The organism is Actinoplanes sp. NPDC048796, assembly GCF_040650035.1.
In the GTDB taxonomy this organism is placed as follows: Bacteria; Actinomycetota; Actinomycetes; order Mycobacteriales; family Micromonosporaceae; genus Actinoplanes.
Map to the genome: position 1 here is coordinate 662,034 of NZ_JBEZGO010000002.1, position 56,301 is coordinate 718,334.

Genomic DNA, 56,301 nt, shown 5'->3' on the forward strand with positions numbered 1-56,301 from the left:
GCCGGGCGCGGTCACGTCGACCCACGAGCCGTAGTTGGACCAGCTGTAGCGAGTGCCGGTCGCGGTGACGCCGCCGACCGCCAGGACCGACGGAATGGCCGCGGGGTAGTGCGGGGCGGAGACGCCCTTGTTGCCGGCCGCGGCGACGATCAGGGCGCCCTTGGCCTCGGCGTAGGTCACGGCGTCGCGCAGGAGGTCGCTGTCGGTGTTGCCGCCCAGCGACAGGCTGATGACGGTCGCGCCGCGGTCGGCCGCGAACCGGATGCCCTGGGCGATGGCGGTGTAGCTGCCGCTGCCCTTGGCGTTGAGCACCTTGACCGGCAGGATGCGGCAGTTCCAGCAGATGCCGGCGATGCCGGTGCGGTTGGCGCCGCCGGCCGCGACCACGCCGGCGGCCATCGTGCCGTGGCCGTTGTCGTCGGCCGGGTTGCTGTCGCCGTTGACGAAGTCGTAGCCGGGCAGCATGCGGGTGCGCAGGTCGGGCAGCGGGTTCACGCCGGTGTCGAGCACGGCCACGACCACCCGCGTGGTGCCGCGGACGGTGTTCCACACCTGGTCGACGCGCGTCTGCTTGAGGCCCCACTGGGTCGAGAAGCCCGGGTCGTTCGGCTTCGACCAGCCGTCGGCCGAGGCCGTCGCGGCGTCCCCGGTGGGCGCCACGAACATCGCGGCACCGGCCAGCAGACCCACGAACAGCTTTCCGACCCGACCGAGCACGCGAGAACCCCCAAAGCGAAAAGGAGCCGGCCAGAGTGGCGGGCTCCCTTCACTTCGGTTCGCTCACTGACCGTCCGGGTCTCGCCCGGGTGCGGTCAGGTTGTTCACTTCTTGTACGTGTACTTGGCCGAGAGGCCCGCGTTGCCGGCCTTGTCGTACGCCCGCAGCTGCACCGTGGTCTTCTTCGGCACCGCGCTCGCCTTGAAGGTGAACGGGGTGGTCGTCGAGCGCACCTGCGACACCTTGCCGTTGATCAGCAGCTGGACCGTCTTGATGCCCCGCGCGTCCGACCGGGTGAACTTGATGGTCACGGTGCCCTTGATCTTCGAACCGCTCTTCGGGGCCGAGGTGATCTTCACGGCCGGGGCGATGTTGTCCACGATCACCGTGCGGACGGGCGTCGTGGTGACGTTGCCGGCCTTGTCGAAGATGCGGAAGTTGACCCGGGTCGCGCCGTTGTAGGCGTTCGTCTTGAACGCGACGCCCCACGGCGCCTTGGCCGCGTAGCCCTTGTTCACGCCGTTCACGAAGAGCTGGACCATCCGGATGCCCGACTTGTTGTCCGAGATGCCGGCCGGCGTGATGGTGGCCGTGCCGCGGACCAGCGCGTTCTGCGGCGGGCTGATGGTCTTCAGCCGCGGCGCCACCTTGTCGGTGTTGTAGGTCAGCGCGTCCTTGGCGTCGATCTTGCCGAAGAGCACGCCGGTACCGCTGATCTTGTGCTGGGCGGCCGAGTTGTACAGCGCGTTCATCAGCGACCAGCCGGTGAAGGTCGGGTTCTTCGCCTTGATCAGACCGGCGATGCCGGCCACGATCGGCGACGCGAACGACGTGCCCTCGACCGTGTTGTTGTAGTTGCCGTACCGGTCCATGGCCGTCACGGTGCCGGGCGCCGCGAGGTCGACCCAGTTGTCACCCGCCTTGTTGCGGTACGAGTACCAGGCCAGCGCGTTCGACCGGCGGGCGGTGGCGGCGACGGAGACCACGTCGTAGTAGGCCGCCGGGTACGAGCGGGTGGTCAGCGGCTCGTTGTCCTCCTGGTTGCCGGCGGCGGCCACGACCAGGACGGCGTTCGTGTTGGCGTAGGCCACCGCGTCGGCCAGCACCTTGGAGGAGCCGGGGCCGCCGAGCGACAGGTTGATGATTTTGGCGCCGTTCCGGACGGCCCAGGTGATGCCGGCCGCCACGTCGCTGTCCCAGCCGCTGCCGCGGCGGTCGAGCACCTTGACCGGAATGATCTTGCAGGTCCAGCAGATGCCGGCCATGCCCTTGGTGTTGTTGCCGCGACCCGCGATCAGCGAGGCGACCTCGGTGCCGTGGTTGTTGTCGTCGGCCGGGGACGCGTCCTTGTTGACGAAGTCGTAGCCGGGCAGCACGGCGCCGGCCAGGTCGCCGACCGCGTTCACGCCGGTGTCGATGACCGCGATCTTGACGGGTGAGGCCCCGCCGGTCGTCGTGTCCCAGGCCAGCGGCGCGCGGACCTCGTCGATCTCGGGCTGCTCGCCCTCGCGGTAGGTCTCGTCGTTGGGGACCAGCGACGCCGTGCGCTGCCGGTCGACCTCGACGTAGGCCACGTTCGGGTCGCTGCGCAGGGCGGCGATCGTCGCGGCGCTGCGCGCGGCCGGCACCTGCACGGTCGACGCGCCGATCTGGTCCAGACCGAGGCCGCCGGCGGAGGCGTTGAGCTTGTGCGCGCCCGCGGCGGAAAGAGTATTGGTGGCCGCGGCGCGGTTGGCGCCGTCCTTGTAACCGACGACCAGGCGTACCGGCGAGCTTGACTGCGGGGCCGCCGCCTTGGTGTCGGCCATGGCCCAGGTGGTCACGCTCGTCATCGCCAGGACGACGGTCGTGGAGATCGCGCCGACGGTGATCCGTCGTTTGGTGAGCTTCATCGAAGCCTGCCTCCCCCGTTTATGGCGGCGGCCAGCGTACGGCCGATCGGGTGAAACACAATGACCGGTTTCACAGTGCGGGAAAGGGCCACCATTGAGCTGGTGATCATCCTGAATTACTGTTCCGCCATGCGGAACAGCAGGCTTGGTCTATGGATCGGCGCGGCGGTCGTCCTGGTGCTGCTCGTCGGCGCGGGCATCGCCTGGGCGGTCCGGTCCGGCTCGGACAAGCCCGAAGCCGCTCCCGCTCCGTCGACTTCGGTGGATCCTACGGCCGCGCCGCCCAGCGCCGCGCCCACCACGGCGCCGCCCTCGCCCGGGGCCGACATCACCGGCCCGCTCGACCTGCTGCTGATCGGTGTGGACACCCGGGTCAGCATCCCCGACTGGCAGCCGCACGCGGACGCCGTCATGCTGCTGCACGTCGAGCCCGGGCTGCGGAAGGCCTACCTCTACTCGCTGCCGCGCGACCTACGGGTCAGCTACAGCGGCGGCAACCACAAGCTCACCGAGGCGATGAGCCGGGGCGCCGGCGACAAGCGGGACGTCAAGAAGGGCTACGAACTGCTCTCGCGGACGATCAGCCAGTACACCGGCATCAAGAAGTTCCAGGCCGGCGCGGTCCTCAACTTCGGCGGCCTGGAACGGCTCACCGCCCAGCTCGGCGGGGTCGACCTGGTGATCGACCAGACGGTCAAGTCGCGGCACCGCAAACCGGACGGCACGCTGCGGCCGCTCTCCGGCGGTGACTACATCGGACCGCAGGCCGTCTACCAGGCCGGCCGGCGGCACCTGAACGGCTGGCAGGCGATCGACTACGCGCGCCAGCGCTACGGCCTGCCCAACGGCGACTACGACCGGCAGCGCCACCAGCGCCAGCTGGTCTCGGCGCTGTTCGACAAGGCGCTGAGCCGCGACCTGGCCGACGATCCGGCCGCGCTCGAGTCTCTGGTCTCCGCGCTCGGCGACACGCTGGTCTACCTGGGCGGGCGGCGGCCGGTCGAGTACGCGTACGCACTGCGGAATTTGACCGCGAAGGACATCACCCGGGTCACGCTGCCCGGCGAAGGGGTCGGCGGTGGCAGCGGCTACCTCGGCGAGCGGCTGACCGCCGAGGGCAAGGGCTTCGTCACCGCCGTCGCCCAGGGCAAGGCCGCCGCCTACCTGGCGAGCCACCCCAAGCTCGTCGACAAATAGGAGCTACGGCTTCGGCGGCTTGGCCTTCTCGAAGAGCCACTTCTGGAAGAAGGCGTCGAGCTGCTTGCCGGAGACCTGCTCGGCCAGGGCGATCAGCTCGTCGGTGGTGGCGTTGCCGTCGCGGTGCTGAGCCGTCCACTGCTTGAGCAGCTTGTCGAAGGCCGCGTCGCCGATGGTCTTGCGCAGCGCGTAGACGGTCATGCCGCCGCGCTGGTAGACGGCGTCGCCGAAGATCCGCCCGGCGCCCGGGTCGCCGGTCGTCTCCGGCGTCTGGAGCCAGCCGTAGTTCTCGTACGTGTCGTCGAAGGCCTGCTCGACGGTCTGCACCTTCTCGTGCTCGTCCCACAGCCATTCGGCGTACGTCGCGAAGCCCTCGTTGAGCCAGATGTCCTGCCACCGCTGAAGCGCCACGCTGTCGCCGAACCACTGGTGAGCCAGCTCGTGGGCGACCACGGTCTCGTTCTCGCCGCCGGCGAAGAACGACGGCCCGTACACCGGCCGGCTCTGCGTCTCCAGCGCGTAGCCGATCCGCTGCTCGTCGACGACCACGCCGCCGTTGGCGTCGAACGGGTACGGCCCGAACTTGGTGGCCAGGAAGTCGGTGATCTCGCCGGTCCTGGCGATCGACGCCGCGGCCGGGCCGCCGGCCGGCAGCGAGTCGGCGACGGCGGTGATCATCGGCTTGCCGCCGTGGGTGCCGGTGGTGATCCGGTACTGCCCGATCACCACGTAGGACAGGTAGCTGGCCATCGGCGAACTCTCGGTCCAGGTCCACGTCGTCCAGCCGCCGGCGTCCCGGGTGGGACCCTGGACGCCGTTGCTGATCGCCTCGAGCCCGGACGGCACTGTCATCTCCAGCTGCCAGGTCGCCTTGTCGGACGGGTGGTCGTTCACCGGATACCACGTACTGGCCGACTCGGGCTGGCCCAGCGCGATCGCCCCGGTCGCCGTCTCGAGCCAGCCGCCGTCGCCCAGTGTGGAGTTCGCCAGGCGGGACGGCTTACCGCCGTACTCGACGACCGTGGTGAACTCACGCCCCCGGCCGATGCCGCCGGACGGGGTGATCGTCAGCTCGGCCCCGGAGGCCGCCGAGGTGGCCTTGGCGCCGTCGACCGTCACGGCGCTGACCGCCAGCTTGGACAGGTCGAGGTTGAACGACGACAGATCCTGCGTGGCGGTCGCGGTGATCGTGGCCGTGCCGGTGAGCTGATCCGTCTTCGGGTCGAACTTCACCTTCAGGTCGTACGCGGCGACGTCGTACCCGCCGTTGCCGTACTTGGGGAAGTACGGGTCGCCGGCCCCGTCGGAGCCGGCGCTGAACGACGAACTGACCGCCGGCGCGGGCTTGCCGCCGTCGTCTCCCGAGCACCCGCTCGCGGCCACCAGAGTGACCGCGAGCACCATCGCTGCACGCCTCATGGCGCGAGGTTAGCGGTCGAGGACCAGCGCGACTTTCTGGAACTCCTTGACGTCGCTGTAGCCACACTTGGCCATCGCGCGCCGGAGTCCGCCGAACAGGTTGAGCTGGCCGTCGGGCCGGTCGGCCGGGCCGAACAGCAGCTCATCGAGGGTGCCGTCGGGCTCACCGGCGATGCAGAAGCCACCCCGGGGCAGCTGCGGGTGGCTCGCCGAGGAGTGCCACCAGGCCCCTCCGGCGGGCGCTCCCTCGGCCAGCGAGAGCGGTTCACCGAGCATCACGGCGTCCGCGCCGCACCCGATCGCCTTAGCGATATCACCCGAAGTGGAGATGCCACCGTCCGCGATCAGGTGAACGTAACGGCCACCGGTCTCGTCCAGGTAGTCGCGGCGGGCGGCCGCGGCGTCGGCGATCGCGGAGGCCATCGGCACCCGGATGCCCAGGACGGTGTCGGTGGTGGACCACTCGTCGGCGCCCACCCCGACGATCACGCCGGCGGCGCCGGTGCGCATCAGGTGCAGGGCGGTCTTGTAGTCCGTGCAGCCGCCGACGATGACCGGCAGGTCGAGGTCGGCGATGAACTCCTTGAGGTTCAGCGGCTCGTCCGTGGTGGACACGTGCTCGGCGCTGACCAGGGTGCCCTGGATGACGAGCAGGTCGACGCCGGCGTCGAGGACCACCGGGGCCAGGGCCAGCGTGTGCTGCGGCGAGACCCGCACGGCGACGGTGACACCGCCCTCGCGCATGGTCCGCACCCGCTCGGCGATCAGCTCCGGCTTGATCGGCTCGGAGTAGACCTCCTGGAGGCGCTTGGTGGCGTCGGCGTCCTCGTCGAGCGACGCCAGCTCCTCGAGGATCTTGGTCGGGTCCTCGTACCTGGTCCACAGGCCCTCGGCGTTGAGCACGCCCAGGCCGCCGAGGCGGCCCAGGGCGACCGCGGACTCCGGGCTCATGGTGGCGTCGGACGGATGCGCGACGCAGGGGATCTTGAAGGGGTACGCGTCGAGGCGCCACTCGGTGGACACGTCGTCCACGTCGCGCGTGCGCCGGCTCGGGACGATGGCGATGTCGTCCAGGTGGTACCCCCGCTGGGCGGTCTTGCCGAGACCGATCTCCACTACGTCGCGCATCTCAGTTCCTAACGGGAGTGGTAATTAGGGGCCTCTACCGTCATCTGGATGTCGTGCGGGTGGCTCTCCTTGAGGCCGGCCGCGGTGATCCGGATGAGCTGGCCGCGCTCCTGCAGGTCAGGGATCGTCTCGGCGCCCGCGTAGCCCATGGCCAGGCGAACCCCGCCGACGAGCTGGCTGACCACCCGCGACAGCGGCCCACGATACGGCACCTGGCCCTCGACGCCCTCGGGAACCAGCTTCTCCTCCGGCACATCGTGCTGGAAGTAGCGGTCCTTGGAGTACGACTTGGCCTGCCCCCGCGACTGCATGGCGCCGAGCGAGCCCATTCCCCGGTACGACTTGTACTGCTTGCCGTTCACGAAGATCAGGTCGCCGGGGCTCTCCTCGGAGCCGGCCAGCAGGCCGCCCAGCATGACCGTCTCGGCCCCGGCCACGAGCGCCTTGGCGATGTCGCCACTGTACTGGATGCCACCGTCGGCGATCACCGGGACGCCGGCCGGGCCGCAGGCCCGCGCCGCCTCCATGATGGCGGTGATCTGCGGGACGCCGACGCCCGCCACGATGCGCGTCGTGCAGATCGCGCCCGGGCCCACGCCCACCTTGACCGCGTCGGCGCCGGCCTCGGCCATCGCCTTGGCGCCGGCGAAGGTGGCCACGTTGCCGCCGATGATGTCGGTCGCGGTGTCCCGCTTGAGGCGGGCGATCATGTCGAGCACCTGGCGCTGGTGACCGTGCGAGGTGTCCACGATGATGACGTCGACACCGGCGTCGATCAGGCCGCGCGCCCGCTTGTACGACTCGTCGCCGACGCCGACCGCCGCGGCGACCCGCAGCCGGCCCTGAGCGTCCTTGGTCGCGTCGGGGAACTGCTCGCTCTTGGTGAAGTCCTTCACCGTGATCAGCCCGCGCAGGCGGCCGCTCTCGTCGACCAGCGGAAGCTTCTCGATCTTGTGCTTCTGCAGCAGGCCCAGGGCCTCGTCCTTGCTCACCCCGACCGGCGCGGTGATCAGCGGCATCTTGGTCATGACGTCGCGGACCTTGGCGTTCTCGTCGGTGACGAAGCGCATGTCGCGGTTGGTCACGATGCCGACCAGCACGCCGTCGGCGTCGGTCACCGGCACACCGGAGATGCGGTAGCGCCCGCACAGCTGGTCGACCTCGCGCAGCGTGTCGTCCGGGCTGCAGGTGACCGGGTTGGTGATCATGCCGGACTCGGAGCGCTTCACCAGGTCGACCTGGGCCGCCTGGTCCTCGGGCGAGAGGTTGCGGTGCAGCACGCCGATGCCGCCCTGACGGGCCATCGCGATGGCCATGCGCGCCTCGGTGACCGTGTCCATCGCGGCCGACAGCAGCGGGATGGTCAACTCGATGTTCCGGGTCAGGCGAGTCCTGGTGTTGACCCGGCTGGGCACGATGTCCGACTCGCCGGGCTGGAGCAGCACGTCGTCGAAAGTCAGACCTAGCGGAACCGTACGAGCGGAATCTGTCTCCACGGAGCATCCCTAACTGCAAGAGGACGGATGGTTCATCGTACCTATCCACCTCGGGACACCCGGGCGGACGGACCGGCCGTGCGGGCCAGCACACATCTACCGGAGGTGAGTACGGTATGGGGGTGCAAGAAGAGCCGATCGACCCGTTCAACGGCGACCCCACCGACCCGGCCGCCGAGCTCGACGACCTCAGCGAGGACGCCGAGCCCGAGCCGCTGTCCGAGGCCGAACGGCAGGACGTCCTCGAGGATCTCTCCGACCTGGAGATCTACCAGGCGCTGTTGAGCCCGACCGGCATCCGCGGCCTCGTCATCGAGTGTGAGGACTGCCACGAGCCGCACTACTTCGACTGGGATCTGCTGCGCGGCAACCTGCGCCATCTGCTGACCAACGGGCGCCCGCGCGTGCACGAGCCGGCCTACGACCCGGACCCCGATCACTACGTCACATGGGAGTACGCCCGCGGTTACGCCGACGGCGTACACGACACCCTGACCGAAGGAACAGACGAGGGGGAATCGCAGCGCTAGCTGGCTCCGCTGCGCTCCGCGGGCAATCGCCTTGTAACCGGTGAGGAGGCGGGCAATTTCCGCCACCCGCAAACACTGAGCTGGCTGGCTCCGCTTCGCTCCGCGGGCAATCGCCTTGTAACCGTTGAGGAGGCAGGCAATTTTCCGCCACCCGCAAACCCCGCGGGCGTCGAAAAATCACATGCCTCCTCAACGGCGGCGATTGCGGTGTGGGTAGTTAGCTACGCGACCAGTCCGGCTCGGAAGCCCGCTGCTACCGCGTGAGCGCGGTCTCGGGCCCCCAGCTTGCGGAAGAGCCGCCGCGCGTGGGTCTTGACGGTGTCTTCCGAGACGAAGAGCTCCCGGCCGATCTCGGCGTTGCTCTTGCCGTCGGCCATCCCCCGCAGGACCTGCAACTCGCGCTCGGTGAGCGTGAGCCGCCGTCCGGCCGGCGCCGGATCGGCCACGCCGACCTGGGTCTCGTTGCCCGGCCAGGCCACCATCGGCCGGCCGGTGGCGGGATCGATCGGGGCATCACCACGCTGCGCCGGCACCATCGGCGAGTTGGGCAGCATGGCCGGCACGGCCGCCGCGTTGGGCGAACCCACGCTGAGACCGTTCTGATAGGCGGCCCGGGCCGCCGTCGAATTGCTGTTGCGGGCGCCCCCGGCCACGGTGGCCGGCTGGGCGTTGGCCCCGTTCATCGGCATGCCCTGCGGGCGTACCGGGAGCAGGAGCAGCAGCAGCGCCTTGGCGACCACACTGACCAGGTCGTGCTCCACGCCACGGATGACTCCGCGGGCGCCGGCGGCCACGGCCGCCGCGGCGACGCGCGGGTCCTCGGCACCGAAGAGGACGACCTGTGCCTGCGGGGCACGGGCGAGGACGCGCCGGGTGAAGCCGACGCTGTCGGGACGAGTCACGGCGGTGTCAGCCAGGACCACTTCAGCCGGCCGTTCAGCCAGGCGGATCATGGCCTCGGTCTCGCTGACCGCGGTCCGGACGACGCCGGTCATGCCGAGCCGGGCCGCGGTGGACGCGACGGTCTGGGCCGCCAGCGGGGTACGGACGCACACGAGGACGGTACGCACAGTGATCCTCCTTCTCTCTCAGAGGAGATCACGCGAGGGCCGCAGCATTACGCGCTTTAGATGGAAAAAATGGGAAAGATCGGTATCAGTTGCTCGACCGATGTCATGCGGCTTCAGAAGACATCGACGTGGTGCGTGTGATTCAGGGATCACCGGGGTACCACGGCGGCAGGCCTGAGCAAGGGCCCTCATGACCACACTCCGCGTGGCCACGCGGGAGGAGGGTTTTTCATGTCGAACGTTCGCAGACTGCCCGGGCCCATCGCCGATCTCTGGGATTGGCAGAGACTGGGACTGTGCCGTGGCCGGGACAGTGCGCAGTTCTTCCACCCCGATGGTGAGCGCGGTTCGTCCCGCAACCGCCGGGAGGCCAAAGCCAAGGCCATGTGCGGCGCGTGCCCGGTTCGGGCCGAGTGCGCCGCCCACGCCCTCGCGGTCCGTGAGCCGTACGGGGTCTGGGGAGGCTTCAGCGAAGCGGAGCGGCTGCGGCTGCTCGCTGTCGGCTGGGAGGACCTCGCCGACCGTCATCACGGACGTGTCGACCTTGCTCGTCTCGAGGCCCGCCTCGGCCGGCCCCACAAGTCGGCGGTGCCGGCGCAGCGGCAGGCGCCGGCGGCCTGACGCCGGCCCACGCCCGGCATAATCATGACGATCCGGTCCCCCTCCGGGGGCCGGGTCGGGTTGTCAGACGGTTCTTCAACAACCGCATCGGTGGACATGCAAGCCACCGTATGAGCGACTTGCGCTTTCGAGACGGACCGGTAGTGCGGCCTTCAACGAAGTGGCACGCGCGCGTTCTGGTCAGGCGATAGTCACCTTGACGGCGTGCCAGCCCGTGGCCCCGTCGGGCGCCGGCGGCGCCGGGGTGCTCGTCTGGGTCTGCCCGTTCCGGTCGGTGGCCCGCACGCGCAGCCGGTGCTCCCCCGCGGTCGCCTGCCACGTGTAGCTCCACTGCCGCCACGTGTCCACCGAGACGGTCGCCGCGAGAGTGGCCTCCGCCCATGGCTCGTCGTCGACCTGAACCTCCACCTTCGCGATCCCGGTGTGCTGCGCCCACGCCACCCCGCCGATCACCACCGGCCCGGCGTCGCGCTTGGCCCCGTCCCGCGGCGTGTCGATCCGCGACTCCGTCTTGATCGGCCCCTGAGCCGACCACCCGCGCGGCACCCAGTAGGCGTCGAAGTCCTCGAACCGGCTCAGCTCGATCTCGGTGATCCACTTACAGGCGCTGACATACCCGTACAGACCCGGCACCACCATCCGCACCGGGAACCCATGGTCGACCGGCAGCGGCTCCCCGTTCATCCCGATCGTCAGCAGCGCGTCCCGCCCGTCCCGGAGCACGGCCGTCGGCGTACCGCAGGTCCACCCGTCCACCGACCGCTGAACGACCTGATCGGCCCCCGGCAGCGGATCCGCCTCGTCCAGCAGCTCCTTGATCGGCGTACCCAGCCACAACGCGTTACCGATCAGATCCCCGCCGACCTCGTTCGACACGCACGCGAGCGTCACATAGCGCTCGATCATCGGCCGCTGAAGCAGCTGCTCCCAGGTCAGCGTGATCGGATTCCGCACCATCCCGTGAATCCGCAACTCCCACGTCGCCGGATCGACCTGCGGCGGATACAGCGCCGTATCGATCCGATAGAAGTTCGCATTCTTCGACACATAGGGCGTCGCCCCCGGCACTTGAACACCCGCCGGCACAGTGGGCGGCGCCTGCCGCGGCGGCGGCAACACCACTTCGCTGCGCGCCCGCTGAACCGCCTGCCGCCCGGTCAGCAGCCGCCCCACCACCCCAGCCACGACCGCCGATCCGGCCGCCAGCCCCAGAGTCTTCAAAAACCGCCGACGCTCACTCTCGGTGAGCCTTTCGGACCCTTTCCCGTACGAGTCCTGTCCGGCCCCCGGCCACTCAGACCCGGGTCCGTCGTGGTCCGGGCCGTCCGCCCGCTGCGGGCTGTCCTGCCCGCTGACGCTCAAACCTTCATCGCCCGCCGCGCTCACGCCGGCGACGCCCGCCCGGACATTCGCCGCGCGCGATCCGGCTGGCGTCGCGGCGGGCGTCCACGCGCTGCCGACGGTGGCGACCGACGGGGCTCCGGCCAGCTGAAGCAGCTTGCGCAGCACCCACACGGCGAGCGCCGCCCCCGCCACCGTGGGCAGCCAGGCGAACACCCCCGCGTCATGACGCGTCATGGCGGCCGCCACCCCGATCGCCGCGAACAGCCCGACCCCCGCCACCCCGGCCCACCAGCGACGGGCCGCCAGCAACCCGGCCCCGTACGCGTAAATCGCCAGCAGAACGGCCGTCCCCACGATCAGCGCCGTCTTGTCGTGCACGCCGAACACCCGGACCCCGAAGTCCTTGACCGGCCCCGGAACGTTGTCGACCACCACGCCACCCACCGCGAGCAGCGGAGCCGACAGCGGCCCGGTCAGAACCGCGACCACCTCGGCGGCACCCACCGCCACCGCGGCCGCCGCCACCCCGGACAGCCCACAGCGCACCGAAAGATTCACACCCCCATCCTGCTCTCCCACCGGCCTCAGGACGAAGTGACCATCCCAACCTCAACGTCGCCACCCCGGCACGCCGACAGCAACAAGCTCAGCGCCAGTGGACCCCGGAGTCGGCAGGCCCAGGATCAGCGGCGGCGCAGGCGGGCCAGCAAGCGGAGGACGCCGAGGCCGCCCGCGAGGCCGGCGGCGACCACGACGGCCAGGATGCCGATCGTCGCCGCTATGCCGAAGGCGTCGCGGGGGCCGTCGCCGTTGACGACGGCGATGATCGGGGCGGCCAGCACCAGCGCCACGATGCCGATGATCCGCGTGCCGAGCGGGGAGATCGCCGGGCCCTCGCGCCGGTTCGCGGTCGCCGCCGCGCGGTGCTCCGGCTGGGGGATCTGGGCCGGGTCGCGCGGCGGCTGGTCGACCCGGACCGCAGCCGGCGAGTGGGCGTCGAGCCAGGGCAGCGCCGCCGCCACCCCCGACCACAGCGTCGGCTCGATTCCCACCACGATGCCGTCGTGCCCGACGAAGTACCGCGCTCCGTCCGGCCAGGCCCGGACTATGGCGCAGGCGTCGAACCGTACCGTCGCCGCCTCGCCCGCACGCACGATGCTGACGCCCTCCGGCCCGATGATCAGGGTTTCGTCCGGCGCTTCCCACGACGCGTACTCCGTGCCCGGCACCGCCGACTCCGAGTGGCTGGGCGCGACCGTGAAGCCCGCCCAGTCGGCTCGCGTGCGCGGGGCCATCAGCAGGCCGTTGGCGCAGGCCGCGCCGGCCACCTCGGCCACGTCGGCCGGCCCGACCGCGCGCGTCTCCGCGATCGCCTCGTCCGCGCTCTGCACCGGCCGCCCGGCGAGCAGGTTCAGCGCCTGGCCGGGGAGCCGGGCGCCCTGCTCCTCGGCGTGGTGCAGCGCCTCGGCCCGCTGCTTCACCACCGCCGCCACGTCCGCCTCGTCGATCCGGCCCGCGCGCAAGGCGGCCAGCACGTCGACGAAACCGCCCAGGACCGCGTCCTGTTTGTCCGGCAGCGAGTCCGCCACCGCCGTCACCAGCGCCCGGTCGGCGCCGAGGGGCTCGTAGCTCGCCTGGGCCGTGTACGACAACCCGGCCTCCTGGCGCAGCTCGCGCCGCATCTCGCGCTCCAGGACTCCGGCGAAGACCGAACTCCGCGCGGCCCGGGCCACCTCGGCGTCCCAGACCAGCACCCCGGAGTGAGCCGTGAAGTAGGCCGGCGTGACCGGCAGCGCCATGGACGGCGCGGGCGCCGGCTGACGCGTACCGCTGGGAAGGTCCAGCTTCAGTCCTTCCGGTACGCCGTCGCCGGCCACCCACAGCACGGCGTTCTCCCGGGTGAAGTAGCGGCTCACCCAGGCCCGCAGGTCGTCCTCGGTGATGCCGGGCAGGCCCCATTCGGGGTAGCTCGGCATCCCGTAGTCGCGGGCGCCGTGCCGCCAGAGCGGCATGCTGTCGGCCGCCCCCTGGTTACGGCCGTTCGCCTCGGCCTGGAGCAGGTCTTTCTCCACGGCCAGGCGGCCCATCGGCAGGTCGCGCAGCGAGGAGCAGACGCCGGTGAGGAAGCCGGCCAGGTCGTCGTCCGAGCCCTGCATGTGGAAGGACGTGTACTCGACCCCGGTGGCGCCGTTGTAGTGGTAGTCGGCGACTCCCGTCGAGTACAGGGCCAGGTGTTCGACCAGGTGGGTGATGCCGCGCCGGTGCAGCGGCTCGTCGGCGAAGCCGACGCGGAAGGCGAGGCCGGCGTGGGACGGGCCGGTGGTGGGGGCGAGCAGGGTGGGTACGCCGTCGACGTCGAGCTCTTTGATCATCAGGAGCCCTTCAACGCCGCGAAGGCCGTGCCGGCGGCCGGCAGCTCGTCGACCGTGGAGCGGGCTTTTCCCAGTCGCGCGCGGCCATCGCCGTCCGCGCGATCCCGGCCTCGGGGTAGGCGGCGGCCGGATCGAACAGCACCTCTGCGGGCATGGCGCGCAGCTTAGACGATCTTGAAGGGCCTCAGGGGCCCCGGTCTCAGCCGACCGGGTCCCTGAGGAGATGTTCGAAAGCGAGCTCGGCGGCGCCGATGAGGGCCGCGTCGTCGCCCAGTTCGGGGGTACGCAGGCGGATGTGCTCCCGGCAGGCGGGCAGCGCGATCGAGGTGAGCCGGCTGCGGATCTGCGCGGCGGCGACCAGGTAGACGTCGCGCAGCGTGCCGCCGAAGATCACGGCTTCCGGGTTGAAGATGTTGACCAGGTTGCCGACGCCGAAGCCGATCCAGTCGCCGACCTGCCGGACGGCGAACTGGGCCTGGCTGTCGCCGCGCATGGCCGCGTCGACCACGCCCAGCACGGCCTCGCGACCGCTCCGATCGCCGCGTCCCGCGTGCTTGAGCAGCGCGTACTCGCCGATCTCGGTCTCCCAGCAGCCGCGCGAGCCGCAACTGCACTCGCGGCCGTACGGGTTGACCACCATGTGGCCGACCTCGCCGCCGTAGCCGCCGTGACCGGCGACCCGGTGACCGTCGGCGATGATGCCGGCGCCGACACCGACGTCGCCGTAGAGGTAGATGACGTTGTCGCAGCCGACGGCGGCGCCGCGGCTGTGCTCGACCAGGGCCGAGACGTCCGCGTGGTTGCCGACGGTGAGCTTGCCGGCGTCGCCGAGCTCGGCGCCGAGCGCCTCACCGACCGGCTCCTCGACCCAGCCGATCGTCGGGGCCAGCCGCACCACGCCGTCGGCGCGGCGGACCATGCCGGCCACCGCGACCCCGGTGCCCACGTAGCGCGCGTCGTCGGGGACGTCCTCGCGCATGTCGTGGACGAAGCCGGCCAGCGGCTGCACCGCGTCGAGCACCTGCATGCCGCGCGGCCGATGCGCCTCGCGGCGGTCCAGGATGCGGCCGCCGAGGCCGACCCGGGCCGCGCGCAGGCGGTCCACCTCGATGCTGAGGGCGTACGCGTAGACCTTCGACGACTCGGGCCGGACGACCAGCGACGGTCGCCCGGCCCGGCCGGTCTCACGTGGTGCCGCCTCGCTGACCAGCCCTGCGGTGGTCAGCTCGGCGGTCAGGGCCCCGATGGTGCTGCGGTTGAGACCGAGCAGGCTCGTCAGCTCCGCCCGGGACGTGGCGCCGTGCACGTGCACGTAACGCAACAGGGTCCCGAGGTTGTGCCGCCGCACCTCCTCCTGGCTGGGGCCGGCCCGCATCAGCGCGCCGTCCCCGTACCCAGGATGGTCCGGCTCATCGGTTGCCGGTAGCGGCCGCTCTGCGCCGGGCGAGGGCGTCGACGCTGGCGGCGACGAGCAGGATCAGGCCGGTCACGATGTACTTGGTGCCGGCGCTGAAGCCCAGCAGGCCCATGCCGTTGTCGATCACGGCGATCACCGCGCCACCGATGACGGCGTTGATGATCTTGCCCTTACCGCCGAAGAGGCTGGTACCGCCGATGACGGCCGCGCCCACCGAGTAGAGCAGGATGTTGCTGCCACCGGTGTTCGGGTCGACCGAGCTGGCCCGGCTGACGGCCATGATGCCGCCGATCGCGGCCATGAACGAGCCGATCACGAAGACCGAGATGCGGATCCGGTCGACCTTGATGCCGGCCCGGCGGGCCGCCTCGGTGTTGCCGCCGACCGCGTAGACGTGCCGGCCGTAAGCCGTACGGCCCAGGACGAACGTCCACAGGACCAGGAAGACACCCATGATCGGGACGACGATCGGCACGCCCTTGAGCGAGTTGATCGCCGGGTTGATCGCGCGCTCCTGGCTGAGGATCGCGGTGGCCGCGATCAGCAGGACCGCGAGGCCGCCGATGCGGGCCGCGACGACGCCGATCGGGTCGGTGACCAGGCCGCGCTTGGCCCGGCTGCGCAGGTTGAGCAGCTGGACCGCGGCGTAGCCGATGACCGCGACGAGGCAGAGGATCCAGCTCCAGGCAACCGACAGGTTGTCGTTGTTGAGCGAGTTGAAGAACTCGTTGCGCGTCGAGACGTTCGTGCCGCCACCGAGCAGCACGAGCAGCAGGCCCTGGAAGCCGAGGAAGGCGGCCAGGGTGACGACGAACGACGGGATGCCGATCTTCGCGACCAGGAAGCCGAGCACGAAACCGATCACGAGACCGGTGACCAGCGCGGCCGGGATCGCGGTGTACCAGTCCCAGCCGTGGTTGGTCAGCAGGACGGCCGCGACGGCGCCACAGAGACCGCTGGTGAAACCGGCGGACAGGTCGATCTCGCCCAGCAGCAGGACGAAGACCAGGCCCATGGCGATGAAGACGACCTGGGCGCTCTGGTTGAACAGGTTCGCGAAGTTGAGCTCGCTGAAGAAGGTGTCGGTCGAGACACCGAAGATCAGGCTCAGGACGACCAGGCCGAGGATGGCCGGCAGGGTGCCCAGGTCACCGCCGCGGATCCGGCCCCAGTAGTCGCGGATGTAGCTGTTGACGGTCGGCTTGACGACCTTGACGCCGCCGGCCGTAGTGGTCGTGGTGGTGCTCACTTGTCGCCTCCCGGCGTGATGTCGACGGCGTCGCCGTTGAAGTCCGCGGGCTTCTCGGGAGGCAGGCCGATGTTGCCACTGCGGCCGGCAGTGATCAGCTCGACGACCTGCGAGTGGGTCACATCGGTCGTCTTGACCTGGGCCGCCATGCGGCCGAGGTAGAGCGCCGCGATCCGGTCCGAGACCGCGAACACGTCGTTCATGTTGTGCGAGATCAGCACGACGCCGAGGCCGTTGTCGGCCAGGCGGCGCACCAGCTCGAGCACCTGGGCGGTCTGCGCCACGCCGAGGGCGGCGGTCGGCTCGTCCAGGATGACGACCTTGGAGTTCCAGAGCACGGCCTTGGCGATCGCCACGGTCTGCCGCTGCCCACCGGAGAGGCTGGCGACCAGCTGCCGCAGCGACTTCAGGGTGCGCACCGACAGACTGGCGAGCGCGTCGCCGGCCATCTGCTCCATGGTGGGCTCGTCGAGGACGATGCCCCGCTTCTTCTCCCGGCCCAGGAACATGTTCTGGACCACGTCCAGGTTGTCGCAGAGCGCGAGGTCCTGGTAGACGACTTCGATCCCGAGACCCGAGGCGTCGCTCGGGCCACTGATCGAGACCGGGTTACCTTCGAAGGTCACCGTGCCGGAGTCGATCTGGTAGATGCCACTGATGCACTTGACCAGCGTCGACTTGCCGGCGCCGTTGTCGCCGACGAGAGCGGTGACCTCGCCGGGGTAGACGCTCAAGCCGACGTCGTGCAGGACCTGAACGGGACCAAAGCCTTTATTGATCCCGCTGAGCTCCAGGAGGGGTGTCGCGGCCACGGTGTTTCTCCTTCGCTGAGTGACCGGTTTTGCCGCCCACGGCGGGGGTCGCCCGGGGCGGCAGGGTGGGGGGCACCTGACTCTGGCGCCGCCCGCTTCCTCTATCGGAAGCAAGCGGCGCCGTCGTCAGGATTTCGGGACTAGCCCGATATCAGCTGGGGTCAGCTGATACCCGCTTCAGTGCAGGCCTTCGCGAAGTCGGCGGTGCAGACCGCGTCCTTGGTGACGAAGCCGTCGGTGATGACGTCCTTGACGTTCGCCTTGGTGATCGACTGCGGGGTCAGCAGCACGGACGGAACCGAGGCGCCCGACTCCGGGTCCTTGGTGGTGCCGGTGGCCGAGGTCGGCTTCTGGCCCTTGGAGAGCGCGATCGCCAGCTCGGCGGCCGCGTCGGCCTCCTTCTTGATCGCCTTGTAGACCGTCATGCACTGGTCGCCGGCGAGGATGTTCTGCAGACCCTGAACGGTCGCGTCCTGGCCGGTGACCGGGACCTGACCGTTGAGCTTGTTCTTCTTCAGCACCGAGATGGCCGCGTTACCGAGACCGTCGTTCGCCGCCAGAACGCCCTTGATGTTCTTGTTGGAGGTCAGCATCTGCTCGAAGATGGTGCCGGCCTGCGCGTTGTCCCAGTCCGGAACGTCCTGGTTCGGGCCCTTGGTGAAGGTGCCGTCCGCGTACTTCGGGTCGAGGACCGAGTTGTAGCCCTGCGCGAAGAGGGTCGCGTTGTTGTCGGTCGGGGAGCCGTTGAGCTCGGCGACGACCGGCTTGACGGCCTTCTTCTCGGTCAGGCAGTCGACCAGGCCCTGGCCCTGGAGCTCGCCGACCTTCACGTTGTCGAACGACACGTAGTAGTCCGCGCCGCCGCTCAGCGTGAGACGGTCGTAGTCGATCGTCGCGATGCCGGCCTTCTTGGCCTTCTCGAGGACGGCCTTACCGGTGCCGGAGTCGAGGTTGACGATCATCAGAACCTTGACGCCGCTGGAGATCATGCCGTCGGCGATGGTCTGGAACGCGGTCTTGTCACCCTGCGCGTTCTGGATGTCGACCTGTACCCCGGCCGCCTCGAACGCCGCCTTGAGGAACTTCGGGTCGTCGGTGCCCCACCGCTGCGAGCTCTTGGTGTCGGGCAGGATCACGCCGACCTTGCCGGCCGAGCTCGAGTTGCCGCTACCGGAGTCGCTGCCTTTGTCGTCGCCACAGGCGGCGACGCTGCCGGTGGCCAGCAGGCCAACCGCGGCAAGGGCGAACAGTCCCTTACGCATTCCTTGTGTCCTTTCGGGTAAATCCGGGCCTTCGATCGGATTCGATGTTCTGCGTTGTCGGGAGTGTCGCTCCCCGAGACGCCGTGTGATCAGGATCTAGTTTGTTGTGTCCGGCAACGTATTCCCGTTGCGACCGGTAGCACAAGCGGTGACGCCAGCCGATCTCGTAACCGGGGATAACAATCCGGCAACACGGCGGTGATACAGGGACTTCGGCCCTGGTGAGGGCCAAGAGACCAGCTGAGCAAGATCGCTAACGACGCTCACTCCGTGACGCTAAGTCAGCCCGGCGCCCGATCTGGACCGTTCTCAGGAGAAAGATCCACCCGGCGCGTAACGTTGTCGTAACGGCGCGCGCTCGCCGGACGTTATTTCCGGATCTGAGCGGTTACCGCGTCGCTGAGGCGAATGAGATCCCCCGGCGCCAGGCTCACCTGAAGCCCGCGCCGGCCCGCCGAGATGAACATCAGATCAAGCGCGAGCGCCGAGTCGTCCACCACCGTCGGCAGCTTCTTGCGCTGCCCGAGCGGGCTGATGCCGCCGCGCACGTAGCCGCTGCTGCGCTCGGCCGCGGCCCGGTCGGCGAGGGTGGCCCGCTTGCCGCCGGCGGCGTGCGCCAGCGCCTTGAGGTCGAGGTCCCCGGTGACCGGCACGACCCCCACGACCAGCGCCCCGTCGACGTCCGCGACCAGAGTTTTGAAGACCTTCCGCGGCTCGACACCGAGCGCTTCCGCGACGAGCGCGCCATAGTTCGGCGCGTCCGGGGACACGTCGTACGGATGCAGCGTGTGCTCGACCTTCCGAGAGGTCAGCAACGCGGTGGCCGGGGTTCCGGCAGCGGCCTTCTTCGCCATGCCGGAACCGTACTACCGTGACGAATCTCCCTGCGTGACTCGTTGATCACATGAGATTTCGTGCCCGTAGGGGTCAGATCGCCCGGCACAGGAGGGCAGTCGGCGCCCCCGCGACGCGGGTCAGCACCAGCGACGCGCCGTTCGGCCCGGCCAGCCGCAGGTCTCGGCGCAGCTGCTCGGGCTCCAGGGCCGAGCCGCGCTTGCGGATCTCCAGCCGCCCGACGCCGCGCTCGCGCAGCAGAGCCCGCAGCCGCTTGAGCGAGAACGGCAGCACATCGGTGATCTCGAGCCGCCGGGCGAAGGGGGTCTCCACCGGGCCATCGGTGTAGAGATACGCGATCTCCGGGTCCCCCAGCCGGGCGCCGAGCCCGTCGGCGAGCTCGGCCACGAGGTGCGACCGGACGACAGCGGGGTCCGGGTCGTACAGGAAGGCACCGACCGGGCCCACCGGAGCCTTCTCAGCTCCGGTACCCGTCAGTTCGGACGCCCGCTCGCGCAGCAACACCGCTCGGCGCGGGACCTCGGCCAGCGGGCCGCACCAGAAGGCGGCCTCGACCAGATCGCCGTCGACGCTGGTCCACTCGCCCTCGGCGCCGGGCGGCAAGAGGTCGTGGTCGATGCCGGGCGCCAGCTTCAGGACGGTGCGCGGCACGCGCTCGGGCAGAGAGGCGATGAAATCCCAGGGCGGTGAGTACGACCGGGGATCGAACACCCGGCCGCGGCCGGCCTTCCGGCGGGCCGGGTCGGCGAAGACCGCGTCGTACCGCTCGACCGGCACCGACGTCGCGTCGGCGCATTCCACCCGTACGTCCAGGCCCAGCGCCTCCGCGTTGGCGGCGGCCATCGCCGCTGTCTCCGGATCGGCTTCCACGGCGTACACCGAAATCCCGAACCTCGCCGCCGCCAGCGCGTCCGAGCCCAGCCCGCAGCCCAGATCGGCCAAGGTCCGGACCCCGGCCGCCGCGAGGCGCCTCGCCCGCCTCTCGGCGACGACGGCCCGCGTCGCCTGTTCCAGGCCGGCCCGGGTGAAGAACATCGACGCCGCGTCGGCGCCGAACTTCCCCACCGCGCGACGGCGCAGCTCGACCTGGGTCAGCGCGGCCGCGGCCAGGTCCGGCGGGACGCCGCGGGACCGCAGTGCCGAAGCGGCCGCGAGCGGATCACTTCCGGCGACCTCCATCGCGCTGTCCAGCGCCTTCACCCCTTCGGGGGTACGCAGCAGGGCCGTCGATTCCGCAGTCACGCAGGCATTCTCCCCCGTGCGACTTCATTGGCACTCTGGTTGACGGAGTGCTAGTTCCGGCCTAACCTCCGATTAGCACTCTCATCCTGAGGGTGCCAACCGCGCGGCCATCCGGGCGCGCGGTGAGGCACCAGGCGGACCGGCACCCGCGACGACGGCCCCGCCCGGTGGCATGAGGCATCAGACCGGCCATCACCGTGGCCGGCGAAACCTGTACCCAGGAGGGTATGCCCGTGACTACCGCGACCAAGGTTGCGATCAAGCCGCTCGAGGACCGCATCGTGGTCCAGGCGAACGAGGCTGAGACGACCACGGCGTCGGGCATCGTGATCCCCGACACCGCCAAGGAGAAGCCGCAGGAGGGCACCGTCCTCGCTGTGGGCCCCGGCCGCATCGACGACAAGGGCAACCGCATCCCGGTTGACGTCAAGGTCGGCGAGACGGTCCTCTACTCGAAGTACGGCGGCACCGAGGTCAAGTACGCCGGCGAGGAGTACCTGGTGCTCTCCGCCCGCGACGTCCTCGCGGTCATCGAGAAGTGACCTACTGACAGTGCTGACCGCCCTGGCCCGTGATCACGGGTCAGGGCGGTGGTGCGTGAAGGGACCTTAAACATGGCGAAGATTCTCAGCTTCTCGGACGACGCCCGTCACCTGCTCGAGCACGGGGTCAACTCGCTCGCCGACACGGTCAAGGTCACCCTCGGCCCGCGCGGCCGCAACGTCGTCCTCGACAAGAAGTTCGGCGCTCCCACGATCACCAACGACGGTGTCACCATCGCCAAGGAGATCGAGCTCACCGACCCGTACCAGAACCTCGGTGCCCAGCTGGTCAAGGAGGTGGCGACGAAGACCAACGACGTCGCCGGCGACGGGACCACCACGGCGACGGTGCTCGCCCAGGCGCTGGTGCGCGAGGGCCTGCGCAACGTCACCGCGGGTGCCAGCCCCATCTCGCTCAAGCGGGGCATGGACAAGGCCGCCGAGGTCGTCTCGGAGGCGCTGCTCGGCAAGGCCGTCGAGGTCGCCGACCACAAGGCGATCGCGAACGTGGCCACCATCTCGGCCCAGGACGCCACCATCGGCGAGCTGATCGCCGAGGCGATGGACCGGGTCGGCCGCGACGGTGTCATCACCGTCGAGGAGGGCTCGGCCATGGCGACCGAGCTCGAGGTCACCGAGGGTCTGCAGTTCGACAAGGGCTTCATCTCGCCGAACTTCGTGACCGACGCCGAGTCGCAGGAGGCGGTGCTGGAGGACGCGTACATCCTCCTCACCACCCAGAAGATCTCCAGCATCGAGGAACTCCTCCCGCTGCTGGAGAAGGTGCTCCAGAACAGCAAGCCGCTGCTGATCGTGGCCGAGGACGTCGAGGGCCAGGCGCTCTCCACCCTGGTGGTGAACGCGCTGCGCAAGACCATCAAGGTCGCCGCGGTGAAGGCGCCCGGTTTCGGTGACCGCCGCAAGGCGATCCTGCAGGACCTGGCGATCGCCACCGGTGGCGAGCTCATCGCCCCCGAGCTCGGCTACAAGCTCGACCAGGTCGGCCTCGAGTCGCTGGGCACCGCCCGGCGCATCGTCGTCGACAAGGAGAACACCACCATCGTCGACGGTGGCGGCAAGAAGTCCGACGTCACCGACCGGGTCTCGCAGATCCGCAAGGAGATCGAGGCGTCGGACTCCGACTGGGACCGCGAGAAGCTCCAGGAGCGGCTGGCCAAGCTCTCCGGCGGCATCGCGGTGATCAAGGTCGGCGCCGTGACCGAGGTCGAGATGAAGGAGCGCAAGCACCGCATCGAGGACGCCATCGCAGCGACGAAGGCGGCCGTCGAGGAGGGCACCGTGCCCGGCGGTGGCGCCGCCCTCGCCCAGGTGGCGAAGGAGCTCGACGGTGGCCTCGGCCTGACCGGCGAGGAGGCGATCGGCGTTTCGATCGTCCGCAAGGCGCTGGTGGAGCCGCTGCGCTGGATCGCGCAGAACGCCGGCCACGACGGTTACGTCGTGGTGGGCAAGGTCGCCGAGCTGGGCTGGGGCCACGGCCTCAACGCGGCCACCGACGAGTACGTGGACCTGGCCGCGGCCGGCATCCTCGACCCGGTGAAGGTGACCCGCAACGCGGTCTCCAACGCCGTCTCGATCGCCGGCCTGCTGCTGACCACGGAAAGCCTCGTGGTGGACAAGCCGGCCGAGCCGGAGCCCGCCGCCGCCGGCGGTCACGGCCACAGCCACGGTGGCCACGGCCACCAGCACGGCCCGGGCTTCTGACCGGACAGCATCACCGAAGGGGCGCGTCCTGCGGGGCGCGCCCCTTTTCGGTCTCGTCGTCCAGCAGGTCGGGGACGCGCTCGCCGTGCCAGGAGCGCCACAGGGCCGCGTAGGGGCCGCCGGCGGCCACGAGCTCGTCGTGGGAGCCGAGCTCGGTGATGCGGCCGTCCTCGACCACGGCGACCCGGTCGGCGTCGTGCGCCGAGAAGAGCCGGTGGGCGATGGCCACGACCGTACGGCCGTGGAGCACCGCCGCCAGCGACCGCTCCAGATCGCGGGCCGCCCGCGGGTCGAGCAGTGACGTCGCCTCGTCGAGGACGAGCGTGTGCGGATCGGCCAGCACGAGCCGGGCCAGCGCGAGCTGCTGCGCCTGCGCGGCCGTCAGCGCCTGCCCGCCCGAGCCGACCACGGTCTCGAGCCCGTCCGGCAGGGCCTCGGCCCATTCCAGCGCGCGCACCGCCTGAAGCGCCCCGCGCACCTCGTCGTCCGCCGCGCCCGGCCGCACCATGGCCACGTTGTCGCGGACCGTGCCGATGAACACGTGGTGTTCCTGGCTGACCAGCGCCACCTCGGTGCGCAGCCGGTCGAGCGGCAGCTCACCCAGCGGCACCCCGCCCACCGTGATGGTGCCGCCGGTCGGTGCGTGCACCCCGGCCAGCAACCGGCCCAGCGTCGACTTGCCGGCGCCGGAAGGCCCGACGATGGCCAGCCGCTCCCCCGGTTCGAGCGTGAGATCGATGCCGTGCAGCACTTCGCGACCGGCCACATAGGAGAACCGCACGCCGGAGACCTCGATACGCGTCCCCACCGGCTCCTTCGCCGCCCGCAGCTGGACGCTCTCCCGCGCCTCGTCCTCGACTCCGAGCAGGCGGGCCAGGGACGCGCCGCCGATCTGCAACTCGTCGAGCCAGCTCAGCAGCCGGTCGAGCGGGTCGATCAGCATCTGCGCGTAGATGACCGCGGCCGTGAGCTGCCCCAGCGAGATCGAGCCGCGCAGGTAGAGCCAGCCGCCCAGGACCAGCGTCGCCACCACCGGCAGCACGTACGCCGCCTCGACCACCGGGAACCACACCATCCGCAGGAACAGCGTGTACCGCTCGGCCACCCAGCTCTGGCCCAGGTCGGCGTCGGAGCGCTCGATCCGCTGCCGCTGACGGCGCAGCGCGTCGACCGTCCGCGCGCCCTCGACCGTCTCGGCCAGCCCGTCGGTGACCGTCGAATAGGCCGCGTTCTGTCGCAGATAGCCGGCCGGCGCGCGCCGCAGGTACCACCTCGTGCCGACGACCAGGATCGGCACCGCGACCAGCAGCGAGAGCGCCAGCACGGGCGTGACCACGATGAGCGCGCCCACCACGAGCACGACGGTGATCAGCGCGATCATCGTCTCGGGCACGGCCAGCCGCACACACCGCGACAGGGCGTCGACGTCACGCGTCGTCCGGGTCAGCAGGTCACCGGAGCCCGCCCGTTCCACTGTGGAGAGCGGCAGGGCGAGCACCCGGTCGACGAACTCCTCGCGCAGCCGGGCGAGCACCCGCTCACCGAGCCGGGCCGAGGCCAGATGCGCGAAGCGCACCAGAATCGCTTGCAGCACGACGAATCCGGCGATCAACGCGGCCAGTTTGTCGACCACCCCGACACCCTTGCCCTGCCGGATCGCCTCGACCAGGTCGCCGAGCAGGGGCGGACCGGCCAGCCCGGCCAGCGCACCCAGCACGTGCAGCCCGACCGCGATGGTCAGGGCACGCGGGTAGCGCCGGAAGAGATCACGGGCGTAGCGCCGCACCTGGGCCGTGTCGGCCACCGGCAACAGGTTGCTCACGCGGCGTCCTCTCGCAGCACCGTCCGGGCGTAGCCCGGTTCGCTTTCCAACAGCCCCCGGTGGGTGCCGGTGGCGACCACCCGGCCCCCTTCCACATAGAGCACCCGGTCGGTGCGGTCGAGCACCAGCGGGCTGGACGTGCAGATCACCGTCGTCCGCCCGGCCCGGGCCACGGCGAGCCGGTCGGCTATCCGCGCCTCGGTGTGCGCGTCGACCGCGCTGGTCGGCTCGACCAGCACGAGCGTGTCGGGGTCGGCGACCAGGGCCCGGACCAGCCGCAGCCGTTGCTGCTGGCCGCCCGAGAAGGAACGCCCCCGCTCGGCGACCTCGCTGTCGAGCCCGCCGGGCAGCGCCTCGACGATGTCGGTGGCGGCCGCCGCGTGCAGCGCGGCCGGGAGCCGGTCGTCGCCGGCCGGGTCGAGATCGGACCGTAGCGGACCGGTGAACAGCCGCGCGTCGTTGTCGCCGACCAGGATCCGCTCGCGGACCGCGGCCAGCTCGAACGACGACAGCGCGTGCCCGCCGACGGTGGCGCCCTCGGCGTACCGCCCCAGGCGGTCGGCGATGGCGGCAGCGTCGGCCGGCACCGCCGCGACGATCGCGGTGACCTCGCCCGGCCGGACCGTCACGCCGGACTCCGGGTCGGCCAGGTCACCGGCGAGCAGGCTCGCCGGAAGCGGCCCGGCCGGGTCGGGCAGGTCGGTTTCCGCGGCCAGCATCGAGACGACGCGACGCGCCGAGACGTGGCCGCGGGTGAGCTTGTCGATCGCCTCGGTGAGCTGCCGCAGCGGCGTGACGAGGAACGCGGCGTACGCGTAGAAGGAGACCAGCTGGCCCACCGTGATGTGGCCGGTGAGCGCGAAGCGCGCGCCGAGCCACGTGACCAGCACCAGGAAGATGCCGGGCAGCAGCACCTGCGCGGCCTCGAGCAGCGACTCGACCCGGGCCGTGCGCACCCCGGCCGCCCGCAGCCGCTGCGACTCGGCGCGGTAGCGCTCGCCCATCACCGCCTCGCCGCCGATGCCGCGCAGCACCCGCAGGCCGCCCACCAGATCGGCGGCGCGGCCGGTGAGCAGGCCCTGCTGGTCGCGGGAGGCCTGCTGGAGCCGGTGCAGCGGGCGGATGAGCAGGCCCACGATGGCCATCAGCAGCGGCACGCCCAGCACCACCACGAGGCCGAGCGGCACCGACGTGGTGAGCAGGATGACCGTCACCGCGACGACGGCGATGAGCGAGCCGGTGCCCCGGGCGGTGATGTCGACGGCGGAGCCGATCTGGCGGATGTCGGAGGTGCCGATCGCGACCACCTCGCCGGTGTCGAGCCGGCGCGGGAGCGCCGACCCGAGCCGCCCGGCCTGGCGGACCGTGACCTGAACGGTCCGGAACATCGCGCCGAGGAAGTTGATGACCGCGAACCGATGGCGCACCACACCGAAGCACGCCTGACCGAGACCGGCCCCGAGCAGCGCCAGCGACCAGATCAGAAGGTCGTGCCGGTCGTGGTCGGTGGCGGCGTCGATCGCCTTGCCGACCACGGCGGGCACGGCGGCCTGGCAGAGCATCCAGAGCACGGCCATGACGATCGCCGTGTAGACGGCGAACCGGTCACGCCGGATCAGCCATCGCAGATAGCGGACCGGGGACCGGCCGTCGGGGGTGCCGGGATCGGCATCGGGTAGTCGTCGCATCAGGGCCCCGACGTTACGGCGGGGGTACGACAAAACGCGACGCGTTTTCCCCTCAGCGGTCGACCGGGCTGAAATCCCACACGTGCGGCGCCCGGGCGATGAGATTCGGCGGGGGCGCCGGCAGGTTCTCGGGGGTGTTCCGCCACTTCGAGATGACGACGATCCGGTTGTCGGTGGACGAGTAGACGTCGCTCGACACGTGCTGCGGAAGCACCTCGATCCGCGGCACGGCCACGTCACAGACCCACGTCAGCAGCTCGTCGAAGCCGCTCTTGGAAGCCCGTATCTCCCACATCCGCGCGATCATGTTCGCTTCCTACCCCGCCACGCTGACCGAGGTCAATGGCATCGCGGAATCGGCGGGCAGATCGAGACGGCTGGGCGCCACACCGGCGGCGACCAGCCGCGAGCCGAGGGCCGCCACCATCGCCCCGTTGTCCGTGCAGAGCTGCGGCCGGGGCACGCGGACCTCGATGCCGTGCTTGGCGGCCCGCTCCTCGGCCAGTACCCGCAGGCGCGAGTTGGCCGCCACTCCCCCACCGATCACCAGCGTGCGGACGCCGTGGGTCAGGCAGGCGTCGATCGCCTTGGCGGTCAGGACGTCACACACGGCCTCCTGGAAGGAGGCGGACACGTCGGCGATCGGTACCGGATCGCCGTCGCGTTGCCGGGCCTCGACCCAGCGGGCGACGGCCGTCTTGAGCCCGGAGAAGGAGAAGTCGAAACGGTGCGCCGCGAGGTCCTTGGCCGCGGTCAGCCCGCGCGGGAACGCGATCGAGGCGGAGCCGTCCCTCGCCGTACGGTCGATGACGGGCCCGCCGGGAAAGCCCAGCCCGAGCAGGCGGGCCACCTTGTCGAAGGCCTCGCCCGCCGCGTCGTCGATGGTGGCGCCCAGCGGCTTGACGCCGTTGGTGAGGTCGTCGACGAGCAGCAGCGAGGAGTGCCCGCCGGAAACCAGCATGGCGATGGCGGGCTCGGGCAACGGGCCGTGCTCCAGGGTGTCGACGGCCACGTGCGCGGCGAGATGGTTGACCCCGTACAACGGCTTGTCGGCCGCCACCGCGTACCCCTTGGCCGCCGCCACCCCGACGAGCAGCGCCCCCGCGAGACCGGGCCCGCTGGTCACCGCGATCGCGTCGATGTCGGCCAGGGTGACCTTCGCCTCGTCCAGCGCGCGCTGCATGGTCGGCACGAGGGCCTCGAGGTGGGCGCGGCTGGCCACCTCGGGCACGACACCGCCGAACCGAGCGTGCTGGTCCACACTGGACGCCAGGGCGTCGGCGAGCAGGGTGTGCCCGCGGACGATGCCGATCCCGGTCTCGTCGCAGGAGGTTTCGATCCCGAGGACCAGGGGTTCGTCAGGCATTGCGCATCATCACCAGTGCGTCCGTGTTGCTGGGTTGGTAGTAGCCGCGCCGGATGCCGACGGGCTCGAAGTCGTACGTGGCGTAGAGCCGCTGGGCGGGCGCGTTGTCGACCGCGACTTCCAGCAGCGTCTGCTTGATGCCGAGCCGGGCGGCCTCGGCCAGCAGCGCCTCGAGCAGGGCCCGGCCGGTGCCGCGCCGCTGGCCGTCGCGCTTGACCGCGATGTTCTGCACCCAGGCTTCGTCCGGCGTGGTGGACAGACCGGCGTAGCCGGCCACCTCGTCCGCACCGGCCAGCGCCACCAGATAGAAGTTGCGCTGGGCGAGCTCGTTCCAGAACATCGCCGGCGACCATTTCTCGTCGCCGAACAGATCGGCCTCGATGGGCAGCACGTCGGCGATGTGCCACCAGCGGAAACGCTCGATGCGCATCAGGTGAGCACCGGCTTGCGCCCGGCCGGTTCGACAGCGTCCGGCCGGCGGAGATAGAGCGGCGTCAGCTGCTCGCTGGGCGCGGCCGAGCGGATGCGCTCGGCGGCCAGGGCCACGAGGGCCGCGCCGGGCGGGTAGAGGAGATGCTCTTCCACCGGTACGCCGAAAATATCCCCGTACTTGAGCGCGCCCTCACCGGCCGCCCGGTCGAACGCCCGCAGCTTCTTGGCCCAGTAGCCACGGTCCTCGTCGGGGTCGTCGACCACCGCGTCGATCTCGGCCCGGGCCAGGACGGCCGCGAGCCGGGCGGCCTCGACGCCGGCCAGCGCCGTGGCCGACTCGATGATCTCGGACTCGGACAGGGCGGCCGACTCGGCCGCCTCACTGGTCCTTTTCCGGTACGCCTGACCCAGCACCTCGGCCACGTCGGCCGGCTTGGCCACCTCGGGACCGAACAGCCGCACACCGTCCACATAGGTCGCGAAGTAGACCTCGCGGCGCCGCGCGTCGGTGGCGACCAGCACCCGCCCCGGCCCGGCGGCGCGGCCGATCCCGTCGAGCGAACACACCCCGTACGTGGGAATGCCCAAGGTCTGTCCCATGCTGGCGGCGGTGGCCAGGCCGACCCGCAGGCCGGTGAACGGCCCCGGCCCGAGCCCGGCGACTATCGCGCCGAGATCACCCGGCCGGATCTCCGCCTCATCGAGCACGGCGGAGATCTCGGGCGCGAGCTTCTCCCCATGCGCGCGGGGGTCGACGGTGCGCCGCTCGGCCACCCCGGTGAGGCGGTCGGCGGTGACCTCCACCAGGGCGGCCGTCGACGCGGGGGTCGCGGTGTCCAGAGCCAGTACGAGCACGTCCCCGACCCTAACGCGCCGCGGTATCCGTTATCCGGCGACCGGCTCGGCTCGCGGATCCCAGTCGATCAGGGGACGGCCGCCGTCGGCCAGCGCCTTGTTGGCCGCGCTGAACGGGCGCGCACCGCGGAAGCCCTTCGGGTTGAGCGGGCTGGGGTGGCCCGCCTCGAGCACCGCGTGCACCGGATTGGTGATCAGCGCGGCCTTCTTGCGCGCGTAACCACCCCAGAGCAGGAAGACGACCCGCTCGTCGCGCGCGTTCAGCGCCTTGATCGTCGCGTCGGTGAACGCCTCCCAGCCCTTGCCGCCGTGCGACGCCGCGGCACCCGCCCGGACGGTGAGAACCGCGTTGAGCAGCAGAACACCCTGCCGGGCCCAGCCGGTCAGGTCGCCGCTGGCCGGCGGCGCCACGCCGACGTCCTCGGCCAGCTCCTTGAACACGTTGCGCAACGACGGCGGGATCCGCACCCCGTCGCGCACGCTGAAGCTCAGGCCGTGCGCCTGGCCGGCGCCGTGGTACGGGTCCTGGCCCAGGATCAGCACGCGGGTCTGCTCCGGCGGGCAGAGCCGGTACGCCGCGAACAGGTCCTCGATCGGCGGATAGATCGTGTGCGCCGCGTACTCCGCCGCCACGAACTCACCCAGCGCGGCCGTCTCCTTCTCGTCGAGAAAGCCGGCAAGCTCGGCTCGCCAGTCGGCCGGCAGCAGTTCCGCCAGATTCACGGTGTTCCCTTCTTTTAGGGGGACAAGGTTTGTACGCGGTCGGCCCAGTCGCCGCCGTGCGGGATCAACTCGATCACCCGCGTGTCGTCGTCCAGCCGGTCGATGCGGACCCGAAGGTATTCGTCGTTCAGTTGCTCGACCATCCCGGCACCCCACTCGACGACGGTGACGGCGTCGTCGGCCGAGGCGTCCAGGTCGAGGTCGTCGATCTCGGCCCGGGGATCGGGACTGTCACCCAGCCGGTACGCGTCCGCGTGCACCAACGGCGTACGCCCGCGATGGACCCGGGCGATCACGAAGGTCGGCGAGGTGATCGCGTCGGTCACGCCGAGGCCGGCCGCGATGCCCTGCACCAGGGCCGTCTTGCCGGCCCCGAGCGGCCCGGTGAGCAGCACCAGGTCACCCGCGCGCAGGATTCCCGCGAGCCGCCGCCCGAACGCGTGCGTGTCCTCGACCGTCGGCAGCTTGATCACGAGACCTTCTCCAGGAAGCGCAGCAGTACGGCGTCGACCTCGTCCGCCTTCTCCAGCATCACCACGTGACCGCTGTTCTCGATCTTGACCAGCTCCGCCTCGGGCAGGTATTTCAAGATCTGCTCGGAGTGGGTGACCGGCGTCAGGTAGTCCTTCGTGCCGACGATGACCAGCACCGGCACGCCCCGCAGGGCGGACAGCGCCGGGAAGCGGTTGTGGGTGTAGAGCGTCTGGAGATATTTCGTCAGCGTCTCGACCGAGGTCTTCGAGTTCATGCTCTCCACGAACGTGACCAGGGAGGGGCTGGGCTTGGGCTCGCCGAAGCCGTACCGGCGGGTCAGCAGCCAGGAGAGGTCGGACGAGACCATCCGGGCCCGGTCGATGTGGCTGCCGCCGAGATGGGCCGCCTTGCCCCAGAGCGGGAAGAACGGCGCGCTCGCCCGGGCGACCAGGGACGGAATGCCGATCTTGGCTTTGTCGATCAGCCCGGCCGAGGTGGACATCAGCACCACGCCGGTGACCCGTTCGCCGAACCACTCCGGATACTGCTCCGCGAACGCCATGATGGTCATGCCGCCCATCGAGTGGCCGACCAGGACGATGTGCCCGTCCGGCACTGTCGCGTCGAGCACCGCGGCCAGCGACTTGCCCAGCGCGGCGATGTCGTAGTCGCCCGACTGGAGCCGGCTGGACTTGCCGTGACCCGGCTGGTCGTAGAAGACCAGACGCTGATCGCCGCGCTCGGTCAGCGCCTTGCGCTGGAAATAGAAGGTGCCCATGTCGAGCGCGAAGCCATGCACGAAGACGACAGTGGGCTTGGCTCCCGGCTTTCCCTTTTTCGGCTCGACGATCTCCACGTGCAGGTCGGTGCCGTCGGCCGCGGTCACCGTCAGCTCGCGGTCGAACGGCTGGTCGCCGAAGGGCTCGTCGATGTGGGGATCGCCGGGGGCGTTCACCGAGCGGCGCACCAGGGCCCGCTCGACGGCGAACGCGGTGGCCAGCCCGGCCGCGACGACACCGACCGCGGCGCCCGCGATGCCGACCTGTTTGGCCCGCCGCGATCCCTTCGCCGGGCTCATGCCTGATCCCCGTCGTAGACCCGCGGCACCCGCGCGCTGCCGAAGCGCGTCACGATCTCGTAGTTGATCGTGTCGACCACCGCGGCCCAGTCGTCGGCGGTCGGCTCGCCGTCGTCGCCGGGCCCGAACAGGGTGGCCACCTCGCCCGGCTCGACGGGGTCGTCGCCGATGTCGAGAACGATCTGGTCCATGCAGACCCGGCCGGCGATCGTCCGCCGCTTGCCGCCGAGCTGCACCGGCCCCGAGTTGGAGGCGTGGCGCGGCACGCCGTCGGCGTACCCCAGCGGCACCAGAGCGAGGCTCGTCTCACGCTCGGTGAAATACGTGTGCCCGTACGACACACCCTGACCCGCCGGGACCCGCTTGACGAGCGCGACCCGGGCCCGCGCGGTCATGGCGGGACGCAACCCGAAGGTCTCCCCCGCGATCGGCGACAGCCCGTAGACCGCGATGCCGGGGCGGACCAGGTCGAAGTGGGTGTCGGGCCGGGTGAGGGTGGCGGCCGAGTTGGCGATGTGCCGGTACCGCGGGGTGATGCCGAACCGCTCGGCGGTGGCCAGCCCTTCGGCGAACACGGCGAGCTGGTGGTCGATGGTCTCGTGGCCGGGAGCGTCGGCGTAGACGAAGTGGCTCCACACGCCGACCACGTCGATGTCGCCGTCGGCCTGCGCTTTCGCCGCCGCCTCGAGCAACGCCGGCCACTCGGCGGGCGTCGCGCCACCGCGGGCCAGACCCGTGTCGATCTTCAGATGTACGCGGGCGGTCCGCTCCGCCCGGCGAGCGGCCGCGACCACCTCGGCGAGCAGTTCCAGGCTCGCCGCGCTCAGATCGATGTCGGCCGCCACCGCCTCGTGCAGCGGTCGGCCGGGAACATGCAGCCAGGACAGCACGGGCGCGTCGATACCGGCCCGCCGCAGCTCCAGCGCCTCCTCGAGGGTCACGACGCCCAGCCAGGTCGCCCCGCCGGCCAGCGCGGCCCGGGCCGCCGGCACCATGCCGTGCCCGTAGCCGTCGGCCTTGACGACCGCCATGACCTCGGCGGTGGTGCGGGCGCGCAGCAACGCGACGTTGTCCCGGATTGCGTCCAGATCGACCCGGACTTCGGCCTGCCACATGATTCCCAGCCTACTTATTCGGTATGACGATTCCCGTTACGGCTTACCCCTCAGGAGGTCGCCGACGACTGGCCGGAGGGCGGCGGCCACGTCGGGCGCCGTCACCGGGCCGTCGGCGGCGGCCCGGCGGCCGGCCAGCCCGTGCGCGTAGGCGGCGGCCACCGCGGCCCGCTCGGGCTGAAGTCCGCCGGCCAGCAGCGAGCCGAGCAGCCCGCCCAGCACGTCGCCGCTGCCGGCGGTGGCCAGCGCCGAGGAGCCGGTCGGGTTGACCCAGACCTCGCCCGCCGGTGTGGCCACGATCGTGCGGTCACCCTTGAGCAGCACCACCGCGTTCATCCACGAGGCCAGCCGCAGGGCGCTGCCCGCGCGGTCGGCGCCGGGCGCCTCCCCGGCCAGCCGCTTGAACTCCCCGTCGTGCGGCGTGATCACCAGGGGCGCGTTGCGCCGCAGGTCCTTGGCGTGCTTGCCGTCGACCAGCAGGGTCAGCGCGTCGGCGTCGAGCACCACCGGCACCGAGGTGGCGAGCACGCTGCGCAGTGCGACGCGCGCTTCCTCGTCGGTGCCCAGACCGGAGCCGCACACCCACGCCTGCACCCGGCCGGCATCGTTCACCTTGGGCACCGCCACGACCGACGGATGGGCGCGGACCACCTCCCGATGACCGCTGCCCGCATAACGCACCATGCCGGTCGGGCCGGCCAGCGCGCCGGTCGTCGAGAGGATCGCGGCGCCCGGATAGGTCGCCGAGCCGGTCGCCACCCCCACCACTCCACGGGTGTACTTGTCGGAGGCCGGCCCCGGCTGAGGCCACCAACCCGCGATGTCCTCCGCGTCGGGGACCCGCAGGGCCGGGTCGGCGCGCAGCACCGGGCCGAGCCCGATGTCGACCAGCTCCACCTGACCGCACCGCGGCGCCGCGGCACCCACGAAATGAGCCGGTTTGTAGCAGCCGAAGGTGACTGTGACATCAGCGGTCACGGCCTCGCCGGGAACGTCACCGGTGTCGACCGCGACCCCGCTCGGCACGTCGACGGCGACGATCGGAGCCCGCTTGCCCGTACGCCCGCGCAGCCCGCCCAGGGCGTCGACGATCACCGTGGCCGGTGGGCGCAGACCACCGCTCGCCCCGATCCCGACGATGCCGTCGAGCACCAGATCGGCGCCGTCGGGCAGGTCGCGGACGGTGAAGCCGCCGGCACTCCGCAGCGCGCCCAGGCCGGCCAGATGGACCCGCTCGGGGCGCAGCAGCAGCGCGCGCACCTGAGCGCCCCGCCGGGCCAGGGCGGCCCCGGCGTACAGCGTGTCACCCCCGTTGTCGCCGCTGCCGACCAGCAGCAGCACCCGGGAGCCGTAGACGCCGCCGCTCTCCTCGAGCAGCAACGCGCAGCGCCGGGCCAGCCCGGCGGCCGCCCGCCGCATGAGCGTGCCCTCGGGCAGCGTGGCCATCAGGGCCTTCTCGGCCGCCCGCACGTCGGCGACCCGCCATGCCTGCCGCATCTCGTCCTCCAGCCGCTCGGTGTGTGCCGAGAGTTCTATGCCGTGGGTACGACACTTTTACGTCGGCGCTGGTCAGGACTCGGCGACCACCATCGCCGAGGCGATTCCCCCGTCGTGCGACAGGGAGAGGTGCCATCGGTTGATCCCTCGCTCGGTGGCGGCCGCGGCGACCGTACCGGAAACCGTCAACCACGGGCGGCCGTCGGGATCGGAGACGATCTCGCAGTCGTGCCACCGCAGCCCGGCCGGAGCACCCAGGGCCTTGGCCACCGCCTCCTTGGCCGCGAAGCGGGCCGCGAGCGACTCGGCCGAGCGAGGGCTCCCCGAGCCGGTCAGCCGCTCGTCCTCGGTGAAGAGCCGAACCCCCAGCAGCGGTGTCCGGTCGAGGGCGCGCGCGAAGCGCTCCACCAGAACCACGTCGATGCCGACAGACACGATCACTCGCCCACCCTAACGGGCGGGCTTAGCACCAGGCAGGCCCGCTCTCAAGCCCTGTGGACAACGCCGCTGCGTGATCGCGGCGGATATCCACAGGGCCGCCCACGGAGGCCTGGCGGCCCCTAACGTCGGCGCATCCCTTCGCACCGCCTGGAGGCCGCCGATGCAACCCGATCTCGAAGTCGACACCGATCAGCTGCGCCACGACGCCTCGGCCGTGGCCGGCACAGCGTCCCGCATCACCTCCGGAGCAGCCCGGGCCCCGGCTCCCGACGTCACCCCGAGGTGGGCCGTGGCCGACGCGGCCACCCTGGCCGCCGAGACGGCCCGCCACCACCTGAGCCTGCTCGGGGCCGAGGTGACCGAGACCGCCCGGAACATCGCGACAGCCGCGGCCGATTACGAACTGGCCGACGCCCGCGCCGTCACCCGCCTGAGGCTGAGCCGATGACCAGCGATCCGGGTACGGTCCACGCCCGCCTCCGGGTCACCGATCCGGGCCGGTGGCGGGCGCTCGCCCTGTCCTGGCGCCGCTGGGCCGACCTGGCCGGCCGGCTGGCGGCCGAGCTCGCCGCCCGTCTGGTGGCGCTGGGCCGCTCCTGGACGGGCGCGGCGGCCACCGCCGCCACGAGCCGGCTCGGCGGCCTGCACCGGCGGCTCGTCCTGTTCCGCCTCCACTGCTGGCGGGCCGACCAGTTCGCGAGCGAGTTCGCCGCCTCCCTGGAACGCGCCCGGCGTCTTGTGACCGGGCAGCTTGCCGCGGCGATCTCGGTCGCCACACGCGCTGACCTGCGGGCGTCCGAGGACTTCAGCCGGCTGACCGATGCCTTTCACGCCTCGGCCGAGCCGCCGGACGGCGCGCGGCCGGACTGTACGGCGTCGCCCGCCGAGGTCCACGAATGGTGGGCTGGTCTGCCGCCGGCGCAGCGGCAGTGGTTGCTGGCCACCGAGCCTGGTGTGCCGGCCGGGCTCGACGGCGTTCCGGCGGCCGACCGCGACATCGCCAACCGTCTGCTGCTCGACAATCGGCGCGCCGAGCTCGATCGGGCCATCACCTACGCTCGCGGCGACGATCGGGACCGGCTGCGGTCGGTACGCGACGGGCTGGCCGCCCTGAGCGACCGGCTGGCCGACGGCGACGGGCCGCGGGCCTACCTGCTGCGGCTCGACCTGGCCGGGGAGGGCCGGGCGGTGGTGGCTCTCGGCGACCCGGACCGGGCTGGGAACGTCCTCACCCAGGTGCCGGGGATGACGGCCGACCTGGCGTCCTTCGGCGGCGAGCTGACCCGGGCCGAGCGGGTCGTCACGCGGGCCGCCGAGCTCGGCCCGCGGGTCGCGTCGAGCGCCGTGCTGTGGCTCGACTACGACGCCCCCGACTTCGTCGACGAGGCCGCCCGCTCACGCCAGGCCGAGGCGGCCGCGCCGGTTCTGCGGCGGTTCCAGGACGGGCTCCGGGCCGGCCACGAGGGGCCAGCGGCGCGGCAGACGGTGCTCGGCCACAGCTACGGCTCGCTCGTGGTGGGCCGGGCGGCGTCCGGACCGGGGCTCGACGCCGACAGCGTCGTCTTCGTGGGCTCGCCCGGCGTCGGCGTCGACTCCGCGAGCGACCTGCGCCTGCGGTCCGGGGAGGTGTGGTCCTCCACCGCCCGCAACGACGTGATCCAGTGGGTCCCGGTCGCCCCGGCCGGCCTGGCCCGCGACCTCGCCGTGGCCGCCGCGGTCCCCTTCGTGGGCCCGTGGCTCGCCTTCGGCCGCCCGGAGGAGGACCTGTGGTTCGGCCGCAACCCGAGCGATCCCGGCTTCGGTGCCCGGGTCTTCGCGAGCGACCCGAAGGGCCATGTCGGCTACTGGAACCCCGGAAACCCCGCCCTGGACACTATGGCCGCCATCACCTTGGGGACTGCCCGATGACGCGAAGGCCGCCCCGGCGCTGTGTGCGCCGGGGCGGCCTCGGGAGCGTGCCGCCGCGGTGGTTACTCGACGGTGACGGACTTGGCCAGGTTGCGGGGCTGGTCGACGTCGTGGCCGCGGGCGGCGGCGATCTCGCAGGCCAGGATCTGCAGCGGGACCGTGGTCATCAGCGGGGCGAGCAGCGTGGGGGTGTGCGGGACCGTGATGAGGTGGTCGGCGTAGGCGCGGACGTCGTCGTCGCCCTCCTCGGCGATCACGATGGTGCGGGCGCCGCGGGCCCGTACCTCCTGGATGTTGGAGACGACCTTGTCGCGCATGACGCCGCGGCCGGCCGGGGACGGCACCACGCAGACGACCGGGGTGCCCTGGTCGATCAGGGCGATCGGGCCGTGCTTGAGCTCGCCGGCGGCGAAGCCCTCGGCGTGCATGTAGGCGAGCTCCTTGAGCTTCAGGGCGCCCTCCAGGGCCACCGGGAAGCCGACGTGGCGGCCGATGAAGAGCACCGTCGAGGCGGTCTTCAGGTCGCGGGCCAGGGCGCGGACGTCCTCCATGGAGTTGAGCAGCTCGCGCAGCGCGTCGGGGGTGCTGCGCAGCCTCTCGACCACGGCGGCGACCTCGTCGGCGTACATGACGCCGCGGATCTGGGCCAGGTGCAGGCCGATCAGGTAGGTGGCGACGAGCTGGGTCAGGAACGCCTTCGTCGAGGCGACGGCGATCTCCGGGCCGCCGTGGGTGTAGAGCACGGCGTCGGACTCGCGGGGGATCGTCGAGCCGTTGGTGTTGCAGATGGCCAGGACGCGGGCCTTCTGCTCCTTGGCGTGGCGCAGCGCCATCAGGGTGTCCATGGTCTCGCCGGACTGGCTGATCGCGATCACCAGGGTCGAGCGGTCCAGGATCGGGTCGCGGTAGCGGAACTCGCTGGCCAGCTCGACCTCGCACGGGATGCGCACCCAGTGCTCGATCGCGTACTTGGCGACCATGCCGGCGTGGTAGGCCGTGCCGCAGGCGACGATGAAGACCTTGTCGATGTCGCGCAGGTCCTGGTCGGTCAGGCGCACCTCGTCGAGCACGATCTCGCCGCGGTCGGAGAGGCGGCCCAGCAGGGTGTCGGCGATGGCCTGCGGCTGCTCGGCGATCTCCTTGAGCATGAAGTAGTCGTAGCCGCCCTTCTCCGCGGCCGAGGCGTCCCAGTCGATGTGGAACTCCTGGCCGATGGCGGGCGAGCCGTCGAAGCCGGTGATCTCGATGGCGTCCGGGGTGATCAGGACGACCTGGTCCTGGCCGAGCTCGATCGCCTCGCGGGTGTGCTCGATGAAGGCCGACACGTCGCTGGCCAGGAAGTTCTCGCCCTTGCCGCGGCCGACGACCAGCGGCGAGTTGCGGCGGGCGGCGACTACCGCGTTCGGCACCTCGACGTCGACGGCGAGCAGCGTGAACGCGCCCTCCAAGCGGCTGACCGTGCGGCGCATGGCCTCGGCCAGCAGCTGCGGGCCGTCCACGGCGCCGGACTCGCGCAGCTTGCGCACCTCGGCGGCGAGCAGGTGGGCCGCGCACTCGGTGTCGGTGTCGCTGGTGAACTCGATGCCCTCGGCCTCCAGCGAAGCGCGCAGGCGGCCGAAGTTCTCGATGATGCCGTTGTGGATGACGGCGACCCGGCCGTCGGCCGACAGGTGCGGGTGCGCGTTGCGGTCGGTCGGGCCGCCGTGCGTCGCCCAGCGGGTGTGCCCGATCGCCGTACGCCCGGTGGCGATCTCGTCGGACGGCCGGTCGGCCAGGGCCTTCTCCAGGTTGGCGAGCTTGCCGGCCTTCTTCTCGGTCAGAACGGTGTCGCTGTCGATGACCGCGACGCCGGCGGAGTCATATCCGCGGTACTCCAGCCGGCGCAGGCCGTCGAGAACGATGCTGAGCGCCGGACGACCGCCGACGTACCCCACGATGCCACACATGACGGGCACTGTAGCCGACGTCCGCTCATCCGTCATGCTCGAGAAGCACCCTTTCGAGCATGCGGTATGCGCAAAACGGTCCGAACGGCGGGTGGCGCCGCCGATCGGCTGGCGTCACCGGCGTACCGTCGGCTGACGGACATCTGACCAGCGCTCGCCCCGGGAGAGACGTTGAGCAGCAATTCTCAGCCCGACCAGCCGCAGCGGGACCCCGACCGGACGACGCCCTCGCCGGTGTCGGGACAGCCCTGGTCCACCCCGTCGGGTGACCCGCTCTCCCCGGACCCCTACCGGCCGTCGCCGACCTTCAGTCCGGGGTACGCGTCGCTCCCCCAGCCACCGGACCCCGACTACCCGCCGACGTCGGAGTTCCCGGCCACCGCCTCCGACAACGTCCCGCCGGGCTATCCACCGCCTGGTTACGGCACTCCCTATGACGGCGGAGGCGAAGGGGCGTACGGCGGCGGATATGGCCCGGGCGCCGGAAACCAGGCGGGCGGCTGGGGAGGCGGGGGCTACCCCAACGGCGCGGGCTACCCGGGCGGCGCGGGCTATCCGGGCGGCGGAGGCGGCGCAGGCTACCCGGGAGGCGCGGGCTATCCGGGTGGCGGAGGCGGCGCGGGCTATCCGGGCGGCGGGGGCGGCGCGGGCGGGTATCCGCCGCCTGGGCCCGCTGGGCGGCCGCCGCGGAAGAGCAGTGTGCCTATCGTGGCGGTGATCATTGCGGTCACGCTGTTGCTCTGTGGGGGCGTCGGGACCGCCGGTGTGCTCATCGCGCGCAACGTCACACAAACGGCGAAAGACGCCGTGCCGCAGATTCCCGAGCTGCCGGCGGCGCCTACCGAGGCGCCGGAGATCGGCGGGAAGGTCAGCGTGACGTACGAGGTGACCGGTGACGGCCCCGCCTCGCAGCTGGTCTACGTGGAATCGCTCAGTGAGTCGCCGCAGCGGCTGGAGAACGTGAAGCTGCCCTGGACGTTCACCGGGGAGATCGACACCCCCACCGTGCTCACCGTCACCGCGATCCGGCTGAGCGGCACCGAGGGAACGATCAGCTGCCGCGTCCTCGTCGACGGCCAGGAGGTCGCGCACCGTACCTCCGAGCCCGGTACGTTCGGCACGGCCACCTGTAACCACTTCGCGTTTGAATAGGGACGATGACGAGCGACCCGCTGGTCGAACGGATGCGCCCGTTCGGCACCACGATCTTCACCGAGATGTCGGCGCTGGCCGCGCGCACCGGCGCGATCAATCTCGGGCAGGGCTTCCCGGACACCGACGGCCCGGCCGAGATGCTCGAGGCCGCCGCCCGGGCGCTGCGTGAGGGCGCCAACCAATATCCGCCGCTGCCCGGCATTCCCGCCCTGCGCCAGGCCGTCGCCGCCCACGAGCGGCGATTCTGGGGCCTGTCGCGCGACCCGGCGACCGAGATCGTGGTCACCGCCGGCGCCACCGAGGCCGTCGCGGCCGCGATCCTGGCCCTCTGCGAGCCCGGTGACGAGGTTGTCTGCTTCGAGCCCTACTACGACTCGTACGCCGCCTCGATCGCCCTGGCCGGCGCCGTCCGCCGCCCGGTCACCCTGCGCCCGGGGGCCGGCGGCCGGTACGGCTTCGACGAGGAGCAGCTGCGGGCCGCCTTCGGTCCCCGCACCCGCCTCGTGCTGCTCAACTCGCCGCACAACCCCACCGGCAAGGTCTTCACCCGCGGCGAGCTCACGCTGATCGCCGGCCTCTGCCAGGAATACGGCACGTACGCCGTCACCGACGAGGTGTACGAACACCTGGTCTTCACCGACGCCGCCGAGCCGCACGTGCCGCTGGCCAGCCTGCCCGGCATGCGCGAGCGGACCCTGCGGATCTCCTCGGCCGGCAAGACCTTCTCGTGTACCGGCTGGAAGGTCGGCTGGGCCACCGGGCCGGCCCCGCTGGTCTCGGCCCTCATGCGGGTCAAGCAGTTCCTGACCTTCGTGAACGCCGGGCCGCTGCAACCGGCCGTCGCCGTCGCACTCGGGCTGCCCGACGACTATTTCACCGGTTTCCGGGCCGGTCTTCAGGCCCGCCGCGACCGGCTCGTGACCGGACTGACCGAGGCCGGGTTCGACGTCCTGCCGTCCGAGGGTACTTACTTCGTCACGGCGGATATCACCCGATCGGGTGGGACCGACGGCATCGAGTTCTGCCGGGCGCTGCCCGAGCGGTGCGGTGTCGTGGCCGTGCCCACTCAGGTCTTCTACGACGACAAGGCGGCGGGCCGCCACCTGATCCGCTTCGCCTTCTGCAAGCGCGAAGAGGTCATCGAGGAGGCAGCCCGCCGCCTGGCGAAGCTCAGGTAACGGCTCAGGCCGGGCTGGCCGCCCGCACCTCGTCGGCGATCCGCGACGCCACGGCGCGGGCCTGCTCCTCGGTGGCGGCCTCGACCATCACCCGGACGAGCGGCTCGGTGCCCGACGGGCGCAGCAGCACCCGGCCGGTCTCGCCCAGCTCGTCCTCGGCCAGCGCCACGGCCGCCTGCACCGTCGGGGCGGCCGCGCCGGCCTCCCGGTCGCCGACCTTCACGTTGATCAGGACCTGGGGCAGCGTGTGCACCACCGAGGCCAGGTCGGCCAGCGACTTGCCGCTCGCCGCCAGCTGGGCCATCAGGTGCAGGCCGGTCAGCACGCCGTCGCCGGTGGTCGCGAACGCCGGCATCACGATGTGCCCGCTCTGCTCGCCGCCCAGGGCCAGACCGTCCGCGGCCAGCGCCTCCAGCACGTACCGGTCGCCGACCTTGGTCTCGAGAAGCTTGATGCCGTTCTGCTTCATGGCGATGCGCAGGCCCAGGTTGCTCATCACGGTCGCGACCAGCGTGTCGTCGGTCAGCGTGCCCGCGTCGCGCATGGCCAGGGCCAGGATCGCCATGATCTGGTCGCCGTCGACGACCTCACCCGAGGCCGTCACGGCCAGGCAGCGGTCGGCGTCGCCGTCGTGCGCGAGACCCAGGTCGGCACCGTGCTCGAGGACCGCCGCCTGCACCTTCTCGAGGTGAGTGGAGCCACAGTCGTCGTTGATGTTGAGGCCGTCCGGGTCGGCATGGATCGCGATGACCTCGGCGCCCGCCTCCTCGTAGGCCACCGGGGCGACCTCGCTGGCCGCGCCGTTGGCGCAGTCGACCACGACCTTGATGCCGGCCAGCGAGTGCGGCGTCGAGCCGACCAGGTGCTTGATGTAGTGCTCGGCCCCGTCGAGCAGGTCGTTGACCCGGCCGATGCCGGCACCGGTGGGCCGGCCGATCAGCCCGTGCCCGTCCTCGATGGCCTTCTCGATGCGCTCCTCCAGCTCGTCGGGGAGCTTGGTGCCACCCGCGGCGAAGAGCTTGATCCCGTTGTCGGGCATCGGGTTGTGCGAGGCCGAGAGCATGACGCCGAGGTCGGCGCCGGTCTGGGCCACCAGGTAGGCCACGGCCGGGGTGGGCAGCACGCCGACCCGCACCACGTTGGCGCCGGCGCTGGTCAGGCCGGCCACGACGGCCGCCTCGAGCATTTCACCGCTGGCCCGCGGGTCACGGCCGACGATCGCCAGCGGAGGGTGGCTGCCGTCGCTCTCGACCAGCACGCGGGCGGCCGCGACCGCGACGGACAGGGCCAGTTCGGGGGTGAGGTCGCCATTCGCGAGCCCGCGTACGCCGTCGGTGCCGAAGAGTCGCCCCATGGCGGTTTCCTTTCGCCGGCGGCCCAGGGAGAGGAGGGGCCATCCGGGGTGCGTGCGTCGGTGGAGGGGAGGGAACGCAAACGGCCGGGCCGCGGCCCCGCGAGGGGCGCAACCCGGCCGTGTCAGACTCGGCGCAAAATCAGCGCTTCGAGTACTGCGGAGCCTTACGGGCCTTCTTGAGACCGTACTTCTTGCTCTCCTTGACGCGGGCGTCACGGGTGAGGAAGCCGGCCTTCTTGAGAGCCGGACGGTCGTCGGGCTCGTTCGTGATGAGCGCCCGGGCGATGCCGAGGCGCAGCGCGCCGGCCTGGCCGGTGATGCCGCCACCGCGCAGGTTGGCGATCACGTCGAACTGCTCTTCCTTCTCAGCGGTGACGAGCGGCTCACGGATGAGCTGCTGGTGCACCTTGCTGGGGAAGTAGGCCTCGAGGTCGCGGCCGTTGCAGGTGATCTTGCCGCTGCCGGGCACGAGGCGCACCCGGACGATGGCCTCCTTGCGGCGGCCGACGGTCTGGATCGGACGGTCACCGGGACGCGGGGCGCGGACCGGGGCCGGCGCGGGCGTCTCGACCACGACGACCGTCTCAGCGGGCTCCTCGACGGTCTCGACGACCTCGGGCTCGATGATGTCGGACATGCTGCTGCCTTCTCCCGCGCTCACTGCGCGATCTGCTTGATTTCGAACGGCTGGGGCTGCTGAGCGGCGTGCGGGTGCTCGGCGCCCGGGTAGACCTTCAGCTTCTTGATGATCTGCCGCGCGAGCTTGTTGTGCGGGAGCATGCCCTTGACGGCCAGCTCGACCGCCTTCTCGGGGCGCTTGGTGAGCAGCTCCTCGTAGCCGACCTGCTTGAGGCCGCCCGGGTAGCCCGAGTGGCGGTAGGCGACCTTGGTCTGCCGCTTGTTGCCGGTCAGGGCCACCTTGCCGGCGTTGATGATCACGACGTAGTCGCCGGTGTCGACATGCGGCGCGAAGGTCGGCTTGTGCTTGCCGCGCAGAAGGGTCGCGGTGTGGGTGGCCAGGCGGCCCAGGACGACGTCAGAAGCGTCGATAATGTGCCACTGACGCTCGATCTCACCCGGCTTCGGGCTGTACGTACGCACAGAATTACCTTGTCTTGTCGTCGGTCTGGGGTCGCGCGCTGGTCGCGGCGAACGCGAACATCAAGCCTACCCCGGGGGCACGCTCGCAGCTGTCGCACAACAGCAGGCAACAATACCCGGTGGCGCGGCGCGTGGTCAAAACGTGCAGGGTCACAGCGATCGGCGGCCCCGCCGTCGCCCGCATCAAAGCCCAGGCCGACGTGACCTCCAAACATATGCGTGTCAAGCATACCCGCCCTTCCGAACACGCCCGACACCGGGATCCAAGGTCACCGAGGTCACAACCCGGCGACGGTTAGCAGGCTCGAAACAAACGGGACCCGAGGGCGAAATTCCCGGAAGGCACGCTTCCGTCATGGCCATCGGTGCGGAGACCTCGACGAAGCGGGCCGGTCATCGCCGGCACGCCGGGGCCCGGCGCACTATGGAAGAGCCACCGTCAGGGTTGAGGACGGACCTGACGGTGTCCGCCGAGCCGGTTCACCGGCTCGGCGAGGAGGAGTCGCGGCGCGCGCCGGCCGGAGGTACGGCGGAGAACGCAGGCGTGACATGGGAGCGGGTCGACGCTGAGGACGGCGGGCTCCGAGCGTGCCCTTCGGTGGACCGGCCGGCCGCGTCGCGACTTCTTCGGACACCATGACCGGCCGAGTGGCGAGCTGGTCCGAACTCTCCGGCTACACGGTGGGGGTCACCTCCGACCGTCGCCGCGACGAGCTCGCGAGCCTGCTGGAGAGCCGCGGCGCCCGGGTGGTGCTCGCGCCCGCGCTGCGCATCGTTCCGATCGCCGACGACGCCGAGCTCAAGGCCGCGACCCGGGCCTGCCTGGAGAACCCGCCGGATGTCGTGCTGGTCACCACCGGCCTCGGCCTGCGCGGCTGGCTGGAGGCGGCCGAGGGCTGGGGCCTGGCCGACCCGCTGCGCGCGGCGCTGGCGAGGGCCTATCTCATCGCACGGGGCCCCAAGGCCCGGTCCGCGGTCCGCGCGGCCGGCCTGCACGATCAGTGGTCCCCCGAGGGCGAGAGCTACGAGGAGGTCGTCAGCCACCTCGCGGCCCGGGGCCTGGGCGGCCTGACCGTGGCCATGCAGCTGCACGGGGAGAGCCAGCCCGAATACACCGAGGCGCTGCGCGAGGCCGGGGCCCGGGTGATCGAGGTGCCGGTCTACCGATGGGCGCCGCCGGCCGACCCGGCCCCGCTGGACCGCCTGGTCGACCTGGTCACCGGCCGCCTGGTCGACGCCGTGACCTTCACCGCCGCGCCGGCCGTCGCGGCCCTGCTCCACGCGGCCGGGCCGCACAGTGAGGCCGTGCTCGAAGCGCTGCGCACCGACGTCCTGGTCGCCTGCGCCGGTCCGGTCACGGCCGCTCCCCTGCGCCGGCACGGGATCCCGGTCGTCACGCCCGCGCGGGCCCGGCTCAGCGCGCTGGTCCGCACGATCGCCGACGAGCTGCCCCAGCGGGCCGTGTCACTGGACGTGGCCGGCCACTCCATCACCTTGCGTGGCCACGCAGCGATCGTGGACGGGGAGCTGCGGTCCCTGGCGCCCGGCCCGATGGCCGTCCTGCGCGCGCTCGCGTCGGCGCCGGGCCGGGTCCTCTCCCGCGCGGCCCTGCTGCACGCCCTCCCCCGGGGCGCCGACGAGCACGCCGTCGAGATGGCCGTGGCCCGGCTGAGGGCCGGCCTCTCCGCTCCCGGGGTGGTGCAGACGGTGGTCAAGCGCGGTTACCGGTTGGCCGGTTGACAGCGCGACCACTCACTCACGTCGCCGTGGTGGGCCGAGCGTTCTGGGCGCGCCAGCGCCCAGCTCGGCTCGCCGCGGCCCTCGGCGGGAGCGACGGTCTGTACGCCCCACCCGCCTACGACATCGTCTTTGTGTTCTTTATCCGACCGGAGCCGGATAGCCGCCCGACTGCTCGGCCACCAGCGTCGCCATCGCGTGTTCGACGACGCCGACCAGCACCTGCTTGACCGACTCGCGATGACGGGCGTCGCACATGATCAGCGGGACGTGCGGCGGAATCGCCAGCGCCTCGCGGACCTCGTCGGGCTCGTAGCGCGGAGCGCCGTCGAAGCAGTTCAGCGCGACCAGGTACGGCAGGTGACGGTTCTCGAAGTAGTCGAGCGGCGCGAACGCGTCGGCTATCCGCCTGGTGTCGACCAGCACCGCCGCGCCGACGGCACCGCGGATCAGCTCGTCCCACATGAACCAGAAACGGGTCTGCCCGGGCGTGCCGAAGAGGTAGAGGATCAGGTCGTCGGCCATGGTGATGCGGCCGAAGTCCATGGCGACGGTCGTGGTCCCCTTGCCGGGCACCTTGGACGCGTCGTCGATCCCCTGGCCGGCCGAGGTCATCACGGCCTCGGTCGTCAGCGGCTCGATCTCGGAGACCGCACCGACCAGCGTCGTCTTGCCGACGCCGAATCCCCCGGCGACGACGATCTTCGCGGAGGTGATCTCCTTGGGCTGCGCCCCCGCCCGCTCAGAGCTTGCGAAGTCCACCTAACACCCTTTCCAGCAGGTCCATCCGCTCCGTGAACCCAGTCTTGGGAGCGGCGCTGTGCAACGACAGCAGCCCGTCGGCCACCATGTCCGCGACGAGCACCCGAGCGACACCCAGCGGCAACCGGGAGAGCGCGGAAAGCTCGGCGAGGGACTGCGCTTTCGCCTCGCACAGAACAGCGATGCGGTATTTGTCATGCCCGGCGAACCGGGCCTCTTGCAGGCCGGCCTGGCTGGCGACCAGGACCGCTTCGATCGGGATGTCCCGGCGTGGTTCCGTCCGTCCGCGGGTGACCGCGTACGGGCGCACAAGGTTGCCTCTCGGGTCCTGTGGCTGTCCCATCCGCTCCTCACCCCGTTCCGGCGGTCCGGCCTCTAATGACTGACTGCTTCACGCGCGACCGGCGAGAGGGCCGCGCCGACCCGCTCGACCAGCAACGCCATCTCGTATCCGACCTGGCCGACGTCGCAGCTGCGGGCGGCCAGGACGGCCATCGCGGAGCCGTCGCTGATCGACATGAGGAAGAGGTATCCGCTCTCCATCTCGATGATCGTCTGCTGGACGGTGCCCGCGTTGAACATGCGTGAGGCGCCGTCGGTCAGGCTGACCACGCCGGAGGTGATGGCGGCCAGCTGGTCGGCCCGGTCGGCGGGCAGGTCGCGTGAGGCCGCCAGCAGCAGCCCGTCGGCGGACACGGCCACGACGTGGGCGATGCCGGCCACGCTGTTGGCGAAGTTGTTGAGCAGCCAGCCCATGTCCTGCATGGTGGGGGGCCTGGTCACTGTTCGGTCTCCTTAGCCTGGGAGGCGGCGGACTCGGCGGTGCCGTCCGTCCGCCCGCGTTGCACTCCCCGGTGGTACGCGGACAGCAACCCGCGGACCTCGTCGGGGCTGCGGCGGTTCTGTGCCTTCGGTCCCGGCTGCACGCCGCCCGGCACGAGCTGTGCCTGCGGTACGCGCTTGGGGAGGCCGGATCTCGTGGTCCCGGCGTCGACCGGCTCAGCCGCCGCCATGGCCCGCTTCCATCCATCGTCCGCCGCTGTCTTCCACCGGTCCTCCTCAGCGGAACGCTGTCTCGGAACCGACGGTCCATTGTGCCCGGTGTCCGTCGGCTCTTCGCGTGCGGGAGCCGGTGGGGGCTTGGGGGCCTCCTGGACGGGGGCCGGCGCGGGAGCCACGGCCTCCTGGACGGGGGCGGGCGCGGGAGTCACGGCCGGCACCGCGTTCGGCGGAGGCGCGTAGCCCGCCGTCGGCATGCCGAACTGCTCCTGGCTCGCCCCGTCGTGGTTACGGAACCAGCTCTGCTGCATCTGCACGAAGATGGGGGCCTCGGTGCGGTCCTCGGCCGGTGGCGCCACCGGCTGCGCCGGCACGGGCGGCATCGCGGCCAGCGCGGCACCCCACCCGCCGGTCGGGGCCGGCGGGGACGAGACCGGCGGAGCGGAGACCGAGGGCGTCACGATCGGCGTCTGCACGGTGGGGGTGAAGCCGTTCATCGTCGGCGCGTCCTGCGCCTGCGCGATCGTCTTCGACACCCGGGTCGGCAGCGGCGGCCGGTTCGGCGTCGGGCGCACCTCGGCCGGGTCGCTCGGCGGCCGCTGCGACGGGAAGACCGGCAGCGACGGGTGGGCCGGAAGCTGCTGCACCGGCTCGGGAGCGGGCGCCGGGGGCTCGATGGTCGGCAGCGTGGCCGTGGCGGCCCGCGAGGCCCGGGCGTCCCAGCCGCCGGACGGGGCCGCGCCCAGCTCCGGGCGAGGGCCGCCACCGAACGTGTCGTAGCGGCGCGGCGTCACGACGATGCTGCTCGGCAGCGTGACCTGGGCGACCGTGCCGCCCTCGAGGTTGGCCCGCAGCTCGACCTTGATGCCGTACCGGGAGGCGAGCCGGGACACCACGGCCAGGCCCATCAGGCGGAACGCGGCGACGTCCACACTGGGCGGTTCGGAGAGCCGGCGGTTGAGCTGGTCCATCTGCTCCTCGGACATGCCGAGCCCGCGGTCCTCCACCTGGATCACCACGTAGTCGCGGATCCGGCGGCCGTCGGCGACCACCACGGTGGTCGGCGGCGAGAAGCGGGTGGCGTTGTCGAGCAGCTCGGCGACGAGGCGGACCACGTCGTTGACGGCGAGCGCGGCGATCGAGACGTCGGTGTCGACGGTGCCGAACTCGATGCGGTTGTAGAGCTCGACCTCGGACTGCGCGGCGCGCAGCGCGTCGACCACCAGCGCGTCCTCGCGCCGGGGCGGGCTCGAATCGGCGCCGGCCAGCACCAGCAGGTTCTCGTCGTTGCGGCGCATCCGGGTGGCCAGGTGGTCGAGCTCGAAGAGCTGGGCCAGCCGCTTCGGGTCCTCCTCGGTGCGCTCGATCATGTCGAGCTCGCCGATCATCCGGTCGACCAGCGACTGCGAGCGGCGGGCCAGGTTGAGGAACATCGTCGAGACGCTGGTGCGCAGGGCCGCCTGCTCGGCCGCGATGCGGACCGCCTCGCGGTGCACCACGTTGAACGCCTGGGCGACCTGGCCGATCTCGTCACGGTTGGACAGCTGGATCGGGTCGCGGACCTGGCGGACGATGTCGTCGGCGCCGCCGTCGCCGAGGTTCTTGGCGTCGCGCAGCTTGGCCACGGCGTCGGGCAGGTCGCGGTTGGCCACCGCGAGCGCGCCCTCGCGCAGCCGGCGCAGCGACATGTTGAGTGAGCGGGCCAGGATCACGGCGAGCGCGATGGCGATGATCAGCACGAGCACGACCAGCGCCGACTCGATGGCGGCCTGCCGGACGACGGAGTCGCGGTCGTCGCCGGTCGCCTTCACGATCTTCGACTCGAGCTGCTGCTCGGCCCAGCGCATCAGGTCGACCACCGCGCCGAACGCCTCGGTGATGTCGTCCGCCGGCACCGCCTCGCCGCGGCCGAGCCGGGTGGCGACGCCGTCGACCAGGTTGACCGCGTCGCCGCTGACCACCTTGTCGGCCAGGGCCCGCTGCTCTCCGCTGGCGACCAGCGAGAAGGTGGTCAGCGCCTCCTGCTGGCTGGTCTGGGTGGCGATGAAGGTGACGCGCTGTTCCTCGCTGAGGTCGTCGGCGACCCGGGCCGCGTACGAGACGGCCTCCTGCTCGGCCGTGCCCGCCTTGGCGCGGGAGAACGCGGAGAGCGCCCGCAGGCTGTCGGCGATGTCGCCGTCACCGGCCAGCTGGCTGACCGACTCGCCGTAGGCGACCAGGTCGGTGATGACGACGCCGTAGCGGGAGACGGCCTCGGCGACGGCGATGCCCTCGCGCTTGCTGACCGCCGTCCGGGTGGCGTCCATCGTGTTGAGGTGGTCGTCGATGCGGGCGAGACGATCACCCACGGCGCCGGGCGAGTCGTCGACGTCGGCCCGGTGCGAGCGGTAGACGGCGATCTGCGCGTCGCTGTTGCGCACGGCGGCGTCGTAGGCGTCGGGCTTCGCGCCGGCCGGTGCGGCCAGGTAGGCGGCGGCGGCCATCCGCTCGGTGTGCAGCAGCTGCGTCAGCGCCGAGATGTCGGTGTCGAGCTTGGTGAGCTCCTGCACCTGACCGGCCGCCGAGGCGCGCTGTCCGATGTCGACGAGTCGCGTGGTGGCGAGGACGATTACTGCGGCCAGGGGCACGAGCAGGATCAGAGCCAGCTTCGAACGGATACGCGCGTCCCGAAGCCGGGGAAAGACACCACGGCGTGCCACCTGGGTCGAAGATCCGGTGCTCACGACTTCTCCTCCGTGGTCATTCCCGTGTCTCCGTGCCCGCCTGAGCGCTGCGGCCCGGGAATTTCATCAGAACGGACATTGGTTTGGGAAGTCCGGAAACAACCCGAAACGAACTCCCCGTCCGACTGTTGGATGCATTGCCAGTTCCACAATCGACATTCACACCTCTTTGACGTGCACGAATATGCCGACCACGACAATCCGTGATGACCCGCTCACGATCAAACCGCAAGATTCCAACCAATATGTGAGACAAGCGTCTCGCTCCATCGATGGACCTCTGCTTGACCAGGGGCCCTCACGTTGGCAAGGTTTGGCGCGTTCGAACGGACATCTTGTCCGTATCGCCTTTCTAGGAGGCACCGCAGTGCGGCTCTCCCGCATCACCGCGGCATCCGCCGTGGCATCGATGCTCCTTGTCACCGGTGCGGCCGGCTGCTCCTCGGACGACGGCAAACCGGCAGCGTCCGAGGTGATCACGATCGCCGCCGACCTCGACAATTCGTCGGCCGTCGACATCGCCTACGCGCGCGCCCTTCAGCTGCGCATCGAACAGGTGAACGCCTCGGGCCAGCTCGGCGACCGGCAGCTGAAGCTGACCACACAGGACAATCGGAACGACCCCACGTCCTCGCTGCGCAACATCGGCGCGTTCGCCGACGACCCGTCGGTCGCCGCCATCATCACCGGCGCCTGCGACCAGTGCGTGGTCGGCGCGGCCAAGACGATCAACGACAAGAAGGCGCCGACCATCTCGTTAGGCGCTTCCGAGGAAGTGGTCAACCCGGTTTCCAGCCGGCGGTACATTTTCAAGATCGGCCCGAACTCGGCCGACAGCGCGTCGGCGATGGTGTCCGAGCTGAGCCAGGCGAAGACCAAGAACATCTCGATCCTCTACTCCGACGACCTGTACGGGCGTGGGGCGCGCAAGGCGCTGCTGGCCAAGCTGCCCGGGACCGGGATCGCCGCCCAGCTCTCCCGCTCGGTCAAGCCGACCGCCACCGACATCACCCAGGCCATCGGCACGCTGGCCGACGGCAACCCCAGCGCCATCGTCGTGCTGACCGCGCCCGATCTGGCCCAGCTCGCCGCGATCGGCATGAAGCAGGTCGGATACAAGGGCCGGGTCTACTTCGACGCCGCGGCCGCCAGTGACCTGTTCATCCCGGCCGCCGCGACCGCGGCCACGAACAACGTCCGGATGGTCTTCACCCAGATCCTGGCGATCGACGACGTCATCGCCACCACGCCGGCGAAATCCTCCCGCAAGCAGTGGTTCCGCGACTACACCTCGCGCTACGGCAGCTACTCGGGCGTCGCCGCGTTCGCCGCGGACGCGGTCGACCTGGTCGCCGACGCGGTGGCCCGGGTCGGCGCCGACCGCGAGCGCATCCGCGACATCCTGGAGACCTCACAGGTCGACGGCCTCTCCGGCCCGCTGCGCCTCACGCCGGACAACCACTCCGGCCTGATGCCGCAGGCGCTCACCGTGCTGGTGGCCCGGGCCGGCCGCTGGCGGCTCGCCTCATGATCCGTGTCGAGAACCTGTCACGCACCTTCACCGGCCGCTCCGGCACGGTCGAGGCGCTGCGCGACGTCAGCCTCGAGGTGGCCGACGGTGAGTTCGTGGCCGTGGTCGGCCGTTCCGGCTGCGGCAAGTCGACGCTGCTGCGGATGATCGCCGGCCTGCTCCCGCCGACCGGCGGCCACATCGACGTCGCCGGCGAGCGGGTGGTCAAGCCGCGCCGCGACGTGGCGATGATGTTCCAGCGCCCGGCCCTGCTGCCGTGGCGGTCGGTGCTCGACAACGTGCTGCTGCCGGTGCAGATCTTCGGCTGGCGCAAGGCGGAGTACGTGTCCCGCGCGCACGACCTGCTGGCGCTGACCGGCCTGACCGGGTTCGAGAAGCGGCTGCCGCACGAGCTCTCGGGCGGCATGCAGCAGCGGGTGGCGCTGTGCCGCGCGCTGATCGGCCGCCCCCGCGTGATGCTGATGGACGAGCCGTTCTCGGCGCTCGACCCGCTGATCCGGGAGGAGCTGTCGGTCGAGCTCCAGCGCATCCACATGGAGCAGGCGCCCACCACGGTCTTCGTCACCCATTCGATCGACGAGGCGGTGCTGCTGGCCGACCGCGTGGTGGTGCTGAGCCCGCGGCCGGGCCGGGTCCGCGAGATCCTCGAGGTGCGCATCCCGCGCCCCCGCACGCTGGGCCGCACGGCCAACCTGGACGAGGTCGCCCGCTGCAGCGCCCAGCTCCATGATCTCTTGATGGCGTGATCTCTTCATGGCACAGCGAGATCACGCTGCGTACAAGGGATTTCTAAGCGGGATTTTGGACTGCCTTAAGAATCGGACGTCCCAGTGGCGTTCACGGGAGAGGATTCCGTAACGTGCCGGGCATGACTTTCCGCACCTGGGCGAAGTTGTTGGGTGCCTCGTTCGGCGTTGCCGCGCTGGGCGGGGCTTCTCAGCTGGGCCTGGCCTACGGGTTGGGCGTCCTGCGCTTCACCCGCGTCGTCGAGGTCACCGCGCGTGACGAGTGGATCGCCCAGCTGGCCTGGGTGGCGTGGTTCGCCATGACCGCCGCCGCGATCGGTGCCGTCGCCGCCCGTACCCTGATCCCCCACCAGGCTCCCGCCGGCTCCCGTTTCGTCCCTGCGGTCGTGGCCGGCTTCGGCGCCGCCGCGATCCTGCCGCTCACCATGCAGCCGGCCCGGGCGGCCCAGGTCACCGGCGTCGACCCGGTCTTCGTGGTGGGCGCGTGCGCGGCGCTCGGCGCGGCCGTGGGCATCTTCGCGGCGTATGCGGTCCTGCGCAGCGCGGTCGCTCGCTGGAGCGTCCTCACGCTGACGGTCGCGACGTGGGTCATCGCGCTGGTCTCGGTGGCGCCGTCACTGCGGCCAGGTCAAGACCCGGTTTCCGTACGCCTCGGCGTGCTCGACCTGAGCATCCTGCCCGACAAGGTCGTCGACCAGGCCGCGCTCTTCACGATGCCGGCGCTCGCGCTGATCTGCGGCCTGGTGATCGGCCTCATCGCCCGCCGCGGCCGGCATTCGCTGGTCGCCGTCGCGCTGGCCGGTCTGCCCGGCCCCGCCCTGCTGACGGTGGCCTACCTGATCGCCGGACCGGGTGCGGGCGCCGACCGCTACCAGGAAGTCCCCTACTGGGCGGCGATGACCGCCGCCGGCGCCGGCGTCTTCGGCTCGGTGCTGGCCGCGGTCCTCCGGCGCGGCCCGGTCGGCGCCACCGGAGAGGCCCCGCCGACTGCCGACCGCCCGCCGCTGCCCCAGCGCGACGCCCAGCCCCACTCGGCGATCGCCCAGGCCGCCGCCGGCCCCTCGGCCGGCGCTCCCACCGGCTCGCTGCCCGGCGCTGCCCCCACGGGCGCGCTGCCCGGCGCCGCCCCGACCGGCCCGCTGCCGGGCGCCGGCGCCGCCCAGGCGATCACCGGCCGGGCGAACGTCGCCGCAGCCCGGGCCACAGTGGCCGCCCGCGCGTCGGCTGCCGCCCAGCGCCCCGACCATGAGCTGCGCCCGTCCGACACCGGCGTCCTGCCGACACCGTCGTTCGACGGCTTCACCCCACCGCAGCCCCGCCACCAGGGCAAAGAGGGCGAACTGAGCGACTGGGTGAGCGGCCTGGGCCGGTAAGGCATAGGTAAACATCAATGGAATGATCCGGCCGGGAGGTACCGCGTGGCCTCCCGGCCGCGCACGATGTCGTCATGACCACTGACCGGCACCCCCGCCTCCGCCGGTTCCTCACCGGCCTCGCCCTGGTCTTCGCCCTCACCGGCCCCGCCCTGGTGGCGCCGGCCGTGGTGGCCCCCGACGCGGCCCAGGCCGCCGTCCACTCGAGTTGCACGATCTCCCGCTGCTCGGCCGCCCGCACCGCCCGCACGGGCTGGTCCACACTCGGCTGGCCGACGAGCAGCGGCTGGTACGTGTGGCCGTACGGCCAGTACAACTACACCGGCGGCACGTTCCAGAACCGCGAGAAGCAGCTCCCCACGAACGCCACCTACAGCGAATACGACGTCTACTCCCGCACCCGCGGCGCGGCCCGGGACGCGTACCGCATCGTGGTCAACCGCTCCACAAGGGAGACCTGGTTCACCCCGGACCACTACGTCACCTTCTACAAGCTCTAGTAGGGCTTTGTCCTGGTCCTCTTCCCGCGCGGCGATTGCGTTGCGGGAAGTGGGCGCGGCAGGTGGGCAGGTGCCGATGAGGCGGGCGCCGAAGTACGGCGTAGAGAGTCATTCCGGCGCATGGGTTTTGACTTCGCGGTAGTCGTGTTCGATGCGCGCGACTTGGACCGCGTAGTCGATGCCGCGCTCAGCGAGGGCTTGCCGGAACTGTCCGGCGTCGCCGTAGCCGGCGTCAGCGACCAGCACGCTCGAGCTTCAGCCCGAGCCGAGTAGCTCGTCGATCATGTCCAGGGCAAGCCGCCATCTCGGCGTGCGCCTACCGACGTCGTTCAGCGCCTGCTCAGGCGGCCCATGCAACCTCGCGGCCATCGACTGAGCGAGGCGAGGTCTAGGTGGTGGCTGGCGTCGGCTGCGGGAAGGTCGCATACCGGTGTTGTGTGTGGTCGTTCTGCGGCCGCCGCCAGCCACCACCTGGGCCACGCCGCAGCCCCGCGTGACCCACCAGACAGGCCCTGGGCCACCGGTGGGTGATTTCGGGAGACGTCGGGCACAGCGCTCGCTCTAGCTTTTCTCGTCGCGGACCGGTTATGGTCCGAACACAACCCCACGGGAGTCCGGTGCACCGGGCTGAGAGGGGGGCCGTCGCAGCCCCCGACCGTCGAACCTGATCCGGGTCATGCCGGCGCAGGGAGGAGCGTTCGTTGTTTCCTCGATTGCATGTCATCACCGACTCGCTCGATGTGGTGCGCGGGGCGGTCGGCCATGGGCCGGTCGCGATCCAGGTGCGGGTCAAATCGTCCGACCGGGCGGCCTACGAGCTGACCGTCGCCGCCCTCGACGTGTGCCGGCGCGCCGGTGACGCGCTCTGCCTGGTCGACGACCGGGTCGGTGTGGCTCTGGCCGCCGGCGCCGACGGCGTACACGTCGGGGCCGAAGATCTGCCCGTCGCCGCGGTGCGCCGGGTGCTCGGGCCCGATGCGGTCGTGGGGGCCACGTGCCGTACCCCTGAAGCCGCCCTCGACGCCGTGCGGGACGGAGCGTCCTACCTCGGCGTGGGCCCCGCCTTCGCGACCGCCAGCAAGGTCGGGCTGCCCGAGCCGATCGGGCCGGCGGGAGTGAAAGACGTGGTCGCGGCGGTGCCGGGCACGCCGGTCATCGCGATCGGCGGGGTCACCGCCGACCGGGTCGCCGTACTTGACGCGTACGGCGTGGCGGCGATCTCGGCGATCGCGTCCGACCCGGCCCGGGCCACCATCGAGTTCCTCCAGGCCCTGGACGGCCGGGCATGAGCGACGTCGCGGTGGTGGGTGGCGGGATCATCGGCCTGGCGGTCGCCTTCCGGCTCGTCGAGCGCGGGCTGGACGTCACCGTCTTCGACGGCGGCGACGAGGGCGCGTGGCATGTCGCGGCGGGCATGCTGGCGCCCGGCGGCGAGTCGGCGTTCGAGGAGCCGGCTCTGGTGCGGCTGATGGAGCGGTCGGCCGAGCTGTGGCCGGGTTTCGCGGCCGAGCTCGGCGTCGACGTCGGCTACGACGACACCGGTACCTTGAGCCTGGCCATGACCGCCGACGACGTGGCCGAGGCGGCCCGCCACTGGACCAGGCAGCAGTTGCCACTGCTGCGCCCCTCGGAGCTGCGGGAACTGGAGCCGGCGCTGTCGCCGCGGGTACGCGCCGGCGTCCACTCGCCGCGCGAACGTCAGGTCGACCCGCGGCGCGTGGTCGCCGCGCTGCGGGCGAAACTCGGCGACCGGGTCGTGCCGAAGCGGATCGAGTCGCTGTCCGATCTGGACGCGACGACGGTCGTGGTGGCGGCCGGCTGCGGCACCGCCCGGCTCACCGGACTGCCCGTACGGCCGGTCAAAGGCCAGGTCCTGCGGTTGCGAGGCGAGCCGGGGCTGCTGCGGCACGTGCTCGACGCGACGGTCGACGGCCGGCCGGTCTACATCGTGCCCCGCCGGGACGGCGAGATCGTCATCGGCGCCACCCAGGAGGAGCGCACCGACAGCCTGGTCACCGCCGGCGGCGTCCACGACCTGCTGCGGGCCGCGATCGATCTGGTACCGGGCCTGGCCGAGCTGGAACTGGCCGAGACGACTGTGGGCCATCGCCCCGGAACACCCGACAACGCGCCGCTGATCGGCTTCTTCGCGGACGGGCACATCGTGGCCGCCGGTCATCACCGCAACGGGATCCTGCTCGCCCCGGTGACCGCCGAACTCGTGGCCGATCTGGTGCTGGACGGCAAGGAAATCCCCGACTTCGACCCGAGGAGGTTCTGATGCGGTTGACAGTCAACGGGCGCAGCTTCGACTCCGAGACGGAAATGTCCGTGCTGGCCCTGGTCGAAACGCTCACCGAGGCCCGGCGCGGCGTCGCGGTCGCGGTGAACGGCGAGGTGGTGCCCCGGTCCACGTGGGGCGCGGTGCCGCTGACCGAGGGCGACGCGGTCGAGGTGCTGACCGCCGCGCAGGGAGGTTGACGGTGTTCGACAAGTCGCGGCTCATCCTGGGCACGGGCGGCGCCAACAGCCTGGCCGCCCTCGAACAGGCGATCGTCGCCTCCGACACCGACCTGGTCACGGTCGCCCTGCGCCGGGTCGACGCGGCCGGGCCGGGCCTGCTGCCGATGCTCGACCGGCTCGGCGTGCGGGTGCTGCCGAACACGGCCGGCTGCTACACGGCGGGCGACGCGGTGAAAACCGCCCACCTGGCCCGCGAGGCCTTCGAAACCGACCTGATCAAGCTCGAGGTGATCGGCGACGACCGGACCCTGCTGCCCGACGGTGTGGAGCTGCTGCGCGCGGCCGAGACGCTGGTCGGCGACGGGTTCACGGTGCTGCCGTACACGAGCGACGACCCGATCCTGGCCCGGCGCCTGGCCGACGTGGGCTGCGCGGCGGTGATGCCGG

The 56,301-nt window shown here is 71.3% G+C and carries 54 protein-coding genes and 1 riboswitch (2 of these 55 running past the window's edge); of the genes, 18 read left to right on the plus strand and 36 right to left on the minus strand.

Annotated features, from left to right (window positions below; all coding sequences use genetic code 11):
- Positions 1–717, minus strand: partial view of a S8 family serine peptidase gene (locus AB0C26_RS11375; RefSeq protein WP_360245368.1) — the 5' portion only. It extends 207 nt beyond the left edge of the window; 717 of the gene's 924 nt are visible here — the first part of the coding sequence; it begins with the start codon at positions 715–717; its stop codon lies off the left edge, out of view.
- A gap of 104 nt (positions 718–821) precedes the next feature.
- The gene (locus AB0C26_RS11380; protein ID WP_360245371.1) at positions 822–2,609 is read right to left on the minus strand and encodes a S8 family serine peptidase; all 1,788 of its coding nucleotides are present in this window, start codon (positions 2,607–2,609) and stop codon (positions 822–824) included.
- Positions 2,610–2,738: 129 nt separating this feature from the next.
- Here AB0C26_RS11380 and AB0C26_RS11385 point away from each other — a divergent pair, with 129 nt between their 5' ends.
- Positions 2,739–3,806 carry an LCP family protein gene (locus AB0C26_RS11385; protein ID WP_360245374.1) on the plus strand — a complete coding sequence of 356 codons (1,068 nt, stop codon included), beginning with the start codon at positions 2,739–2,741 and terminating at the stop codon, positions 3,804–3,806.
- A gap of 3 nt (positions 3,807–3,809) precedes the next feature.
- Here AB0C26_RS11385 and AB0C26_RS11390 read toward each other — a convergent pair whose 3' ends face one another.
- The 3 genes from AB0C26_RS11390 to guaB are packed head-to-tail and all read right to left on the minus strand — an operon-like array spanning position 3,810 to position 7,849.
- Complete coding sequence (locus tag AB0C26_RS11390) at positions 3,810–5,225, minus strand: M1 family metallopeptidase (protein WP_360245377.1); 1,416 nt, start codon at positions 5,223–5,225, stop codon at positions 3,810–3,812.
- Between the two features lie 9 nt (positions 5,226–5,234).
- Positions 5,235–6,353, minus strand: a complete 1,119-nt coding sequence (locus AB0C26_RS11395; RefSeq protein WP_360245379.1) for a GuaB3 family IMP dehydrogenase-related protein — start codon at positions 6,351–6,353, stop codon at positions 5,235–5,237.
- 8 nt (positions 6,354–6,361) lie between these two features.
- Positions 6,362–7,849 carry an IMP dehydrogenase gene (gene guaB / locus AB0C26_RS11400; RefSeq protein WP_360245382.1) on the minus strand — a complete coding sequence of 496 codons (1,488 nt, stop codon included), beginning with the start codon at positions 7,847–7,849 and terminating at the stop codon, positions 6,362–6,364.
- Between the two features lie 122 nt (positions 7,850–7,971).
- On the opposite strand from guaB, the gene AB0C26_RS11405 reads away from it, so the two are divergent.
- Positions 7,972–8,379 (plus strand): DUF5319 domain-containing protein, encoded by a 408-nt coding sequence (locus tag AB0C26_RS11405; RefSeq protein WP_360246528.1) that lies wholly within the window; start codon positions 7,972–7,974, stop codon positions 8,377–8,379.
- A 221-nt stretch (positions 8,380–8,600) separates the two neighbouring features.
- Here AB0C26_RS11405 and AB0C26_RS11410 read toward each other — a convergent pair whose 3' ends face one another.
- Positions 8,601–9,449 (minus strand): response regulator transcription factor, encoded by an 849-nt coding sequence (locus tag AB0C26_RS11410; protein WP_360245385.1) that lies wholly within the window; start codon positions 9,447–9,449, stop codon positions 8,601–8,603.
- 231 nt (positions 9,450–9,680) lie between these two features.
- Here AB0C26_RS11410 and AB0C26_RS11415 point away from each other — a divergent pair, with 231 nt between their 5' ends.
- Entirely contained in the window at positions 9,681–10,070 is a 390-nt protein-coding gene (locus tag AB0C26_RS11415) for a WhiB family transcriptional regulator (protein ID WP_097322711.1), read from the plus strand.
- Positions 10,071–10,250: 180 nt separating this feature from the next.
- Here the strand turns inward: AB0C26_RS11415 and AB0C26_RS11420 are convergent, their stop codons facing one another.
- From AB0C26_RS11420 to AB0C26_RS11460, 9 genes are all read right to left on the minus strand, one after another.
- Positions 10,251–11,753 carry a molybdopterin-dependent oxidoreductase gene (locus AB0C26_RS11420; RefSeq protein ID WP_360246530.1) on the minus strand — a complete coding sequence of 501 codons (1,503 nt, stop codon included), beginning with the start codon at positions 11,751–11,753 and terminating at the stop codon, positions 10,251–10,253.
- Between the two features lie 344 nt (positions 11,754–12,097).
- Positions 12,098–13,786 (minus strand): insulinase family protein, encoded by a 1,689-nt coding sequence (locus AB0C26_RS11425; protein WP_360245388.1) that lies wholly within the window; start codon positions 13,784–13,786, stop codon positions 12,098–12,100.
- A 10-nt stretch (positions 13,787–13,796) separates the two neighbouring features.
- Positions 13,797–13,940 (minus strand): hypothetical protein, encoded by a 144-nt coding sequence (locus AB0C26_RS11430; protein ID WP_360245391.1) that lies wholly within the window; start codon positions 13,938–13,940, stop codon positions 13,797–13,799.
- Between the two features lie 45 nt (positions 13,941–13,985).
- Positions 13,986–15,161, minus strand: a complete 1,176-nt coding sequence (locus tag AB0C26_RS11435; protein WP_360245394.1) for an ROK family transcriptional regulator — start codon at positions 15,159–15,161, stop codon at positions 13,986–13,988.
- 34 nt (positions 15,162–15,195) lie between these two features.
- Complete coding sequence (locus AB0C26_RS11440) at positions 15,196–16,452, minus strand: ABC transporter permease (protein WP_360245397.1); 1,257 nt, start codon at positions 16,450–16,452, stop codon at positions 15,196–15,198.
- Complete coding sequence (locus AB0C26_RS11445) at positions 16,449–17,264, minus strand: ATP-binding cassette domain-containing protein (RefSeq protein ID WP_360245400.1); 816 nt, start codon at positions 17,262–17,264, stop codon at positions 16,449–16,451. Before AB0C26_RS11445 ends, AB0C26_RS11440 begins: the two co-directional genes overlap by 4 nt.
- 161 nt (positions 17,265–17,425) lie before the next feature.
- Positions 17,426–18,526 (minus strand): substrate-binding domain-containing protein, encoded by a 1,101-nt coding sequence (locus AB0C26_RS11450; RefSeq protein WP_360245403.1) that lies wholly within the window; start codon positions 18,524–18,526, stop codon positions 17,426–17,428.
- A gap of 368 nt (positions 18,527–18,894) precedes the next feature.
- Entirely contained in the window at positions 18,895–19,380 is a 486-nt protein-coding gene (gene ybaK / locus AB0C26_RS11455) for a Cys-tRNA(Pro) deacylase (protein ID WP_360245406.1), read from the minus strand.
- 73 nt (positions 19,381–19,453) lie between these two features.
- On the minus strand, positions 19,454–20,623 hold the full coding sequence (locus AB0C26_RS11460) for a methyltransferase domain-containing protein (RefSeq protein WP_360245409.1): 1,170 nt from the start codon (positions 20,621–20,623) through the stop codon (positions 19,454–19,456).
- Between the two features lie 227 nt (positions 20,624–20,850).
- Here AB0C26_RS11460 and groES point away from each other — a divergent pair, with 227 nt between their 5' ends.
- Together groES and groL are read left to right on the plus strand one after the other, a co-directional pair.
- The gene (gene groES / locus AB0C26_RS11465) at positions 20,851–21,165 is read left to right on the plus strand and encodes a co-chaperone GroES (protein WP_082771855.1); all 315 of its coding nucleotides are present in this window, start codon (positions 20,851–20,853) and stop codon (positions 21,163–21,165) included.
- Between the two features lie 72 nt (positions 21,166–21,237).
- Positions 21,238–22,887 carry a chaperonin GroEL gene (gene groL / locus AB0C26_RS11470; protein WP_360245414.1) on the plus strand — a complete coding sequence of 550 codons (1,650 nt, stop codon included), beginning with the start codon at positions 21,238–21,240 and terminating at the stop codon, positions 22,885–22,887.
- A gap of 10 nt (positions 22,888–22,897) precedes the next feature.
- On the opposite strand, the gene AB0C26_RS11475 is transcribed toward groL, so the two are convergent.
- The 12 genes from AB0C26_RS11475 to AB0C26_RS11530 all read right to left on the minus strand — a co-directional run bounded on the left by AB0C26_RS11475 (position 22,898) and on the right by AB0C26_RS11530 (position 34,378).
- Positions 22,898–24,709, minus strand: coding sequence for an ABC transporter ATP-binding protein (locus AB0C26_RS11475; protein WP_360245417.1), 1,812 nt, complete (start codon positions 24,707–24,709; stop codon positions 22,898–22,900).
- Complete coding sequence (locus AB0C26_RS11480) at positions 24,706–26,397, minus strand: ABC transporter ATP-binding protein (RefSeq protein WP_360245420.1); 1,692 nt, start codon at positions 26,395–26,397, stop codon at positions 24,706–24,708. Before AB0C26_RS11480 ends, AB0C26_RS11475 begins: the two co-directional genes overlap by 4 nt.
- Before the next feature lie 52 nt (positions 26,398–26,449).
- Entirely contained in the window at positions 26,450–26,704 is a 255-nt protein-coding gene (locus tag AB0C26_RS11485; protein WP_360245423.1) for a hypothetical protein, read from the minus strand.
- 9 nt (positions 26,705–26,713) lie between these two features.
- Entirely contained in the window at positions 26,714–27,763 is a 1,050-nt protein-coding gene (gene tsaD / locus AB0C26_RS11490; RefSeq protein WP_360245426.1) for a tRNA (adenosine(37)-N6)-threonylcarbamoyltransferase complex transferase subunit TsaD, read from the minus strand.
- Entirely contained in the window at positions 27,756–28,193 is a 438-nt protein-coding gene (gene rimI, locus AB0C26_RS11495; protein ID WP_360245429.1) for a ribosomal protein S18-alanine N-acetyltransferase, read from the minus strand. The genes tsaD and rimI overlap by 8 nt, the downstream gene beginning before the upstream one ends.
- Entirely contained in the window at positions 28,193–29,050 is an 858-nt protein-coding gene (tsaB, locus tag AB0C26_RS11500; RefSeq protein WP_360245432.1) for a tRNA (adenosine(37)-N6)-threonylcarbamoyltransferase complex dimerization subunit type 1 TsaB, read from the minus strand. Before tsaB ends, rimI begins: the two co-directional genes overlap by 1 nt.
- A gap of 30 nt (positions 29,051–29,080) precedes the next feature.
- A complete protein-coding gene (gene ung / locus AB0C26_RS11505; protein WP_360245435.1) occupies positions 29,081–29,773 on the minus strand; it encodes a uracil-DNA glycosylase in 693 nt (230 codons plus the stop codon).
- A gap of 14 nt (positions 29,774–29,787) precedes the next feature.
- Complete coding sequence (tsaE, locus tag AB0C26_RS11510; RefSeq protein ID WP_360246532.1) at positions 29,788–30,243, minus strand: tRNA (adenosine(37)-N6)-threonylcarbamoyltransferase complex ATPase subunit type 1 TsaE; 456 nt, start codon at positions 30,241–30,243, stop codon at positions 29,788–29,790.
- Complete coding sequence (locus tag AB0C26_RS11515; protein ID WP_360245438.1) at positions 30,243–31,325, minus strand: alpha/beta hydrolase; 1,083 nt, start codon at positions 31,323–31,325, stop codon at positions 30,243–30,245. The genes tsaE and AB0C26_RS11515 overlap by 1 nt, the downstream gene beginning before the upstream one ends.
- Positions 31,322–32,440 carry an alanine racemase gene (gene alr / locus AB0C26_RS11520; RefSeq protein ID WP_360245441.1) on the minus strand — a complete coding sequence of 373 codons (1,119 nt, stop codon included), beginning with the start codon at positions 32,438–32,440 and terminating at the stop codon, positions 31,322–31,324. The genes AB0C26_RS11515 and alr overlap by 4 nt, the downstream gene beginning before the upstream one ends.
- 36 nt (positions 32,441–32,476) lie before the next feature.
- Positions 32,477–33,937: an NAD(P)H-hydrate dehydratase gene (locus tag AB0C26_RS11525; RefSeq protein ID WP_360245444.1), complete on the minus strand. Its 1,461-nt coding sequence runs from the start codon at positions 33,935–33,937 to the stop codon at positions 32,477–32,479.
- Between the two features lie 72 nt (positions 33,938–34,009).
- Positions 34,010–34,378, minus strand: a complete 369-nt coding sequence (locus AB0C26_RS11530) for a holo-ACP synthase (protein ID WP_360245447.1) — start codon at positions 34,376–34,378, stop codon at positions 34,010–34,012.
- A 160-nt stretch (positions 34,379–34,538) separates the two neighbouring features.
- On the opposite strand from AB0C26_RS11530, the gene AB0C26_RS11535 reads away from it, so the two are divergent.
- Both AB0C26_RS11535 and AB0C26_RS11540 read left to right on the plus strand, forming a co-directional pair.
- Positions 34,539–34,826 carry a hypothetical protein gene (locus AB0C26_RS11535; RefSeq protein WP_360245450.1) on the plus strand — a complete coding sequence of 96 codons (288 nt, stop codon included), beginning with the start codon at positions 34,539–34,541 and terminating at the stop codon, positions 34,824–34,826.
- A complete protein-coding gene (locus AB0C26_RS11540) occupies positions 34,823–36,286 on the plus strand; it encodes an alpha/beta hydrolase (RefSeq protein WP_360245453.1) in 1,464 nt (487 codons plus the stop codon). Before AB0C26_RS11535 ends, AB0C26_RS11540 begins: the two co-directional genes overlap by 4 nt.
- A gap of 62 nt (positions 36,287–36,348) precedes the next feature.
- Here the strand turns inward: AB0C26_RS11540 and glmS are convergent, their stop codons facing one another.
- Positions 36,349–38,232, minus strand: a complete 1,884-nt coding sequence (gene glmS, locus AB0C26_RS11545) for a glutamine--fructose-6-phosphate transaminase (isomerizing) (protein ID WP_360245456.1) — start codon at positions 38,230–38,232, stop codon at positions 36,349–36,351.
- Between the two features lie 708 nt (positions 38,233–38,940).
- Here glmS and AB0C26_RS11550 point away from each other — a divergent pair.
- Positions 38,941–39,384 (plus strand): MmpS family transport accessory protein, encoded by a 444-nt coding sequence (locus AB0C26_RS11550; RefSeq protein WP_360245459.1) that lies wholly within the window; start codon positions 38,941–38,943, stop codon positions 39,382–39,384.
- A 5-nt stretch (positions 39,385–39,389) separates the two neighbouring features.
- A complete protein-coding gene (locus AB0C26_RS11555) occupies positions 39,390–40,565 on the plus strand; it encodes a pyridoxal phosphate-dependent aminotransferase (RefSeq protein ID WP_360245462.1) in 1,176 nt (391 codons plus the stop codon).
- A gap of 4 nt (positions 40,566–40,569) precedes the next feature.
- Here AB0C26_RS11555 and glmM read toward each other — a convergent pair whose 3' ends face one another.
- The 3 genes from glmM to rplM all read right to left on the minus strand — a co-directional run bounded on the left by glmM (position 40,570) and on the right by rplM (position 43,020).
- Complete coding sequence (gene glmM / locus AB0C26_RS11560; protein ID WP_360245465.1) at positions 40,570–41,919, minus strand: phosphoglucosamine mutase; 1,350 nt, start codon at positions 41,917–41,919, stop codon at positions 40,570–40,572.
- A gap of 139 nt (positions 41,920–42,058) precedes the next feature.
- Entirely contained in the window at positions 42,059–42,556 is a 498-nt protein-coding gene (rpsI, locus tag AB0C26_RS11565; protein ID WP_360245468.1) for a 30S ribosomal protein S9, read from the minus strand.
- A gap of 20 nt (positions 42,557–42,576) precedes the next feature.
- Positions 42,577–43,020 (minus strand): 50S ribosomal protein L13, encoded by a 444-nt coding sequence (gene rplM / locus AB0C26_RS11570; protein ID WP_360245471.1) that lies wholly within the window; start codon positions 43,018–43,020, stop codon positions 42,577–42,579.
- A 636-nt stretch (positions 43,021–43,656) separates the two neighbouring features.
- On the opposite strand from rplM, the gene AB0C26_RS11575 reads away from it, so the two are divergent.
- Positions 43,657–44,760: a uroporphyrinogen-III synthase gene (locus AB0C26_RS11575; protein WP_360245474.1), complete on the plus strand. Its 1,104-nt coding sequence runs from the start codon at positions 43,657–43,659 to the stop codon at positions 44,758–44,760.
- 138 nt (positions 44,761–44,898) lie between these two features.
- Here AB0C26_RS11575 and AB0C26_RS11580 read toward each other — a convergent pair whose 3' ends face one another.
- Genes AB0C26_RS11580 through AB0C26_RS11595 form a run of 4 tightly spaced genes read right to left on the minus strand, consistent with a single transcriptional unit; the run spans position 44,899 to position 49,241 of the window.
- Positions 44,899–45,519 (minus strand): ATP/GTP-binding protein, encoded by a 621-nt coding sequence (locus AB0C26_RS11580; protein WP_097322738.1) that lies wholly within the window; start codon positions 45,517–45,519, stop codon positions 44,899–44,901.
- Entirely contained in the window at positions 45,500–45,862 is a 363-nt protein-coding gene (locus AB0C26_RS11585; RefSeq protein ID WP_097322739.1) for a DUF742 domain-containing protein, read from the minus strand. Before AB0C26_RS11585 ends, AB0C26_RS11580 begins: the two co-directional genes overlap by 20 nt.
- Positions 45,863–45,894: 32 nt before the next feature.
- The gene (locus AB0C26_RS11590) at positions 45,895–46,302 is read right to left on the minus strand and encodes a roadblock/LC7 domain-containing protein (RefSeq protein WP_097322740.1); all 408 of its coding nucleotides are present in this window, start codon (positions 46,300–46,302) and stop codon (positions 45,895–45,897) included.
- The gene (locus AB0C26_RS11595; RefSeq protein ID WP_360245479.1) at positions 46,299–49,241 is read right to left on the minus strand and encodes a nitrate- and nitrite sensing domain-containing protein; all 2,943 of its coding nucleotides are present in this window, start codon (positions 49,239–49,241) and stop codon (positions 46,299–46,301) included. Before AB0C26_RS11595 ends, AB0C26_RS11590 begins: the two co-directional genes overlap by 4 nt.
- A gap of 409 nt (positions 49,242–49,650) precedes the next feature.
- Here AB0C26_RS11595 and AB0C26_RS11600 point away from each other — a divergent pair, with 409 nt between their 5' ends.
- From AB0C26_RS11600 to AB0C26_RS11615, 4 genes are all read left to right on the plus strand, one after another.
- Positions 49,651–50,772 (plus strand): ABC transporter substrate-binding protein, encoded by a 1,122-nt coding sequence (locus AB0C26_RS11600; RefSeq protein WP_360245482.1) that lies wholly within the window; start codon positions 49,651–49,653, stop codon positions 50,770–50,772.
- Positions 50,769–51,518 carry an ABC transporter ATP-binding protein gene (locus tag AB0C26_RS11605; protein WP_360245485.1) on the plus strand — a complete coding sequence of 250 codons (750 nt, stop codon included), beginning with the start codon at positions 50,769–50,771 and terminating at the stop codon, positions 51,516–51,518. The genes AB0C26_RS11600 and AB0C26_RS11605 overlap by 4 nt, the downstream gene beginning before the upstream one ends.
- Positions 51,519–51,640: 122 nt before the next feature.
- Positions 51,641–52,891, plus strand: a complete 1,251-nt coding sequence (locus AB0C26_RS11610; protein WP_360245488.1) for a hypothetical protein — start codon at positions 51,641–51,643, stop codon at positions 52,889–52,891.
- A gap of 74 nt (positions 52,892–52,965) precedes the next feature.
- Positions 52,966–53,391, plus strand: a complete 426-nt coding sequence (locus AB0C26_RS11615; protein WP_360245491.1) for a ribonuclease domain-containing protein — start codon at positions 52,966–52,968, stop codon at positions 53,389–53,391.
- 108 nt (positions 53,392–53,499) lie between these two features.
- Here AB0C26_RS11615 and AB0C26_RS11620 read toward each other — a convergent pair whose 3' ends face one another.
- Positions 53,500–53,637, minus strand: coding sequence for a transposase (locus AB0C26_RS11620; protein WP_360245494.1), 138 nt, complete (start codon positions 53,635–53,637; stop codon positions 53,500–53,502).
- Between the two features lie 350 nt (positions 53,638–53,987).
- Positions 53,988–54,099: riboswitch (TPP riboswitch) on the plus strand.
- Between AB0C26_RS11620 and AB0C26_RS11625 the strand changes: the two genes are divergently transcribed.
- From AB0C26_RS11625 to AB0C26_RS11640, 4 genes are all read left to right on the plus strand, one after another.
- On the plus strand, positions 54,093–54,680 hold the full coding sequence (locus AB0C26_RS11625) for a thiamine phosphate synthase (RefSeq protein WP_360245497.1): 588 nt from the start codon (positions 54,093–54,095) through the stop codon (positions 54,678–54,680). It overlaps the preceding riboswitch by 7 nt.
- Positions 54,677–55,672 (plus strand): glycine oxidase ThiO, encoded by a 996-nt coding sequence (gene thiO, locus AB0C26_RS11630; RefSeq protein WP_360245500.1) that lies wholly within the window; start codon positions 54,677–54,679, stop codon positions 55,670–55,672. The genes AB0C26_RS11625 and thiO overlap by 4 nt, the downstream gene beginning before the upstream one ends.
- Entirely contained in the window at positions 55,672–55,872 is a 201-nt protein-coding gene (thiS, locus tag AB0C26_RS11635; protein WP_360245503.1) for a sulfur carrier protein ThiS, read from the plus strand. The genes thiO and thiS overlap by 1 nt, the downstream gene beginning before the upstream one ends.
- Positions 55,869–56,301, plus strand: partial view of a thiazole synthase gene (locus tag AB0C26_RS11640; protein ID WP_360245506.1) — the 5' portion only. It continues 314 nt past the right edge of the window; 433 of the gene's 747 nt are visible here — the first part of the coding sequence; it begins with the start codon at positions 55,869–55,871; its stop codon lies off the right edge, out of view. Before thiS ends, AB0C26_RS11640 begins: the two co-directional genes overlap by 4 nt.

Coding starts and splice junctions, on each gene's coding strand:
- AB0C26_RS11380 (WP_360245371.1), bottom strand. CDS start 2,609: ATGAAGCTCACCAAACGACGGATCACCGTCGGCGCGATCTCCACGACC.
- AB0C26_RS11385 (WP_360245374.1), top strand. CDS start 2,739: ATGCGGAACAGCAGGCTTGGTCTATGGATCGGCGCGGCGGTCGTCCTG.
- AB0C26_RS11390 (WP_360245377.1), bottom strand. CDS start 5,225: ATGAGGCGTGCAGCGATGGTGCTCGCGGTCACTCTGGTGGCCGCGAGC.
- AB0C26_RS11395 (WP_360245379.1), bottom strand. CDS start 6,353: ATGCGCGACGTAGTGGAGATCGGTCTCGGCAAGACCGCCCAGCGGGGG.
- AB0C26_RS11415 (WP_097322711.1), top strand. CDS start 9,681: ATGTCGAACGTTCGCAGACTGCCCGGGCCCATCGCCGATCTCTGGGAT.
- AB0C26_RS11425 (WP_360245388.1), bottom strand. CDS start 13,786: ATGATCAAAGAGCTCGACGTCGACGGCGTACCCACCCTGCTCGCCCCC.
- AB0C26_RS11430 (WP_360245391.1), bottom strand. CDS start 13,940: ATGCCCGCAGAGGTGCTGTTCGATCCGGCCGCCGCCTACCCCGAGGCC.
- AB0C26_RS11435 (WP_360245394.1), bottom strand. CDS start 15,161: ATGCGGGCCGGCCCCAGCCAGGAGGAGGTGCGGCGGCACAACCTCGGG.
- AB0C26_RS11450 (WP_360245403.1), bottom strand. CDS start 18,526: ATGCGTAAGGGACTGTTCGCCCTTGCCGCGGTTGGCCTGCTGGCCACC.
- ybaK (WP_360245406.1), bottom strand. CDS start 19,380: ATGGCGAAGAAGGCCGCTGCCGGAACCCCGGCCACCGCGTTGCTGACC.
- groES (WP_082771855.1), top strand. CDS start 20,851: ATGCCCGTGACTACCGCGACCAAGGTTGCGATCAAGCCGCTCGAGGAC.
- groL (WP_360245414.1), top strand. CDS start 21,238: ATGGCGAAGATTCTCAGCTTCTCGGACGACGCCCGTCACCTGCTCGAG.
- AB0C26_RS11480 (WP_360245420.1), bottom strand. CDS start 26,397: ATGCGACGACTACCCGATGCCGATCCCGGCACCCCCGACGGCCGGTCC.
- AB0C26_RS11485 (WP_360245423.1), bottom strand. CDS start 26,704: ATGATCGCGCGGATGTGGGAGATACGGGCTTCCAAGAGCGGCTTCGAC.
- tsaD (WP_360245426.1), bottom strand. CDS start 27,763: ATGCCTGACGAACCCCTGGTCCTCGGGATCGAAACCTCCTGCGACGAG.
- rimI (WP_360245429.1), bottom strand. CDS start 28,193: ATGCGCATCGAGCGTTTCCGCTGGTGGCACATCGCCGACGTGCTGCCC.
- AB0C26_RS11515 (WP_360245438.1), bottom strand. CDS start 31,325: ATGAGCCCGGCGAAGGGATCGCGGCGGGCCAAACAGGTCGGCATCGCG.
- alr (WP_360245441.1), bottom strand. CDS start 32,440: ATGTGGCAGGCCGAAGTCCGGGTCGATCTGGACGCAATCCGGGACAAC.
- AB0C26_RS11525 (WP_360245444.1), bottom strand. CDS start 33,937: ATGCGGCAGGCATGGCGGGTCGCCGACGTGCGGGCGGCCGAGAAGGCC.
- AB0C26_RS11535 (WP_360245450.1), top strand. CDS start 34,539: ATGCAACCCGATCTCGAAGTCGACACCGATCAGCTGCGCCACGACGCC.
- AB0C26_RS11540 (WP_360245453.1), top strand. CDS start 34,823: ATGACCAGCGATCCGGGTACGGTCCACGCCCGCCTCCGGGTCACCGAT.
- glmS (WP_360245456.1), bottom strand. CDS start 38,232: ATGTGTGGCATCGTGGGGTACGTCGGCGGTCGTCCGGCGCTCAGCATC.
- AB0C26_RS11555 (WP_360245462.1), top strand. CDS start 39,390: ATGACGAGCGACCCGCTGGTCGAACGGATGCGCCCGTTCGGCACCACG.
- glmM (WP_360245465.1), bottom strand. CDS start 41,919: ATGGGGCGACTCTTCGGCACCGACGGCGTACGCGGGCTCGCGAATGGC.
- rpsI (WP_360245468.1), bottom strand. CDS start 42,556: ATGTCCGACATCATCGAGCCCGAGGTCGTCGAGACCGTCGAGGAGCCC.
- AB0C26_RS11575 (WP_360245474.1), top strand. CDS start 43,657: ATGACCGGCCGAGTGGCGAGCTGGTCCGAACTCTCCGGCTACACGGTG.
- AB0C26_RS11585 (WP_097322739.1), bottom strand. CDS start 45,862: ATGGGACAGCCACAGGACCCGAGAGGCAACCTTGTGCGCCCGTACGCG.
- AB0C26_RS11600 (WP_360245482.1), top strand. CDS start 49,651: ATGCTCCTTGTCACCGGTGCGGCCGGCTGCTCCTCGGACGACGGCAAA.
- AB0C26_RS11605 (WP_360245485.1), top strand. CDS start 50,769: ATGATCCGTGTCGAGAACCTGTCACGCACCTTCACCGGCCGCTCCGGC.
- AB0C26_RS11610 (WP_360245488.1), top strand. CDS start 51,641: ATGACTTTCCGCACCTGGGCGAAGTTGTTGGGTGCCTCGTTCGGCGTT.
- AB0C26_RS11615 (WP_360245491.1), top strand. CDS start 52,966: ATGACCACTGACCGGCACCCCCGCCTCCGCCGGTTCCTCACCGGCCTC.
- thiO (WP_360245500.1), top strand. CDS start 54,677: ATGAGCGACGTCGCGGTGGTGGGTGGCGGGATCATCGGCCTGGCGGTC.
- thiS (WP_360245503.1), top strand. CDS start 55,672: ATGCGGTTGACAGTCAACGGGCGCAGCTTCGACTCCGAGACGGAAATG.